This window comes from Malikia granosa, from assembly GCF_002980595.1.
GTDB classification, from domain to species: Bacteria; Pseudomonadota; Gammaproteobacteria; order Burkholderiales; family Burkholderiaceae_C; genus Malikia; species Malikia granosa.
Genome location: NZ_PVLQ01000027.1, coordinates 56,599 through 112,385, shown reverse-complemented (window position 1 = coordinate 112,385; position 55,787 = coordinate 56,599). Strand labels below are relative to the sequence as shown.

General features: G+C 67.2%; 51 protein-coding genes (1 of these 51 running past the window's edge). 19 read left to right on the top strand and 32 right to left on the bottom strand.

The features are described from left to right. Positions 1 to 106 precede the first annotated feature (106 nt). A complete protein-coding gene (locus C6P64_RS08280; protein ID WP_105748088.1) occupies positions 107 to 889 on the top strand; it encodes an SHOCT domain-containing protein in 783 nt (260 codons plus the stop codon). Between the two features lie 107 nt (positions 890 to 996). Beyond that, positions 997 to 2,025, top strand: coding sequence for a ComEA family DNA-binding protein (locus C6P64_RS08275; protein WP_105748087.1), 1,029 nt, complete (start codon positions 997 to 999; stop codon positions 2,023 to 2,025). Between the two features lie 108 nt (positions 2,026 to 2,133). On the opposite strand, the gene C6P64_RS08270 is transcribed toward C6P64_RS08275, so the two are convergent. Next, positions 2,134 to 4,122: a DNA topoisomerase IV subunit B gene (locus tag C6P64_RS08270; RefSeq protein ID WP_105748086.1), complete on the bottom strand. Its 1,989-nt coding sequence runs from the start codon at positions 4,120 to 4,122 to the stop codon at positions 2,134 to 2,136. 245 nt (positions 4,123 to 4,367) lie between these two features. Further along, positions 4,368 to 5,939: a methyl-accepting chemotaxis protein gene (locus C6P64_RS18710; protein ID WP_105748085.1), complete on the bottom strand. Its 1,572-nt coding sequence runs from the start codon at positions 5,937 to 5,939 to the stop codon at positions 4,368 to 4,370. Positions 5,940 to 6,033: 94 nt separating this feature from the next. Between C6P64_RS18710 and C6P64_RS08260 the strand changes: the two genes are divergently transcribed. From C6P64_RS08260 to bamC, 4 genes are all read left to right on the top strand, one after another. Continuing rightward, on the top strand, positions 6,034 to 7,275 hold the full coding sequence (locus tag C6P64_RS08260) for an MFS transporter (RefSeq protein ID WP_105748084.1): 1,242 nt from the start codon (positions 6,034 to 6,036) through the stop codon (positions 7,273 to 7,275). Positions 7,276 to 7,402: 127 nt separating this feature from the next. Continuing rightward, the gene (locus C6P64_RS08255) at positions 7,403 to 7,993 is read left to right on the top strand and encodes a class I SAM-dependent methyltransferase (protein ID WP_105748083.1); all 591 of its coding nucleotides are present in this window, start codon (positions 7,403 to 7,405) and stop codon (positions 7,991 to 7,993) included. Positions 7,994 to 8,031: 38 nt separating this feature from the next. Beyond that, positions 8,032 to 8,919, top strand: a complete 888-nt coding sequence (gene dapA, locus C6P64_RS08250; protein WP_105748082.1) for a 4-hydroxy-tetrahydrodipicolinate synthase — start codon at positions 8,032 to 8,034, stop codon at positions 8,917 to 8,919. Positions 8,920 to 8,960: 41 nt separating this feature from the next. Beyond that, on the top strand, positions 8,961 to 10,097 hold the full coding sequence (gene bamC / locus C6P64_RS08245) for an outer membrane protein assembly factor BamC (protein ID WP_105748081.1): 1,137 nt from the start codon (positions 8,961 to 8,963) through the stop codon (positions 10,095 to 10,097). Between the two features lie 162 nt (positions 10,098 to 10,259). On the opposite strand, the gene C6P64_RS08240 is transcribed toward bamC, so the two are convergent. Next, positions 10,260 to 10,445 carry a hypothetical protein gene (locus C6P64_RS08240; RefSeq protein ID WP_211296814.1) on the bottom strand — a complete coding sequence of 62 codons (186 nt, stop codon included), beginning with the start codon at positions 10,443 to 10,445 and terminating at the stop codon, positions 10,260 to 10,262. 259 nt (positions 10,446 to 10,704) lie between these two features. Further along, entirely contained in the window at positions 10,705 to 11,853 is a 1,149-nt protein-coding gene (locus tag C6P64_RS08235) for a JmjC domain-containing protein (RefSeq protein ID WP_105748079.1), read from the bottom strand. Positions 11,854 to 11,867: 14 nt separating this feature from the next. On the opposite strand from C6P64_RS08235, the gene C6P64_RS08230 reads away from it, so the two are divergent. Beyond that, positions 11,868 to 12,401: an FKBP-type peptidyl-prolyl cis-trans isomerase gene (locus tag C6P64_RS08230; protein ID WP_105748078.1), complete on the top strand. Its 534-nt coding sequence runs from the start codon at positions 11,868 to 11,870 to the stop codon at positions 12,399 to 12,401. A gap of 69 nt (positions 12,402 to 12,470) precedes the next feature. Here C6P64_RS08230 and dut read toward each other — a convergent pair whose 3' ends face one another. The 4 genes from dut to C6P64_RS08210 are packed head-to-tail and all read right to left on the bottom strand — an operon-like array spanning position 12,471 to position 16,857. Beyond that, positions 12,471 to 12,920 (bottom strand): dUTP diphosphatase, encoded by a 450-nt coding sequence (dut, locus tag C6P64_RS08225; RefSeq protein ID WP_105748077.1) that lies wholly within the window; start codon positions 12,918 to 12,920, stop codon positions 12,471 to 12,473. A 30-nt stretch (positions 12,921 to 12,950) separates the two neighbouring features. Further along, positions 12,951 to 14,030: a TRAP transporter substrate-binding protein gene (locus C6P64_RS08220; RefSeq protein ID WP_105748076.1), complete on the bottom strand. Its 1,080-nt coding sequence runs from the start codon at positions 14,028 to 14,030 to the stop codon at positions 12,951 to 12,953. Continuing rightward, on the bottom strand, positions 14,027 to 15,901 hold the full coding sequence (dxs, locus tag C6P64_RS08215; protein ID WP_105748075.1) for a 1-deoxy-D-xylulose-5-phosphate synthase: 1,875 nt from the start codon (positions 15,899 to 15,901) through the stop codon (positions 14,027 to 14,029). The genes C6P64_RS08220 and dxs overlap by 4 nt, the downstream gene beginning before the upstream one ends. Positions 15,902 to 15,948: 47 nt before the next feature. Next, a complete protein-coding gene (locus C6P64_RS08210) occupies positions 15,949 to 16,857 on the bottom strand; it encodes a polyprenyl synthetase family protein (RefSeq protein ID WP_105748074.1) in 909 nt (302 codons plus the stop codon). Positions 16,858 to 17,181: 324 nt separating this feature from the next. Between C6P64_RS08210 and C6P64_RS08205 the strand changes: the two genes are divergently transcribed. Beyond that, positions 17,182 to 18,333 (top strand): aromatic ring-hydroxylating oxygenase subunit alpha, encoded by a 1,152-nt coding sequence (locus tag C6P64_RS08205; RefSeq protein WP_105748073.1) that lies wholly within the window; start codon positions 17,182 to 17,184, stop codon positions 18,331 to 18,333. A 102-nt stretch (positions 18,334 to 18,435) separates the two neighbouring features. On the opposite strand, the gene C6P64_RS08200 is transcribed toward C6P64_RS08205, so the two are convergent. After that, positions 18,436 to 19,119, bottom strand: coding sequence for a LuxR C-terminal-related transcriptional regulator (locus tag C6P64_RS08200; protein ID WP_211296813.1), 684 nt, complete (start codon positions 19,117 to 19,119; stop codon positions 18,436 to 18,438). 138 nt (positions 19,120 to 19,257) lie between these two features. Continuing rightward, positions 19,258 to 22,209, bottom strand: coding sequence for a DNA polymerase I (gene polA, locus C6P64_RS08195; protein ID WP_105748072.1), 2,952 nt, complete (start codon positions 22,207 to 22,209; stop codon positions 19,258 to 19,260). A 69-nt stretch (positions 22,210 to 22,278) separates the two neighbouring features. Here polA and C6P64_RS08190 point away from each other — a divergent pair, with 69 nt between their 5' ends. The 4 genes from C6P64_RS08190 to C6P64_RS08175 all read left to right on the top strand — a co-directional run bounded on the left by C6P64_RS08190 (position 22,279) and on the right by C6P64_RS08175 (position 24,882). After that, complete coding sequence (locus C6P64_RS08190) at positions 22,279 to 22,605, top strand: hypothetical protein (RefSeq protein WP_105748071.1); 327 nt, start codon at positions 22,279 to 22,281, stop codon at positions 22,603 to 22,605. A gap of 79 nt (positions 22,606 to 22,684) precedes the next feature. Then, on the top strand, positions 22,685 to 23,638 hold the full coding sequence (locus C6P64_RS08185) for a homoserine kinase (RefSeq protein ID WP_105748070.1): 954 nt from the start codon (positions 22,685 to 22,687) through the stop codon (positions 23,636 to 23,638). Further along, positions 23,635 to 24,417 carry a BPSS1780 family membrane protein gene (locus C6P64_RS08180; RefSeq protein ID WP_105748069.1) on the top strand — a complete coding sequence of 261 codons (783 nt, stop codon included), beginning with the start codon at positions 23,635 to 23,637 and terminating at the stop codon, positions 24,415 to 24,417. Before C6P64_RS08185 ends, C6P64_RS08180 begins: the two co-directional genes overlap by 4 nt. A gap of 126 nt (positions 24,418 to 24,543) precedes the next feature. Next, on the top strand, positions 24,544 to 24,882 hold the full coding sequence (locus C6P64_RS08175; RefSeq protein WP_105748068.1) for a c-type cytochrome: 339 nt from the start codon (positions 24,544 to 24,546) through the stop codon (positions 24,880 to 24,882). Between the two features lie 24 nt (positions 24,883 to 24,906). Here the strand turns inward: C6P64_RS08175 and C6P64_RS08170 are convergent, their stop codons facing one another. After that, complete coding sequence (locus C6P64_RS08170; protein ID WP_105748067.1) at positions 24,907 to 25,422, bottom strand: GNAT family N-acetyltransferase; 516 nt, start codon at positions 25,420 to 25,422, stop codon at positions 24,907 to 24,909. Between the two features lie 84 nt (positions 25,423 to 25,506). Here C6P64_RS08170 and C6P64_RS08165 point away from each other — a divergent pair, with 84 nt between their 5' ends. Next, positions 25,507 to 25,749 (top strand): DUF3297 family protein, encoded by a 243-nt coding sequence (locus C6P64_RS08165; RefSeq protein ID WP_105748066.1) that lies wholly within the window; start codon positions 25,507 to 25,509, stop codon positions 25,747 to 25,749. A 16-nt stretch (positions 25,750 to 25,765) separates the two neighbouring features. Here C6P64_RS08165 and C6P64_RS08160 read toward each other — a convergent pair whose 3' ends face one another. After that, on the bottom strand, positions 25,766 to 26,533 hold the full coding sequence (locus C6P64_RS08160; protein ID WP_105748065.1) for a sulfite exporter TauE/SafE family protein: 768 nt from the start codon (positions 26,531 to 26,533) through the stop codon (positions 25,766 to 25,768). 97 nt (positions 26,534 to 26,630) lie between these two features. Here C6P64_RS08160 and C6P64_RS08155 point away from each other — a divergent pair, with 97 nt between their 5' ends. After that, a complete protein-coding gene (locus C6P64_RS08155) occupies positions 26,631 to 27,563 on the top strand; it encodes a LysR family transcriptional regulator (protein ID WP_105748064.1) in 933 nt (310 codons plus the stop codon). A gap of 42 nt (positions 27,564 to 27,605) precedes the next feature. Here the strand turns inward: C6P64_RS08155 and C6P64_RS08150 are convergent, their stop codons facing one another. The 3 genes from C6P64_RS08150 to C6P64_RS08140 form a co-directional block, all read right to left on the bottom strand. Next, the gene (locus C6P64_RS08150; protein ID WP_105748063.1) at positions 27,606 to 30,056 is read right to left on the bottom strand and encodes a UvrD-helicase domain-containing protein; all 2,451 of its coding nucleotides are present in this window, start codon (positions 30,054 to 30,056) and stop codon (positions 27,606 to 27,608) included. 72 nt (positions 30,057 to 30,128) lie between these two features. Then, positions 30,129 to 31,304 (bottom strand): SGNH/GDSL hydrolase family protein, encoded by a 1,176-nt coding sequence (locus tag C6P64_RS08145; RefSeq protein ID WP_146115886.1) that lies wholly within the window; start codon positions 31,302 to 31,304, stop codon positions 30,129 to 30,131. A 257-nt stretch (positions 31,305 to 31,561) separates the two neighbouring features. Then, complete coding sequence (locus C6P64_RS08140) at positions 31,562 to 33,478, bottom strand: DEAD/DEAH box helicase (RefSeq protein WP_105748061.1); 1,917 nt, start codon at positions 33,476 to 33,478, stop codon at positions 31,562 to 31,564. 425 nt (positions 33,479 to 33,903) lie between these two features. Here C6P64_RS08140 and C6P64_RS08135 point away from each other — a divergent pair, with 425 nt between their 5' ends. Both C6P64_RS08135 and C6P64_RS08130 read left to right on the top strand, forming a co-directional pair. After that, a complete protein-coding gene (locus C6P64_RS08135) occupies positions 33,904 to 34,551 on the top strand; it encodes a DUF47 domain-containing protein (RefSeq protein WP_105748060.1) in 648 nt (215 codons plus the stop codon). Between the two features lie 16 nt (positions 34,552 to 34,567). Next, positions 34,568 to 35,581: an inorganic phosphate transporter gene (locus tag C6P64_RS08130; protein ID WP_105748059.1), complete on the top strand. Its 1,014-nt coding sequence runs from the start codon at positions 34,568 to 34,570 to the stop codon at positions 35,579 to 35,581. 1 nt (position 35,582) lies between these two features. On the opposite strand, the gene orn is transcribed toward C6P64_RS08130, so the two are convergent. Then, positions 35,583 to 36,194: an oligoribonuclease gene (gene orn, locus C6P64_RS08125; protein ID WP_105748058.1), complete on the bottom strand. Its 612-nt coding sequence runs from the start codon at positions 36,192 to 36,194 to the stop codon at positions 35,583 to 35,585. Positions 36,195 to 36,253: 59 nt separating this feature from the next. On the opposite strand from orn, the gene C6P64_RS08120 reads away from it, so the two are divergent. Together C6P64_RS08120 and rsgA are read left to right on the top strand one after the other, a co-directional pair. After that, a complete protein-coding gene (locus C6P64_RS08120) occupies positions 36,254 to 37,525 on the top strand; it encodes a M48 family metallopeptidase (protein ID WP_105748057.1) in 1,272 nt (423 codons plus the stop codon). A 12-nt stretch (positions 37,526 to 37,537) separates the two neighbouring features. Further along, positions 37,538 to 38,443: a ribosome small subunit-dependent GTPase A gene (gene rsgA, locus C6P64_RS08115; protein WP_105748056.1), complete on the top strand. Its 906-nt coding sequence runs from the start codon at positions 37,538 to 37,540 to the stop codon at positions 38,441 to 38,443. A 15-nt stretch (positions 38,444 to 38,458) separates the two neighbouring features. On the opposite strand, the gene C6P64_RS08110 is transcribed toward rsgA, so the two are convergent. Together C6P64_RS08110 and C6P64_RS08105 are read right to left on the bottom strand one after the other, a co-directional pair. Continuing rightward, positions 38,459 to 39,418 (bottom strand): CobD/CbiB family protein, encoded by a 960-nt coding sequence (locus C6P64_RS08110; RefSeq protein WP_105748055.1) that lies wholly within the window; start codon positions 39,416 to 39,418, stop codon positions 38,459 to 38,461. Between the two features lie 42 nt (positions 39,419 to 39,460). Continuing rightward, complete coding sequence (locus C6P64_RS08105) at positions 39,461 to 40,123, bottom strand: CoA pyrophosphatase (RefSeq protein WP_170073066.1); 663 nt, start codon at positions 40,121 to 40,123, stop codon at positions 39,461 to 39,463. A 209-nt stretch (positions 40,124 to 40,332) separates the two neighbouring features. Here C6P64_RS08105 and C6P64_RS08100 point away from each other — a divergent pair, with 209 nt between their 5' ends. After that, a complete protein-coding gene (locus C6P64_RS08100) occupies positions 40,333 to 41,619 on the top strand; it encodes a Glu/Leu/Phe/Val family dehydrogenase (protein ID WP_105748053.1) in 1,287 nt (428 codons plus the stop codon). A gap of 11 nt (positions 41,620 to 41,630) precedes the next feature. On the opposite strand, the gene C6P64_RS08095 is transcribed toward C6P64_RS08100, so the two are convergent. From C6P64_RS08095 to C6P64_RS08030, 14 genes are all read right to left on the bottom strand, one after another. Next, positions 41,631 to 42,236 carry an NUDIX domain-containing protein gene (locus C6P64_RS08095; RefSeq protein WP_105748052.1) on the bottom strand — a complete coding sequence of 202 codons (606 nt, stop codon included), beginning with the start codon at positions 42,234 to 42,236 and terminating at the stop codon, positions 41,631 to 41,633. A gap of 94 nt (positions 42,237 to 42,330) precedes the next feature. Next, on the bottom strand, positions 42,331 to 42,630 hold the full coding sequence (locus tag C6P64_RS08090) for a DUF2818 family protein (RefSeq protein WP_105748051.1): 300 nt from the start codon (positions 42,628 to 42,630) through the stop codon (positions 42,331 to 42,333). A 5-nt stretch (positions 42,631 to 42,635) separates the two neighbouring features. Further along, a complete protein-coding gene (nuoN, locus tag C6P64_RS08085) occupies positions 42,636 to 44,120 on the bottom strand; it encodes an NADH-quinone oxidoreductase subunit NuoN (RefSeq protein ID WP_105748050.1) in 1,485 nt (494 codons plus the stop codon). A gap of 36 nt (positions 44,121 to 44,156) precedes the next feature. Then, positions 44,157 to 45,635: an NADH-quinone oxidoreductase subunit M gene (locus tag C6P64_RS08080; RefSeq protein ID WP_105748049.1), complete on the bottom strand. Its 1,479-nt coding sequence runs from the start codon at positions 45,633 to 45,635 to the stop codon at positions 44,157 to 44,159. Positions 45,636 to 45,648: 13 nt separating this feature from the next. Then, positions 45,649 to 47,709, bottom strand: coding sequence for an NADH-quinone oxidoreductase subunit L (nuoL, locus tag C6P64_RS08075; protein WP_105748048.1), 2,061 nt, complete (start codon positions 47,707 to 47,709; stop codon positions 45,649 to 45,651). A gap of 30 nt (positions 47,710 to 47,739) precedes the next feature. Continuing rightward, positions 47,740 to 48,048 (bottom strand): NADH-quinone oxidoreductase subunit NuoK, encoded by a 309-nt coding sequence (nuoK, locus tag C6P64_RS08070; RefSeq protein ID WP_105748047.1) that lies wholly within the window; start codon positions 48,046 to 48,048, stop codon positions 47,740 to 47,742. Further along, positions 48,045 to 48,680 (bottom strand): NADH-quinone oxidoreductase subunit J, encoded by a 636-nt coding sequence (locus tag C6P64_RS08065; protein ID WP_105748046.1) that lies wholly within the window; start codon positions 48,678 to 48,680, stop codon positions 48,045 to 48,047. The genes nuoK and C6P64_RS08065 overlap by 4 nt, the downstream gene beginning before the upstream one ends. A gap of 14 nt (positions 48,681 to 48,694) precedes the next feature. Beyond that, positions 48,695 to 49,219, bottom strand: coding sequence for an NADH-quinone oxidoreductase subunit NuoI (gene nuoI / locus C6P64_RS08060; RefSeq protein ID WP_105748045.1), 525 nt, complete (start codon positions 49,217 to 49,219; stop codon positions 48,695 to 48,697). A 15-nt stretch (positions 49,220 to 49,234) separates the two neighbouring features. Continuing rightward, on the bottom strand, positions 49,235 to 50,311 hold the full coding sequence (gene nuoH / locus C6P64_RS08055) for an NADH-quinone oxidoreductase subunit NuoH (protein ID WP_105748044.1): 1,077 nt from the start codon (positions 50,309 to 50,311) through the stop codon (positions 49,235 to 49,237). Further along, the gene (gene nuoG, locus C6P64_RS08050) at positions 50,308 to 52,431 is read right to left on the bottom strand and encodes an NADH-quinone oxidoreductase subunit NuoG (protein WP_105748043.1); all 2,124 of its coding nucleotides are present in this window, start codon (positions 52,429 to 52,431) and stop codon (positions 50,308 to 50,310) included. The genes nuoH and nuoG overlap by 4 nt, the downstream gene beginning before the upstream one ends. Before the next feature lie 12 nt (positions 52,432 to 52,443). Further along, positions 52,444 to 53,796: an NADH-quinone oxidoreductase subunit NuoF gene (gene nuoF, locus C6P64_RS08045; RefSeq protein ID WP_105748042.1), complete on the bottom strand. Its 1,353-nt coding sequence runs from the start codon at positions 53,794 to 53,796 to the stop codon at positions 52,444 to 52,446. Continuing rightward, the gene (nuoE, locus tag C6P64_RS08040; protein WP_105748041.1) at positions 53,793 to 54,317 is read right to left on the bottom strand and encodes an NADH-quinone oxidoreductase subunit NuoE; all 525 of its coding nucleotides are present in this window, start codon (positions 54,315 to 54,317) and stop codon (positions 53,793 to 53,795) included. The genes nuoF and nuoE overlap by 4 nt, the downstream gene beginning before the upstream one ends. Continuing rightward, the gene (locus C6P64_RS08035) at positions 54,314 to 55,567 is read right to left on the bottom strand and encodes an NADH-quinone oxidoreductase subunit D (protein WP_105748040.1); all 1,254 of its coding nucleotides are present in this window, start codon (positions 55,565 to 55,567) and stop codon (positions 54,314 to 54,316) included. Before C6P64_RS08035 ends, nuoE begins: the two co-directional genes overlap by 4 nt. 26 nt (positions 55,568 to 55,593) lie before the next feature. Beyond that, positions 55,594 to 55,787: the final stretch of an NADH-quinone oxidoreductase subunit C gene (locus C6P64_RS08030; protein ID WP_105748039.1), read on the bottom strand. The gene runs 430 nt beyond the window's last position; 194 of the gene's 624 nt are visible here — the last part of the coding sequence; its start codon lies off the right edge, out of view; its stop codon occupies positions 55,594 to 55,596.

Here is a 55,787-nt window from a genome sequence, read left to right as displayed (position 1 = left end):
CCGGGTCACGCGACTGGATTACATTTATCCAATCCAGCCAGCGAAATTCTCCGCTGCCAAACACAATCGAAGATTCGCTCCTTTCCAGGCCAACAGGATTCATACCATGCGACCCCTCACCCCCTCCGGCCAGCAGGCCATCAGCCAGATCGCACAGCGCCATGGCTTCAGCGTCGAGGCCGTGACAACCATGCTCGACGCCGTCATCAACGGCAACGGCAGCATGGCGCAATTCAGCCACCCCGAATTCGGCGGCTCGGGCCAGTGGATGTCGGGCGGCATGACCATGCTGTCCGACATGTTCAACAACTACCTCAAGGGCCGGGTCGACAGCCTGTGCGCCGAACTGGCCGCGCTGGTCGCGAACCAGCCCGACCTGCTCCAGCGCACCAGCGCGCCGCCGCTGGGCCCGAACGACGCCAGCCTGTTCATGCCGGCCGGACCGGACTGGTGGGGGCCGGATCTGCGCTGGCCCGACAGCAGTGGCGCGCAAAACGGCGTGCGCTACGCCTATTTCTCGCAGGCACACCGGCTCGCGATCGAGTGCAACGGCCAGGTCACGATCTACGACACGCAGGACCACCAGATCGGCGGCGTCTCGCAGCAGCAGGGCCAGGATGGCTCGCTGAGCTTCAGCAGCCAGCACGGCCAGATCGACATCAAGCGCCTGCCAGTGCTCAGCATCAATGGCCAGGCAGCACCGGGACCGGCACCAGCACCGCAAAGTGCCAGCAACTGGGGGGCCCTGCTGCCCACGCCTGCGCAGCCGATCGCGACCGCGAGCGATATCTTCACGCTGATCGAGCGACTGGCCGAATTGCACCAGCGCGGCCTGCTGAGCGATCTGGAATACGGCAGCAAGAAAGCCGAATTGCTGGCCAGGCTTTGACATGATCCATTCATCGTGACCTGAAACAATAGCGGTCTGGCGCAGATATTGCTGCGCCATCGATCATCCCCAGCCGCCAAATTCCCGATATGTCAGACCTCACATCCATGCCCCGCACGACTTTCTGCGGCAATCTGAGCTATCGATTCGATGCCGACCAGGTCGAGTTGCAGGCCGATATTGCCGGCCCGCCGGGCTGGTCGGGACAGAGTCAATGGGCGCTGCAGCTCTGGGCCGACGATACCGTCAAGGTCGCCGAATTGCCGCTCGGTCTGTTCGAGGCCGATGAGCAGGGCCTGCTCAGGGTCAGCGGCCTGGCGACCGCACAGCCGCCGGCGGGCGACAACTTCCACCGCATGAGCCTCAAGCTGGTCTCCGGCCAGCCGGGCGACTACGCCGAACTGTACGACCAACAGGCCTTCGGCTTGCTGCAAGGCTTCGCCCAGCCACGCCTGCTCGGGGCGGTGGACTGTCAATCGAACGACGAGGGCCTGACGATCGAAGTCGAGTCGATCAGGAATCCGCGTGCGCCTGGCAACCTCAGCGGCACGCTGGCACTCGAACTCTGGGCGCTCGACGCCCCCTACGCCGGCGGCAGCTGGTCCGGCACCCCGGTGGCCAGCCTGGTGATCGGCTGCCTCGACGGCCAGGCCAGCCTGGAGCACAACCGTTTCCTCGTGCACGCAGCCCCCTGGCCCGCGAACAGCGAGCTCACGCTGATGCTGCGCGAATGGACCGCTGCCGGCTATGTCACGCGCGACTACCGCCTGCTGGAGCAGCCGGCCCAGGCTGCGCCAGTAGCGCCAGCGCCCGAGCCAGTACCGGCAGCAGCGCCGGAAGCAGAATCGGCGCCAGCGGCCACAGCAACGCCGGCCCAGGCAGGCGTCCCCGCCGCGATCGACAGCGAACCGGCACAGGCCAGGCAACTGCCATCAGCCAAAGCCAGGACCAGCGCCCAGCGGGTCTCGATCAACCGCGCCAGCGCCAGCCAGATCCGTTCGCTCCAGGGCATAGGCCACAAGATGGCTGAGTCGATCATCGCCCAGCGGCCTTACCGCTCGATCAACGACCTGCTGCGGGTCAAGGGCATAGGCATGAAACGGCTCGAGCAGCTGCGGGCGCAACTCGAGCTCTGACAGGCCGGGCAGGCGGCCACCGATTTCTACTACTCCAGCATGAGGTAGCCACCTGCCTGGCCACCGATGCCTACCTAAAAGCTGAAAGCCGAAGCCATAAGGCCCAGGTCAGACGTCGATCTCGACCTCGTCGCCGTGCAGCTCCATCAGCTCGCGCCGCGCCGCGGCCTCGCCCTTGCCCATCAGCTGGGTGATGACGTCCTCGGTGTCGGCAAAGCTCAGGCCGCCGAGCTGCACCGGCAGCAGGCGGCGCGTGTCGGGGTTCAGCGTGGTGTCCCAGAGCTGCTCGGCATTCATCTCGCCCAGGCCCTTGAAGCGGCTGATCTGGCATTTGTCGCGCGCCACGCCCTCCTTGGCTGCCTTGTCCAGGATGGCGCTCAGCTCACCCTCGTCGAGCGCGTAGGCCTTGGTGGCCGGCTTCTTGCCGCGCGCCGGCACATCGACCCGGAACAGCGGCGGCCGCGCGACATAGACATTGCCGGCCTCGATCAGCTTGGGGAAATGGCGGAAGAACAGCGTCAGCAGCAGCACCTGGATATGCGAGCCGTCGACGTCCGCATCCGACAGGATGCAGACCTTGCCATAGCGCAGTCCGCTCAGGTCGGGCGCGTCGAGCGGGCCGTGCGGATCGACGCCGATCGCGACCGCGATGTCGTGGATCTCGGTATTGGCGAACAGCCGGTCGCGCTCGACCTCCCAGGTATTGAGCACCTTGCCGCGCAGCGGCAGCACGGCCTGGGTCTCTTTGTCGCGGCCCATCTTGGCGCTGCCGCCGGCCGAATCGCCCTCGACCAGGAACAGCTCGTTGTGCGCCAGATCCCGGCTCTCGCAGTCGGTCAGCTTGCCCGGCAGCACGGCCACGCCGCTGCCCTTCTTCTTCTCGACCTTCTGGCCGGCGCGCTGGCGGCTCTGCGCGGCCTTGATCGCGAGCTCGGCCAGCTTCTTGCCATAGTCGACATGCTGGTTCAGCCACAGCTCGAGCGCCGGGCGCACATAGCCCGAGACCAGGCGCAGCGCGTCGCGCGAGTTGAGCTTCTCCTTGATCTGGCCCTGGAACTGCGGATCGAGCACCTTGGCGCTCAGCACATAGCTGGCGCGCGCGAACACGTCCTCGGGCATCAGCTTGACGCCCTTCGGGAGCAGCGCATGCAGCTCGATGAAGCCTTTCACCGCCTGGAACAGGCCATCTCTGAGGCCGCTGTCATGGGTGCCGCCCGACGGGGTCGGGATCAGGTTGACATAGCTCTCGCGCACCGGCGCGCCTTCCTCGGTGAAGGCCACCGCCCAGGCCGCGCCCTCGCCCTCGGCGAAGCTCTCGTGGCCGGCATCGGCATGACCCTCGCCCTCGAACAGCGGGATCACCGGCTCGCCGACCAGGGTCTGCAGCAGATAGTCGCGCAGGCCGCCCTTGTACTGCCAGGTCTGGCTTTCCTTCGTCTTCTCGTTGACCAGTGTGACCGAGACCCCCGGCATCAGCACCGCCTTCGAGCGCAGCAGCTGCACCAGCTCGCCCATGGGAAGGGCGGCAGACTCGAAGTACTTCGGATCGGGCCAGGCCCGCACCGTCGTGCCCTGCTTGCGCTCGCCAGGCTCGAGCGGGCGCCGGCTCAAGGACTCGACCACGTCGCCGCCGGCAAACACCAGCCGCGCCAGCTGGCCGTCGCGGTGGCTGCTGACCTCGAGCCGGGTCGACAGCGCATTGGTCACGCTGACCCCCACGCCGTGCAGGCCGCCCGAGAAGCTGTAGGCGCCGCCCTTGCCCTTGTCGAACTTGCCACCCGCGTGCAGCCGCGTGAAGACCAGCTCGAGCACCGGGGCACCCTCCTCGGGGTGGATGCCATGCGGGATGCCGCGCCCGTCGTCCTCGATCGCGACCGAACCGTCGTCGTGCAAGGTCACCTTGATCTTCTTGCCGTAGCCGGCCAGCGCCTCGTCGGCCGCGTTGTCGAGCACCTCCTGCACGATATGCAGCGGGTTGTCGGTGCGGGTATACATGCCGGGGCGCTGCTTGACCGGCTCCAGGCCCTTGAGCACGCGGATCGAGCCCTCGGCATAGGCGGTACCAGCGGAATTGGTCGAGTTCGGTTTGTCTGCCATGATGAGGCGCGATTGTAGAGAGCGAACATCACGCTTGATCCGAATGGAGCGGATTGCCCTCGCGTCCGGCGGCTGCCGACCCCGGGCAGCGCGCCTCGGCGCCAGTCGCCCCCGCGCCCGATCTCCAGGCCAGCCCCCCGAGGCCCGAATCAGCACGAGGCTCGGTCGTCATCGGACACCGATGCCAGCGCAGGGGCTGGAGCGGCCGACTGGACCGGCGCACGCACGACCGGTGCGCCTGCAGCCTAGCCGCGATGCGCCAGCTTGAACACCGCGACGGCTTGCACCAGTTCGTGCGCCTGCTGCTTGAGACTCTCGGCCGCCGCCGCGCTTTCCTCGACCAGCGCGGCATTTTGCTGGGTCATGTGGTCCATCTGGATCACCGCGCCGCTGACCTGCGCCACATTGGCGCTCTGCTCATTGCTTGAGACATTGATCTCCTTCATCAGATCGGTCACGCGCTTGATCGCTGTGACGACCTCGCTCATCGTGTTGCCGGCCTGATCGACCAGCACCGTGCCGCGCTCGACGCGCTCGACGCTGGTCGTGATCAGGCCCTTGATTTCCTTGGCCGCCTCGGCGCTGCGCTGCGCGAGACTGCGCACCTCGGTCGCCACCACGGCAAAGCCACGGCCCTGCTCACCCGCGCGGGCGGCCTCGACCGCCGCGTTGAGCGCCAGGATGTTGGTCTGGAATGCGATGCCGTCGATCACGTTGATGATGTTGGCGATCCTGGTTGACGCCTCGTTGATGCCCTTCATGGTTTCAACCACTTGATTGACCACCGAGCCCCCCTGGGCCGCCACGTTCGATGCTCCGAGCGCAAGCTGATTGGCCTGCTGGACATTGTCGGCATTCTGGCTCGCGGTGCTGCCAAGCTCCTCCATCGAGGCCGAGGTCTGCTCCAGCGCACTGGCCTGTTCCTCGGTGCGCTGGCTCATGTCGGCATTGCCATGCGCGATCTGCTCGCTGACGCTGGCGACGCTTTCGGCATTCTGGCGCACATTGGCGACGGTGCGAGCCAGACTCTCCTTCATCTGCGACAGCGCCTGGACCAGTTGCACGATCTCGTCCTTGCCATCGGCGTGCAACGTGACGGTCAGATCACCCTCGGCCAGACGGCTCACGGCGCTCTGCGCCTGGGCCAGCGGTCGCGTCACCGAACGGGCGATCAGCAGCGCCGCCGCACCGCCCAGCGCCACCGCCACGATCGCCAAGCCGCTCAAGGCGATCTTGGCGGTATCGTAGGTGCCATCAGCTTCCTGGACCTTTTTCTGGCCTAGGGTCTCGTTGTAGGTCCACATCGCTTCCAGACTGAGCAAGGCGGCATCAAAGGCCTTGCTGCCATCGTTCGCAAACAGACTGCGAGCCTTTTCGAGCGCGCTCGAATCGGTGGCGGTCTGGTGCGACAGCACGAGGATCTGCTCCCAGAGCGCCAGATACGTCGCCACGTCGGCCTGGACCTTGAGCCAGCGTCGCTTGTCCTCGTCGTCCGAGACCAGCTTCTCATAGGCTGCCAGGGTACTGCGGAGGTGCTCGCGATCGCGGGCAATGCGTTGCTCAAGGGCAGCCATGTCCTGCTCGGAACTGCTCAGGATATGGTTGGCCTCGGCCCGGCGGATGTTTTCCATGTCGCCACGCACCTGCGCCACATTGTCGAGCGAAGGCACGACGTTATCAAAATAGTAACGCCCATTTTCATGCACATGCTTGATCAGGAAACTAGCCGACAATGCCATTGCCAGCAAGAGCGCAAGAACCAACGCAAAACCCACTCCAAGACGGGTAGCCACCTTAAAATTTGCTAATTTGAGCATAAATCTGTTAAAAAACATAACTCAAACCAAGTTAACTTACATAACAAAAATAGCAATTAGTATTTCCACTAACTAAAACAGTGTCACCCAACCCATGAAGCCAGCCGCCCACCGCCTGCCCCTGTTGCAACTGCTGATCTGCAGCAGCCTGATCCTGACCCTCTCGATGGGGGTGCGGCATGGCTTCGGCCTCTGGCTGCAGCCGGTCACGCAGGACCAGGGCTGGACGCGCGAATCGTTCGCCTTCGCGATCGCGCTGCAGAACCTGTCCTGGGGTCTGCTCGGCATCGTGGCCGGCATGCTGGCCGACCGCTGGGGCGGCTTGCGGGTGCTGCTCGGCGGCGCCCTGCTGTGGGCGCTGGGCCTGTGCGGCATGGCGCTGGCGCAGTCCGAGCTGGGCTTTGCGCTGAGCGCCGGCCTGCTGATCGGCGCAGCCCAGGCCGCCAGCACCTACACCGTGATCTACGGCATCCTGGGCCGGCAGATCGCGCCCGAGCGGCGCTCCTGGGCCATGGGGCTGACGGCCGCGGCGGGCAGCTTCGGCCAGTTCCTGATGGTGCCGACCGAGGGCTGGCTGATCAGCAGCTTTGGCTGGCAGCAGGCGCTGCTGGTCCTGGCTGCCGCAACGCTGCTGATCGCGCCGCTGGCGCTGCTGCTGCGCGAGCCCGACTTCAAGCCAAGCACGCCGTCGAGCGCGCCACCCGCTGCCGACCAGAGCCTGTGGCAGGCCCTGCGCGAGGCGGCCAGCTACCCGAGCTTTCGCCTGCTGATGGCGGGCTACTTCGTCTGCGGCTTCCAGGTCGTCTTCATCGGCGTGCACCTGCCGAGCTACCTGAAGGACCAGGGCCTGGCACCCCAGGTCGCCAGCACCGCGCTGGCGCTGATCGGCCTGTTCAACGTCTTCGGCAGCTACGGGGTCGGCATGCTGGGCCAGCGCTGGCCCAAGCGCTACCTGCTCGCAGCCATCTACGGCACGCGCTCGGTCGCGATCACGCTGTTCCTGCTCGCGCCGCTCACCCCCTGGAGCGTCTATGTCTTCGCCTCTGCGATGGGCCTGCTCTGGCTCTCGACCGTGCCGCCGACCAATGCCATCGTGGCGCAGATCTTCGGCGTGCGCCATTTCTCGATGCTCAGCGGCTTCGTCTTCTGCAGCCATCAGGTCGGCAGCTTCTGCGGCGTCTGGCTCGGCGGACTGCTGTACGACCGCAACGGCAACTACGACCTGGTCTGGCTGATCTCGATCGGCCTGGGCCTGCTCGCCACCGCCGTCAGCCTGCCGGTGCGCGAGACCGCGATCGCGCGCGCGCCGCAGCGCGCCGCCGCCAGCACGCCATGAGCGCCTGGCTGCTGCGCTTGGCCAGCCTGCTGGTTCTGCTGGCGGTGTTCTCGCTCTACTTCCGGCCCGGCTTCATGCAGGACCTGGCCGATCTGCTCTGGTCCTGTTTCTGAAAGATGAAGGCAAGATGACGACCGATACACTCCCGCCGTCGGAATGGGTGCGGCGCTGGGGCCACCTGATCCCGGACCGGCCGGGCGGTGCGCGCGTGCTCGACCTGGCCTGCGGACAGGGCCGGCACAGCCGCTGGCTGATGCGCCAGGGCCACCAGGTGACCGCGGTCGACCGCGATGCGCAGGCGCTGGCCGGACTGGCCGAGCTCGGGCCCTGGGTGCGGCCCCTGCAAGCCGACCTCGAGAACGGGCCCTGGCCGCTGGAAGGCCGAGAGTTTGAGGCCGTGGTCGTGACCAACTACCTCTGGCGCCCGCTCTGGCCGCGGATCCTGGTCAGCCTGGCCCCAGGCGGCCTGCTGCTCTACGAGACCTTTGCCGACGGCAACGCCAGCGTCGGCCGGCCAGCCCGGCCCGAGTTCCTGCTGCAGCCCGGCGAGCTGCTGCGCGTCTGCGCCGGACTGCGCATCGTGGCCTACGAGGACGGTTTCCTGAACCATCCCGAACGCTTTGTCCAGCGCATCGCGGCCGTCAACGCCGGGCCAGCTGTCACGGCTGGTGACAAAGCTGCGCCCCCCGCGCGCTATCCCCTGCACGGCGCTGGGTAGAATGTGGATCGACATTAAATTCCTCTAGAGACTCCGCCATGAAACCCATCACCGGCAGCATCGTCGCCCTGGTCACTCCCATGCACGAAGACGGCAGCGTCGATTACGCCGCGCTGCGCAAGCTGATCGACTGGCATGTCGCCGAAGGCACGGACTGCATCGGTGTGGTCGGCACCACCGGCGAATCGCCCACCGTCAATGTCGAGGAGCATTGCGAGATCATCCGCGTCGCGGTCGAGCAGGCCGCCAAGCGGGTGCCGATCCTGGCCGGCTGCGGTGCCAATTCGACCGCCGAGGCGATCGAGCTCGCCAAGTTCGCACAGAAAGTCGGCGCCGACTGCCAGCTCCAGGTCGTGCCCTACTACAACAAGCCGACCCAGGAAGGCCAGTACCTGCACTTCAAGGCCATCGCCGAGGCCACCGGCGGCGACCTGCCGATCATGCTCTACAACGTGCCGGGCCGCTCGGGCGCCGACATGCTGCACGACACCGTGCTGCGCCTGGCCCAGGTACCCGGCATCTTCGGCATCAAGGAAGCCACCGGCAACCTCGAGCGCGCGCAGTGGCTGATCAAGGAAACCCCGGCCGAGTTCTCGGTCTACTCGGGCGATGACCCGACCGCCGTCGGCCTGATGCTGATGGGCGGCCAGGGCAACGTCAGCGTCAGCGCCAACATCGCGCCGCGCCAGATGCACGAGCTGTGCATGGCGGCGATTGCCGGCGACGTCAAGCGCGCAATGGCCATCCAGCTGCAGCTGCTGCCGATCCACAAGCAACTGTTCGTCGAGGCCAACCCGATCCCGGTCAAGTGGGCCATGAAGCGCCTGGGCCTGTGCAACGACGCGATGCGCCTGCCGATGACCCGCCTGACGCGCGGCAACGAACCCGTGGTCGAGGCCGCGCTGCGCGCCTCGGGCCTGCTCTGAATTCCAGGCCCGGCTCCCACCGCGCCCAACGCCTCCGCACCATGATCAAGAAGCCGTCAACGCTCAACGCAGCCCCCCGCACCGCCCTCGCCTGCGCACGCTGGACCCTGATCGGCCTGAGCGCCGTCGCCGCCGTCGGCTGCTCGGTGCTCGAAGAAGGCAAGGTCGACTACCGCAGCGCCAAGAAGGTCAGCAACCTCGAAGTACCGCCCGACCTGACCCAGCTCAGCCGCGACTCGCGCTACCTGGTGCCAGGTGCCTCGGTGACGGCTTCGAGCCTGCAGCAGCAGGCGCAAGTCCAGCCGGCCGCTTCAGTTGCCGTCGTCCCGACCGACGCCAAGCTGCGCATCGAGCGCGCCGGCAGCCAGCGCTGGCTGGTGATCGACCGCGCGCCGGAAAAGCTCTGGGAACCGCTGCGCGAGTTCTGGCAGGAAAGCGGTTTCAACCTGGCGCTCGAGCAGGAAAAGCTCGGCATCATGGAAACCGAGTGGGCAGAGAACCGCGCCAAGCTGCCGCAGGACATCATCCGCTCGACCATCGGTCGGGTGTTCGACAGCCTGTACTCGACCGGCGAGCGCGACAAGTTCCGCACCCGCATCGAGCGCAACGCCCAGGGCGGCAGCGAGATCTACATCAGCCACCGCGGCATGATCGAGGTCTACACCAGCGACAAGAAGGAGCAGACCGTCTGGCAGCCGCGCCCCTCGGATGTCGAGCTCGAGGCCGAATTCCTGCGCCGCCTGATGATCAAGCTCGGCACCGCGCCCGAGCAGGCCAAGGCCGTGCTGGCGGCCGGCACCCAACCGCAGGCCGCCAAGACCACCACGCTCAACGGCGTGCCGACCTTGCAGCTGGCCGAAGGCTTCGACCGCGCCTGGCGCCGCATCGGCCTGGCGCTGGACCGCACCGGCTTCACGGTCGAGGACCGCGACCGCAGCCAGGGCATCTACTTCGTGCGCTACCTGCCCAGCGACAACGGGACGCAGGACGGCAAGCCGGGCTTCCTCTCCAGCCTGTTCGGCGCCAAGGCCAAGGAAATCACGCCGCAGCGCTACCGCATCAAGGTCGGCAGCGACGCCAGCCAGAGCCAGGTCTCGGTGCTCGATGCCCAGGGCCAGCCCGAGACATCGGCCACGGCCGGCAAGATCCTGCAACTGCTGACCAACGACCTCAAGTAAGGCCAGATCGCCAGAACCAGAACGGCCCCTGCATGGGGCCGTTTTTCATGGCGGAAAGCCGCCGGGGTTGCTAGCAGCCGGCAGTGCCGATGTGGCGGCAACGGCATGCAACAGACGTAAAAAAACCGCCTGGCGGCGGTTTCTTGCCTGAGGCAGAAGAAATTACTTCTTCTCTTCAGCGGCCGGGGCAGCAGCAGCGGCGTCAGCAGCCGGAGCGGCCGGGGCAGCAGCTTCAGCGGGAGCAGCAGCCGGGGCAGCGGCCGGAGCTTCAGCAGCGGGTGCCGGTGCCGGTGCCGGAGCAGCAGCTTCTTCCTTCTTGCCGCAAGCGGACAGAGCAGCAGCAGCCATCAGAGCAGCGATAACGAGAGTCTTGTTCATCTTTCGGTCCAAAAAATTTTGTCAGGACGATCATTGGAAGCATCCGGCGTCACCATCCTGAAATGACGGCCAGTGTAACTTTCGCGACGCTGACAAATTCCCTCCAGCGCGCCAGTTCAATCACAATGATAAAGCCAAAACAGAGAAGGGATAACCCTGATAGGCTTTTTTTTGTAGCGAAATGTCAACAACGTCTCGGAACGCCGCCCGGATCAGCGCGTGATCGGCCTCAGTTCGGCTGCGCGTGCAGCCAGCCGGCTTCGTACCATTCGCCCAGCAAGGCCTTGGCGCCCTTGCTCGCGCCGCGCACCGCGCGACCATCCAGACGCCGCTCGTCGGCCAGCCGGCGCATCAGCTCGGCATCCTTGCCGCCGGCACGGTAGGCCTCGCCGTTGATGAAGATGTGATGCTCGTCATACATCATGCGGCTGCGCCGATCGAGGACGATCGCGCCGGGCGTCCAGTCGGCCTCGGGCTCGTCGAACCAGACCTTGGGCTTGGGCTCGGTCATGACCTCGCCGAGCGCACGCGCCATGTCCTCGGGCTGCTCGAGCAGGCGCTTGAGCGCATCGGCCGTGAACGCCTGCAGGCCAGCCGGGATGCGACCCGGCTGCTGGGTCGCTGCCTGGTCCGGGTCGCGGTAGAGGGTCTCGTCCTCGTGGTCGTCGGCCAGGCGCTGGGCGATCTCGCCCGCCAGTCCGCCACGCTGCGGCACGCGGAAACCCACCGAGTAGGTCATGCATTCGCCCTCGACCGCGACGCCGTCATGGGCCCATTTGGGCGGCAGGTAGAGCATGTCGCCGGGCTCGCAGACATATTCCTCCTCGGCCTCGAAATGGCGCAGGATCTTGAGCGGCAGGTCGGGCTCGAGGCTCAGGTCCTTCTGGCGACCAATGCGCCAGCGGCGCTTGCCCTGGGCCTGGATCAGGAACACGTCGTAGCTGTCGTAATGCGGGCCGACGCCGCCGCCCTCGCTGGCCCAGGAGATCATCAGGTCGTCCAGCCGCGCATCGGGCAGGAAGCGGAACTGCTGCATCAGCGCGTGCGCCCCGTCATGGTGCAGGTCGACGCCCTGCACCAGCAGGCTCCAGTGCGGCTGCTTGAAGGGCGGAAACGCCGACTTGGTGAACGGCCCATGCTTGAGCGCCCAGTCCACGCCAGGCTTTTGCACCACCAGGCGCGACTCGACCTGCTCCTGGCCGGACAGCGCGAACAGTTCGGGGCGCGACAGCAGGGGCTGGAAGCCGGGCAAGGCGCCCTTGACCAGCAGGGGCTTCTTTTGCCAGTGACGGCGCATGAACTGGGCCGGAGTCAGGCCGCCGAGCAAGGCAAGCGGCTGGTCCGGGGCGGGAGGCAGGGGAAATTGGACATCGGTCATGGGACAATTGTGCGATGAAAATCACTCCACAATGCGTCGTGTCGCTGACCTGGACGCTCAAAGATACCCTCGGCGAAGTCCTCGACGAGCTCGACGAGCCGGTCGAGTTCCTGCTCGGCGGCCAGGATCTGCTGGCCAAGATCGAGGCCCAGCTGCAAGGCCTGGAGGCGGGCGACGAGCTCGAACTGCAGCTCGAGCCCGAAGAGGCCTTCGGTGATTTCGACGACCACAAGCTGTTCCTGGAGCCGCGCGCGGCCTTCCCGGCCGAGCTCGAGGAAGGCATGGCCTTCGAAGGGCTGCCGGAAGGCTGCAATCCGGACGCGCCGCGCGATCAGGTCTACTTCGTCAGCGAGATCTATCCCGAGCATGTCGTGCTCGATGCCAACCACCCGCTGGCCGGCATCGCGCTGCGGCTGCAGCTCAAGGTGCATGCGGTGCGCGAGGCCTATGTCGAGGAGATCGGCCAGGGCACGCTGGGCACGGGCTTCTTCCGCCTCGGCGGCGGCGAGCAGCCTCCGGCCAACAACGACGGCCACACCCTGCACTGAAGCCGGCCTGGCGGCCAGCCATGGCCGGCCACCGGAATTGACGACCTCGCTTGAACGAGCCGCCTGCGCTCAGCTGCGGCCGGTCGAGCCGTAGCCGCCGATGCCGCGCTCGGTGGCGGCGGCAAATTCATCGACGATGTTGAACTTGGCCTGCAGCACCGGCACGATCACCAGCTGGGCGATGCGCTCCATCGGCTCGATCGTGAACGGCACCGCGCTGCGGTTCCAGGCGCTGACCATCAGCTGGCCCTGGTAGTCGCTGTCGATCAGCCCGACCAGGTTGCCGAGCACGATGCCATGCTTGTGGCCCAGGCCCGAGCGCGGCAGGATCAGCGCGGCATAGCCGGGATCGGCCAGGTGGATCGCCAGGCCGGTCGGCACCAGCTGCCAGGCATTGGGCTCGAGCCGCAGCGGCTGCTCGAGGCAGGCCCTCAGGTCGAGGCCGGCGCTGCCCGGCGTGGCATAGGCGGGCGGCTGCTGCGCGAGCCGCGGGTCGAGGATCTTGACGTCGATTTGCATGGAGATAGCGTGAAATGAGCTGACTCAGCGTCAGAGCCGGGCCGACTGCAGGTAGCGGTCGAAGCTGGCCTCGGCGAGCCGGTGCCAGAGGTTCTGCTCGCGCCGGAAGGCCGAATAGTCGGCATAGATGCGGCGCCAGGCCGGATTGCGGCGCGACAGATCGGCGCACAGGGCATTCGAGGCCTTGAAGGCGGCATCGAGCACCGGCTTGGAAAAGGTCTTGACCCGCACGCCGGAGGCGACCAGCTGCTTGAGCGCGACCGGGTTGAGCACGTCGTAGCGCGCCTGTATCGCGGCATGGACCGACTGGGCGGCCATCTCGACCATGGCCTTCAGATCGGGTGGCAGGGCGCGCCAGGCCTTGGCATTGCAGTACAGGCTGAGCTGGGCACTGCCCTCCCACCAGCCCGGGTAATAGTAGTAGCGCGCGACCCGGCCCAGGCCAAGCTTGCGGTCATCATGCGGACCGACCCACTCGACCGCATCGAGCTGGCCGCGCTCGAGCGCGCCGACCAGCTCGCCCATCGGCAGCTGCTGCGGCACGGCGCCGAGCGACTGCAGCACGCGCGCGCCCAGCCCGCCCATCTGCATGCGCAGGTCGGCCAGGTCGGCGGGCGAATCGAGTTCGCGCCGGAACCAGCCCCCCATCTGGGCACCGGAATTGCCCATCGGAAAATTGACGATCTGGTGCTGGGCGTAGAAGTCGCGCAGCAGCTTGAGCCCGTTGCCCTCGAGCTGCCAGGTGCTCATCTGCCGGCTGTTGAGCCCGAACGGCACGGCGCTGTCGAGCGCAAAGCATTCGTCGATGGCGACGAAATGGCTCGGCACCGCGTGCAGCGCATCGATCTCGCCGGCCTGCAGCGCCTCGAGCAGTGGCAGTGACGCGACCGGCTCCTCGGTCGGCAGCAGCGTGACCTGCAGCCGACCGCCAGAGAGCAGACCCAATTGGCGCGCAAACTGCTCGGTGCCGCCGTAGACGGCGTCGAGCGAAGGATGGCAGGCAGACGCCAGGCGCCAGCGAATCACGGGCTGGGCCAGCACCGCCGGCGCGCTGCAGCTGGCCAGGATGCCGGCCAGGCCGGCCTGACCCAGTACGCCGCGGCGCCTCAAGATGCCTCGCCCTTCGCCACCTCGATCGGCATCAGCCAGGCCCGGACGCTGCGCTCGATGCCTGCGGCATCCAGGCCGAGCTGGGACAGCAGGCCGGCATGGTCGCCATGCTCGATGAAGCGGTCCGGCAGTCCGAGCTGCAGCACCGGCAGCGGCAGGCGGGCGGCCTGCAGGGCCTCGAGCACGGCAGAACCGGCGCCGCCGGCAATCGCGCCCTCCTCAAGCGTGACGATCGCCTCGTGGCTGCGCGCCACCTCGAGCAGCAGCTCGAGGTCGAGCGGCTTGGCCCAGCGCATGTTGACCACCGTCGCGTCGAGCGCCTCGGCGGCAGCCAGCGCGGGCTGCAGCAGGGTGCCGAAGGCCAGGATCGCGACGCGCCGGCCCTGGCGCCGCAGTTCGCCCTTGCCGAACGGCAAGCCCTCGAGATCGTCAGGCAAGGCGGCACCGACGCCAGCGCCGCGCGGATAGCGCACCGCCACCGCATGGTCCTGGGCATAGGCGGTCGAGAGCAGGCGGTAGCACTCGGCCTCGTCGGCCGGACAGGCGATGCTGACGTTCGGAATGCAGCGCAGGAACGGGATGTCGTAGGCGCCGGCATGGGTCGGGCCGTCGGCGCCAACCAGACCGGCGCGGTCCAGCGCCAGCACCATCGGCAGCTTCTGCAGCGCGACGTCGTGCACCAGCTGGTCGTAGGCGCGCTGCAGGAAGGTCGAATAGATCGCGACCACCGGCTTGAGGCCCTCGCAGGCCAGGCCGGAGCCAAAGGTCACCGCGTGCTGCTCGGCGATGCCGACATCGTAGTAGCGGTCCGGGAAGCGCTGGTGGAACTCGACCATGCCCGAGCCCTCGCGCATCGCCGGCGTGATGCCGACCAGGCGCTGGTCATGCGCGGCCATGTCGCACAGCCAGCGGCCGAACACCTGGCTGAAGGTCGGCTTCGGAGCCTGGGCTGGCTGCTGCAGGCCGACCTTGGGGTCGAACTTGCCCGGGCCGTGGTAGGCGATCGGATCGGCCTCGGCCAGATCGTAGCCGCGACCCTTCTTGGTCACCACATGCAGGAACTGCGGGCCCTCGAGCTGCTTGATGTTCTCCAGCGTCGGAATCAGCGACTCGAGGTCATGGCCGTCGATCGGGCCGATGTAGTTGAAGCCGAACTTCTCGAACAGCGTGGCCGGCACCACCAGGCCCTTGGCCTGTTCCTCCAGGCGCTTGGCCAGCTCGAACAGGTGCGGCGCCTTGGCCAGCACCTGCTTGCCGACCTGCTTGGCCGCCGAGTAGAAGCGCCCGCTCATGAGCTGGGCCAGGTAGCGGTTCAGCGCGCCGACCGGCGGGCTGATCGACATGTCGTTGTCGTTCAGGATCACCAGCAGCCGGCCGTCGAGCACGCCGGCGTTGTTGAGTGCCTCGAAGGCCATGCCGGCGGTCATCGCGCCGTCGCCGATAACGGCGATCGCCTGCCGGCTCTCGCCTTTCTGGTGCGCCGCCATCGCCATGCCGAGCGCCGCCGAGATGCTGGTCGAGGAATGCGCGGTGCCGAAGGCATCGAACCCGCTCTCGCTGCGCAGCGGAAAGCCGCTGATGCCGCCGTGCTGGCGCAGGCTGCCCATGCGCTCGCGCCGGCCGGTCAGGATCTTGTGCGGATAGGTCTGGTGGCCGACGTCCCAGACGATGCGGTCCTCGGGCGTGTTGAAGACATAGTGCAGCGCGATGGTCAGCTCGACCGTGCCGAGGTTGGAGCTCAGGTGGCCGCCGGTGCGCGCCACGCTGTGCAGCAGGAAATCGCGCAGCTCGGTCGCCAGCGCGGGCAGCTGGGCGCGCGTCAGTCGGCGCAGATCGGCCGGGGAATCGATGGTGGACAGCAAACCGGTCATTGTTCGGGGTTCTCGTGTAGCGAGTGACGGCAGGCGACGGCCGGGATTCAGTGGCTGCGGCGCACGACCCAGTCGGCGATGGCATGCAGATGGGCCGCCTGGACCAGGCCGGCCTGGTCCAGCGCCTGATGGGCCTGTGCCAGCAGGTCGTCGGCATAGGCCTGGGCCGCCGTCAGCCCGAGCAGCGAAACGAAGGTGGGCTTGTCGGCCGCGGCATCCTTGCCGGCGGTCTTGCCCAGGGTGCTCGAATCGGCCGTGACATCCAGGATGTCGTCGACCACCTGGAAGGCCAGGCCGAGTGCACGGCCGTAGCGCCCCAGGGCGACCAGCTGGGCCGCGCTGGCGCCCGCGGCGAGCGCCCCCATCTCGACGCTGGCCAGCAGCAGGGCGCCGGTCTTGCGACGGTGCATGTCTTCCAGGCTGGCCTGGTCGAGCTGCTGGCCGACGCCGGCGAGATCGATCGCCTGGCCGCCGGCCATGCCGTCCCAGCCCGAGGCGCGCGCCAGCTGGCGACAGAGCGCCACCGCCAGCGCCGGCTCGAGCGCCGGGTCGTCGGGCAACAGGACCTCGAAGGCCAGCGCCTGCAGCGCATCGCCCGCCAGCAGCGCCGGTGCCTCGCCGAACTGCACATGCAGCGTCGGCTTGCCGCGGCGCAGCACATCGTTGTCCATGCAGGGCAGGTCGTCATGCACCAGCGAATAGGCATGGATCAGCTCGAGCGCGCAGGCCGCGCGCCAGGCCGCGCTGCCCAGCGGCGGCAACTGGCCGCCGACCGCCTCGGCGGAGGCCAGCACCAGCAGCGGACGCAGGCGCTTGCCGCCATCGAGCACCGCATAGCGCATCGCGGCTCCCAGGCCGGCCGGTGCTGCCTCGGGCACCCATTGCTCGAGCAGGGACTCGACCTCGGCCAGACGCGCCTGGCTCCAGGAGCTGAAATCGGCGGACGGCGTGCTCATGCCGCCCTCGCGTGCGAAAGCGGCGTGCCGGAGCGGCAGGCGGCGAGGAAACGAGAGATCTGCCGGTGCGCAAGGATAGGGGCCATGGCTGGGGTCGCTGCGGCTGGTTGCCGCCGGCGAGAAAAAATCAAAACTAGGATTTTAGGGCCTGCAGCCCGGAGACCGGAGGCCGTCCGGAAACGCCGGCACAGATGGGCCCGAGGGGGTACAATACCTGCCCCTTTCCAGCTCATCAGGAGTTGTAAAACCTCCCGCGCTCATTCGTTCAACGATCAAAGCGCTTCCCTGCCCCTTAATAGGGGGAGTCTCTAGGTCAGGACCTTCATGTCTGATTTAAGTCTTCAGTTCCAGCAGGCCGCAAGCCAATTTCCGGTTTCCAGCTATTTCGACCCAGCGCTGTTCCAGCGCGAGATGGAGACCATCTTCCAGCGCGGGCCCCGCTATGTGGGGCATGTCAACGCCGTGCCCAACCTGGGCGACTACTACGCCCTGCCCCAGGAAGGCGAAGGGCGCGCCCTGGTCAGGACCGCCCAGGGCGTCGAGCTCGTCAGCAACGTCTGCCGGCATCGCCAGGCCGTCATGCTCAAGGGCCGCGGCAACCTGGGCGAGCACCGCAACGGCAGCGCCGCCGGTAACATCGTCTGCCCGCTGCACCGCTGGACCTACAGCGGCGGCTCGGGCATGGCCAAGCTCGGCGAGCTGATCGGCGCGCCGCACTTTTCCCAGGACCCCTGCCTGAACCTGCAGCGCTACCCGCTGCGCGAATGGAACGGCATGCTGTTCGAGGACAACGGCCGCGACATCGCCGCCGACCTCGCCGGTCTGGGCCCGGCCAGCACGCTGAGCTTCGACGGCATGGTGCTCGACCATGTCGAGCTGCACGAGTGCAACTACAACTGGAAGACCTTCATCGAGGTTTACCTCGAGGACTACCATGTCGTGCCCTTCCACCCCGGACTGGGCAACTTCGTGACCTGCGACGACCTCAAGTGGGAATTCAAGCCCGAGTACTCGGTACAGACCGTCGGCGTGCAGAACCTGCTCAAGGGCGCGGGCAGCCCGGTGTACCAGAAATGGCACCAGCAGCTGATGGCCTACCGCAACGGCGAGCTGCCCGAGCAGGGCGCGGTCTGGCTGACCTACTACCCGCACATCATGGTCGAGTGGTACCCGCATGTGCTGACGGTCTCGACCCTGCATCCGATCAGCGTCGACAAGACGCTGAACCGGGTCGAGTTCTACTACCCGGAGGAGATCGCCGCCTTCGAGCGCGACTTCGTCGATGCCCAGCGCGCCGCCTACATGGAGACCTGCATCGAGGACGACGAGATCGGCGAGCGCATGGACGCCGGGCGCAAGGCCCTGCTCGCGCGCGGCGACAACGAAGTCGGCCCCTACCAGAGCCCGATGGAAGACGGCATGCAGCATTTCCACGAGTGGTACCGCGCCAAGATGGGCTCGGCGCTGCAGGACTGAGCCCGCCACCCTGGCAATCAGCCAGTAGGCACCCCAGGCCGGGCTGACCCGAGCGCCGGCACGCCCCTTCCAGCAGAGGCCTTGGCCCCTGAGCCAGCCCGCTCAGCCCAGGCGGTCTAGCCCGTGCCGGTTGACGTAGGCGTGCAGCTCGGCCCGGTTCGAGACCGACAGCTTGCGGTAGATCGAGGTCAGGTGGTTGCGCAGCGTGTGCTCGCTGATGTTGAGGCGCTGCGCGATCACCTTGCCCGGCGCCGCGGCATCCGAGGCCAGGGCCTCGACCGTCAGTTTCTCCTTCGGCGTCAGCACGCTGACCGAGGCCCGGCGCGAGCTGCGCCAGCGGCCATCCTGGTGCCGCGAGAGCTCGAGGAAGATGCGGCTGGTCGCGCTGCGCTCGATCCACATCTCGCCGTTGTGGATCTTCTCGAGCGCGCGCAGCAGCACGACCGGCGCCTCGTACTTGCCGACCACGCCACGCGCGCCGACCAGCACCGCGCTGTCCTGCAGTGCCGGGTCGCGCGAACTGGTCAGGGCCAGGATCTTGGCTGCCGTCTGCGCCTGCAGATGGGCCAGCGATTCGGTGCCCTCCTCGCCATCGAGGTCGAACACGATCACGTCGGGCGCAATCTGCTCCATGCGCAGCACGCCCTCGGCAGCGCTCTCGACCACGCCGACCACCGACCAACGGCCGTGGTCGCCCTCGAGCAAACGCTCAAGACCCCAGGACATCAGGGGCAGCGCGACCAGCATCACGCGCGTAGGACCGGCAACGGTGTCTTCGACTGTCATTTTTACCACCTAATAATTGGATGTCATTTCTGCCAGCCATGATAGTCGCATCCCGGGAGTCCTGCATGAGTCCGGAAAAAAAACGCATAAGCGGATGCCCGGACCCAGTGCGACCGGGACCCGATGCCCGTCATCGCCTCAGTGCGCCTGCTCCCAGTTGACGCCGACGCCGACCTCGGCCAGCAGCGGCACCTTGAGTTCGGCCACGCCCGCCATCAGGCGCGGCACCTCGGTCCGGACCCAGTCGAGCTCGGCCTCGGGCAGCTCGAACACCAGTTCGTCATGCACCTGCATGATGATGCGCGTGCCCAGGCCCTGGGCATCGATCGCGGCCTGGACCGCGACCATGCTCATCTTGATCAGGTCGGCCGCCGTGCCCTGCATCGGCGCGTTGATCGCGGCGCGCTCGGCGGCGGCGCGGCGCGGGCCGTTCGGGCTGTTGATCTCAGGCAGGTAGAGCCGGCGGCCAAACACGGTCTCGACATAGCCCTGCGCCTTGGCCTGCGCCTTGGTCTGGTCCATGTAGTCGCGCACGCCGGCAAAGCGCTGGAAATAGCGCTCGATGTAGTTCTTCGCCGCCGCGTTGTCGATGCCCAGCGCCTTGGCCAGGCCGAAGCCGCTCATGCCGTAGATCAGGCCGAAATTGATGACCTTGGCATAGCGCCGCTGCTCGCTGCTGACCTCGGCGGGGAGGATGCCGAAGATCTCGGCCGCGGTCGCCCGGTGCACGTCCAGTCCCTCGGCGAAGGCCTTGAGCAGCGCCGCGTCGCCGCTCAGGTGGGCCATGATGCGCAGCTCGATCTGCGAGTAGTCGGCGCTCGCGATCAGGCGGCCCGGCGGCGCGACGAAGGCCTCGCGCACGCGCCGGCCCTCGGGCGTGCGGATCGGGATGTTCTGCAGATTGGGCTCGTTGCTGCTCAGGCGCCCGGTCACGGCCACGGCCTGGGCGTAATGGGTATGCACGCGGCCGGTGCGCGGATGGGCCAGGCTCGCGAGCTTGTCGGTATAGGTACCCTTGAGCTTGGACAGCGAGCGGTGCTCGAGCAGCTTGGCCGGCAGGGGATAGTCCTCGGCCAGCTTCTCCAGCACCTCCTCGTCGGTGCTGCGCGCGCCGGTCGCGGTCTTCTTGATCACCGGCAGGCCCAGCTTGTCGAAGAAGATTTCGCCGAGCTGCTTGGGGCTCGCGAGGTTGAAGGGCTGGCCGGCGATCTCGTAGGCCTCGGCCTCGAGCTGCAGGATGCGCTGGCCCAGTTCATGGCTCTGGCGCGCCAGCGTCTGCGCGTCGATCAGCACGCCATTGCGCTCGACCCGATACAGCGCCTCGCTGGTGGCGATCTCGAGCTGGTAGATCCGGCCCAGCTTCTGGTCGGCCTCGATCAGCGGCCAGAGCAGCTGGTGGACCTCGAGCGTCATGTCGCTGTCCTCGCAGGAATACTCGGCGGCCTTGGCGACCTCGACCTGCGCGAACGGGATCTGCTTGGCGCCCTTGCCGCACAGGTCCTCGTAGTTGATGCCACTGCGCCCGAGGTGGCGCTCGGCCAGGCTGGCCAGGCTGTGCGGCCTGTGCACCTCGAGCACATAGCTCTGCAGCATGGTGTCATGGACATAGCCGTGCACCTCGATGCCATGGTTGGCGAACACATGGCGGTCGTACTTGACATGCTGGCCGAGCTTCCTGGCGGCGGGGTCCTCGAGCCAGGGCTTGAGGCGGGCCAGCACCTCGTCGCGCGGCAGCTGGGCCGGCGCATCGGGGCCGGCATGCAGCAGCGGCACATAGGCCGCCTCGCCCGGCCGGACGCTGAAGCTGATGCCGACGATCTCGGCCTGCATCGCGTCGAGCGAGGTGGTCTCGGTATCGAGCGCGACCAGCTCGGCCGCCTGCAGCCTGGCCAGCCAGGCGTCGAAGGCCGGCCAGTCGAGCAGGGTCTCGTAGCGCAACGCGCTTGTCGCGGCCGCCTCTGCCGCATCTGCCGCATCTGCCGCATCTGTAGCCTGTGCCGCATCTGTAGCCTGTGCCGCAGCAGCGGCATCATCGGCATCGGTGGATTCGACGGCCTGCGGCGCCGGCTCGGCGAACAGGTCGCCACTGGCACCGAAGGCCGGCTGTGCCGGGACGGCGCGAGGCCGCAGCTGGCGCGCGACCGGCTTGGTGCCTTCAGCCGGCAGGCCAGCTGCTGCGCCGACGGGCTCGGCACCCTTGGCAGGAAGTTCGAGCGCGCGCGCCAGGCCCTTGAAGCCGTAGCGCTCATAGAAGTCGCGCAGGCAGGCGTTGTCGCGCTGGCGCTGCGCCAGCTCATCGAGCGCAGGCAGGCCGGGCAGCTGCTCGCGCAGGTCGCAGTCGGTCTTGATCGTCACCAGCTGGCGCCCGGTCGGCAGCCAGTCCCGGGCCTGGCGCAGGTTCTCGCCCGCCACGCCCTTGATCTGGTCGGCGTTGGCCAGCAGCGCGTCGAGGCTGCCGTATTCGAGCAGCCATTTGGCGGCGGTCTTGGGTCCGACCTTGTGCACGCCCGGCACGTTGTCGACCTGGTCGCCGACCAGGGTCTGGAAATCGATCATCAGTGCCGGCGGCACGCCGAACTCGGCCGTCACGCCGGCGACATCGCGCCGCTTGCCGTTCATCGTGTCGATGATGGTCACATGCTCGTCGACCAGCTGGCTCAGGTCCTTGTCGCCGCTCGAGACGATCACGCGCACCCCCTGCGCCGCCGCCGTCCTGGCCAGGGTGCCGATCACGTCGTCGGCCTCGACGCCGGGAATGTCGAGCACGGTCCAGCCGAGCAGGCGCACCACCTCGTGGATGGGCGCGATCTGCGCGCGCAGGTCGTCGGGCATCGGGCTGCGATGCGCCTTGTAGTCGGGATAGAGCGCGTCGCGGAAGGTGGGACCCGAGGCATCGAACACGCAAGCGATGTAGTCGCTCGGCTGCTCCTTTTGCAGCGCCTGCATCATGTTGATCATGCCGCGGATGGCGCCAGTCGGCGGACTGGTCGGATCGCCAGGCACGGCGCGCAGGTCGGGCATGGCATGGAAAGCGCGGTAGAGGTAGCTGGAGCCATCCACCAGCACCAGGGTCTTCTGGGTCTCGGTCATGCCCGGATTGTCGGCGAAAGCCACCCTGGCAGCACGCAGGAACCCGCTCAAGACCTACAATTGTGGGTTATGCACCGCTCGACCGCCCGATCCCCCTTCATCGCCCTGCTGCTGTCCGCCCTGGCTGGCGCCGCCAGCGCCCAGCCAGTCACGATGCCGTCCCGGCTGACCCAGGACGAGGGCAAGGCCGTGATCGAGCAAAAGGCCGAATCGATCACGCACGAGGATGCGGGCAGCCGCATCGACGAACTGCGCGTCGGCGGCCAGACCCGGCGCATCGAGGTCCAGACCAAGTCCACCCTGCCGCCCTACCAGGTCCAGCCGCTGGACGCCAGCCCGCTTGACCAGTCCGAGCGCAGCGCCGGCAAGAGCAGCTGGCGACTGATGAAGTTCTGAGCCCCGGCTACCCCTTTCGCGCCCTCCCATCCGCCAGCGGCCCTACTCGGCCGCAGCACCAAGCACGCTTACCCCGCCCATGGCCGTTTTCACCCAAGTCAGCAAGACCGAAGCCGCCGCCCTGCTGAGCCGGCTCAACCTGGGCCAGCTCACCGACATCGAAGGCTGCGCCGGCGGCATCGAGAACACCAACTATTTCGTCAGCACCCTGCGCGACGGCGAGCCGCATCACTATGTGCTGACGCTGTTCGAGCGCCTGAGCTTCGAGCAGCTGCCCTTCTACCTGCACCTGATGAAGCATCTGGCCGGCAAGGGCATCCCGGTGCCGGACCCGGCCGCCGATGCCAGGGGCGAGATCCTGCACAAGCTCAAGAACAAGCCGGCGGCGGTGGTCAACCGCTTGAAGGGCCGCAGCGAACTCGCGCCCGGCGCCAGCCACTGCGCCCAGGTCGGCGCCATGCTCGCGCGCATGCACCTGGCCGGCCAGGACTACGAGCGCAGCCAACCCAATCTGCGCGGCCTGGCCTGGTGGAACGAGACCGTGCCGGTGGTGCTGCCGCACCTGACGCCCGAGCAGGCAACGCTGCTGCAAGCCGAGCTGGCCTACCAGAACCATGTGGCGGCCAGCGCCAGCTACGAGGCGCTGCCGCGCGGACCGGTCCATGCCGACCTGTTCCGCGACAACGTGATGTTCGACCAGGGCCAGCTCAGCGGCCTGTTCGACTTCTACTTCGCGGGCATCGACAGCTTCGCCTTCGATCTCGCGGTCTGCCTGAACGACTGGTGCATCGACCATGGAACAGGCCGCCCGGACCCCGAGCGCAGCCGCGCCATGCGCGAAGCCTACGAAAGCGTGCGCCCGCTGACGGCGGCCGAGCGCGAGCTGATGCCGGCCATGCTGCGCGCCGGCGCGCTGCGCTTCTGGATCTCGCGCCTGTGGGACTGGCATCTGCCGCGCGAAGCCAGCATGCTGAAAGCCCACGACCCGGCCCATTTCGAGCGCGTGCTGCGCGAGCGGCTGGAGCCGCTGTGAAACTCAGGCCGGTGCCGGCCAAGACCGGCTTGCTCTGGGTCAGGCAGGGCATCGCGACCTTCGCGCGCCAGCCGCTGGCGCTCTCTGGCCTGTTCCTGCTCTACATGCTCGCGCTGTCGCTGCTCAGCGCGCTGCCCGTGATCGGCAACCTGCTGGCGCTGGCATTGCTGCCGGCCACCACGCTGGGCCTGATGGTCGCCACGCGCGAAGCCGACAGCGGCAAGTTCCCGATGCCGGTGCTGCTGGCGAGCGCGTTTCGCGCCGGGCGCGATCGCCTGCGCGCGATGCTGCTGCTCGGCCTGATCTACGCGCTGGGCTTCATGGCCGTGCTGGGCATCTCGGCCCTGTTCGATGGCGGCCAGTTCGCCCAGCTCTACCTGGGAACGTCGGAGATCACGCAGGAAGTCGTGCAGGGCGAAGCCTTCCAGAACGCGATGTGGGTCGGCATGCTGCTGTACCTGCCGCTGGCGCTGCTGTTCTGGCATGCGCCGGCGCTGGTGCACTGGCAGGGCATCAGCCCGGCCAAGAGCCTGTTCTTCAGCCTGCTGGCCTGCTGGCAGAACAAGGGCGCGCTCGCGCTCTTCATGCTGGGCTGGATGGCCGTCTTCATGGTGACCGGCCTGCTGCTGTCGCTGCTCGGCAGCCTGCTGGGCAGCCCCGACCTGCTGGCCTCGCTGCTGTTTGCCGCCGCGCTGACGCTGGCCGCAATGTTCTTCAGCAGCTTCTACTTCACCTTCCGCGACAGCTTCAGCGACGACGACGGCCAGCCGCTGGCGTGAGACACCGGATCGCAGCCGGCGGCTCGGCTGGCCCCCGTGGCTCAGCCGGGGAAACCCCTGCATTGACAGCGCCGAGCACCAGGCCTAAGCTGGTTCCGATGGTCATCATCCATCGGGAGCTGTCACATGAAGAAACTCTTGACCCTGGCCGCACTGGCGGCCTTCTCGACCTTCGGCTTGCAGGCCCATGCCAGCAGCGGCGGCGAAAAGCTGGTGCAGCATTACCTCTGCCTGGGTTGCCATGCGGTGGACAAGGCCAGCATCGGCCCCTCGTTCCAGCAGATCGCCAGCGCTTGGCGCGGCAAGCCCGAGGCGGAAAAGACTCTGGTCACCACGGTACGCCAGGGCAGCTCGGCCGCCGGCGGTCCGCACTGGGGACAGGTCAAGATGCCGGACGATTCCGAGCGGGCCCAGATCAGCGAACGCGACGCCAAGCGCATGGTGCACTGGATCCTGAAGCAGTAGCCGGCAGCCCTGCCAGCGCCGGCCTCAGCGCGGCGGCAAGTCGTCGAGCAGGCGCTGCATGAAGGCCAGGTCCAGCCAGCGGCCAAACTTGGTGCCGACCTGCCTGAGCGTGCCGGCCGGCTCGAAGCCGCAGCGGGCATGCAGGCGCAGCGAGGCCTGGTTGCCCGCCTCGATCGCCGCCACCATCGCATGCTTGCCGGCGGCCTTGGCGCGCTCGACCAGGGCCAGCAGCAAGGCGGCACCGAGGCCGGCGCCCCGGCAGTCGGTGCTCACATAGACCGAATGCTCGACCGTATGCCGGTAGCCGTCGAAGGCGCGGAAGTCGGCGAAGCTGCCATAGCCCAGCACCCGGCCCTGCGCATCGACCGCCACCAGCACCGGCCAGCCGCCAGCCTGGCGCGCGCTGATCCAGGCGCGCCGATCGGCCGCGTCGACCAGGCGTTCGTTCCAGATCGCGGTGCCATTGGCGACCGCATCGTTGTAGATGAGCGCGATGCCGGCGGCATCGGCGGCAATGGCGTCCCGCAGTTCGAAGTTCATGGCTCGATGATAGCCCGCGTCGGCCGGCGGCCAAATCCGGGACAATCGGCGTCTTTGCGATTTCAACCACGGAAAGACCCCATCATGAGCGACAACCGCCCCGCCCTGCCCGACCACCTCTCGATCGACCCGCGCAGTCCGCACCATGTAGCCGCCGTGTTCGAGCATGACATCGGCATCCTGTTCAACGGCAAGGACCGCTCCGATGTCTGCGAATACTGCATCAGCGAAGGCTGGGTGAAGGTGCCGGCCGGCAAGACCGTCGACCGCAAGGGCTTTCCGCTGCTGATCAAGCTCAAGGGCCAGGTCGAGGTGTTCTACCGCTGAGCCCTCCCGGCGCGGCTCAATGGCTGCGGGAGCCGCCCACAGCCAGCCACAGCGCGGCCAGGACCAGCATGAGGGCAAAGGCCGTGCGCATGCGCCGCTCGGGCAGCCGGTGCGCCAGCGCGACCCCGGGCGAAACGGTCATCAGGCCGCCGAGCGCCATCGGCAGTCCCATATGCCAGTCGACGCGGCCGGCACCGGCGTAGCTGGCCAGCGCAGCCAGCGAACTGGGTGCCACCAGCGCCAGTGCCAGGCTCTGGGCCACGACCTGGCGCACCCCCAATCCGGCCAGCAGCGGCGTGGCGAGCAGGCCACCGCCGATTCCCAGGAAACCCATGCTACATCCGCCCACGGCGCCGACTCCGGCCAGCGTGGCCAGGCCCGGCTGGCTGCCGTCCGCAGCGGCCGGCCGCTCGCGCCGCCACAGCATGTGCAGACCGAGCAGCGCCAGGAAAACCGAGAACCCCAATCGCAGCAGCGCCGGATCGAGACGGTTGGCGAAGCCCGCCACCAGCCAGGTCACCAGGGTCGATGACAGGCCGATGCTGAGCGTCGAGCCGAGCGACAGGGGCTGACGCTGGCAATAGCGCCAGAAGCCGATCAGCAGATTGGGCGCCATCATGACCAGCGCGGTGCCCTGGGCCAGCGGCTGCTCCATGCCAAACGCCAGCACCAGCAGGGGAATCGCGATGATGCCGCCCCCGATGCCGAACAAGCCGCCAAAGAATCCGAGTGCAGCGCCCAGCGACAGGGCAATGGCAAGCGTGGGCAGGAAATCCGTGAACATGGTGGGCGATCGGCTGGCGGGAAAGCACCGATGCTATTGCGCCCACGGAAATATGCAATGATCAGCGAATCAATTCATTGATGATCTGGATGCACGAATGAGCGGCGCCGACGACCTGAGCTTCTTCAACTTGCTGGCCCGCCAGCCCAGCCTGGCAGCGGCGGCGCAACAGCTCGATGTCACCCCGCCGGCGGTGAGCCGGCGGCTGGCCGCGCTGGAGCACCGGCTCGGGGTACGACTGCTCAATCGGACCACGCGCCGCCTGAGCCTGACCCCCGAGGGTGAACGCTACCTGGAAGATGGGGAGCAGATCCTGCGCGAGATCGACCAGCTGGAGCGGACCCTGGGCGCCAGCCGAGAAACGCCACGCGGCCTGCTGCGCATCAACGCGACCTTCGGTTTCGGCCGCCGCCACCTGGCCCCCGCCATCTCGGAGTTCGCGCGGCGCTATCCCGACATCGAGGTCATCCTGCAACTGACCGACAGACCGCTGGACTTGACCGAGCATGCGATGGATATCGGCATCCGCTTCGGGCCGCCACCGGATGCCCGCGTGCTGGCACGCCGCATCGCCGACAACCGCCGCCTGCCCTGCGCGGCGCCGAGCTACCTGGCAGCACGCGGCCTGCCAGGCTCGCCGCGCGAGCTGCTCGAGCACGACTGCATCGTGATCCGCGAGAACCGCACGGCCTTCAACCACTGGCAGCTGACCGACGGACAACAGCAGCTCACCGTGAAGGTGCGCGGCCGCCTGGCCACCAACCATGGCGAAGTCGCCGTGGACTGGGCGCTGGCGGGCCACGGCATCATCCTGCGCTCGGAATGGGACATTGCCGGAGAACTGGAAAGCGGCCGCTTGCAGGGCATTCTTGCCCCCTGGACCGGCGTCAGCGCGGACATCCATGCGATCTATCCACAGCGCCACCACCTGTCGGCCAAGGTGCGGGTCTTCATCGATTTCCTGGCCGATCGCTTTGCCTCGATGCGCCAGGATCGCAGCGGGGTCACGACACCCGCTCATCTGCCGTGACCCCGGCCGACGCCGAGCCTGGAGCGGCAGCGGCGGGATCGCTCAGACCGGCGTCAGCTTGGCGATCGCCAGCGCCAGCCACTTGCTTCCATGGCGGGCAAAGTTGACCTGGGCCCGCGCATCGTCACCCTGGCCTTCGACGGTGAGCACCTTGCCCTCGCCGAACTTGTTGTGGAACACCTGCATGCCGGCCCGGATGCCATGGGCTGGCGCGGCCTTCTGCGCCGGCACGCTGCCAGCACCGCTGTAGGCCGCGTCCTTGCCGCCACGACCCGAACCCGGGTCACCGAGCCCGCTGCGGCCCCAGGCCGGCTGGACTGTGCCCGGGCCGGAGCCGCCGCGACCCAGCCCCGACCCCCAGCCGCCCTGCTTCGGGCTGATCCATTTCAGGCAGGGCTCGGGCAACTCGTCGAGGAAGCGGCTGCGCAGGTTGTAGCGGGTCTGGCCGTGCAGCATGCGGGTCTGGGCATGGCTCAGGTAGAGGCGCTTCCTCGCGCGGGTGATCGCGACATACATCAGGCGGCGCTCCTCCTCCAGGCCGTCGCGGTCGCTCTGGCTGTTCTCGTGCGGGAACAGGCCTTCCTCGAGTCCGGTGATGAAGACGGCGTCGAACTCCAGCCCCTTGGCCGCATGCACCGTCATGAGCTGGATCGCGTCCTGGCCGGCCTGGGCCTGGTTGTCGCCCGACTCGAGCGCGGCATGGGTCAGGAAGGCGGCCAGCGGGCTCAGGGTCTCGCCGCTGTCGGACTGGATTCCTGCAGCAACTTGTACACTGGCAGCCGCGAAGGCCTCGAAGCCATCGGCATCGGGGTCCAGGCCCTGGCTGGCCGGCGACTGGGTCAGTCCCGGGCCGGCCGGCGCGGTCTCGTCGAGCGGCAGCGCCACCGCATCGCGGCCAAAGCCCTCCTGCAGCACGAAGCTCTCGGCCGCGTTGACCAGTTCCTCCAGGTTCTCGACCCGGTCGGCGCCGTCGCGGTCGGCACGGTAATGCTCGAGCAGGCCGCTGTGCTGCAGCACCAGCTCGATGATCTCGCGCAAGCTGCGGCCCTCGGTCTGCTCGCGCAGCACGTCGATCTTGGCGACGAAGGCCGACAGCTTGGTGCCGGCGGCGCCACCCAGGCTGCTGGCCGCGTCATGCAGCGAGCAGCCGAGCGCGCGCGCGGCGTCCTGCAGCTGCTCGACCGAGCGCGCGCCAATGCCGCGCGGCGGGAAATTCACCACCCGCAGCAGGCTGGTGTCGTCGTTCGGGTTGTCGAGCAGGCGCAAATAGGCCAGCGCATGCTTGACCTCGGCGCGCTCGAAGAAGCGCAGGCCGCCGTAGACGCGATACGGCAGGCCGGCGCGGAACAGCGCGGTCTCGATGACCCGGCTCTGCGCGTTGCTGCGGTACAGCAGCGCGATCTCCTGGCGCGACCAGCCCTCGGCCAGCAGGCTTCGGATCTCGTCGATCAGCCAGTCGGCCTCGGCGAAGTCGCTCGCCGCCTCGTAGACCCGGATCGGCTCGCCCGCGCCCTGCTCGGTGCGCAGGTTCTTGCCCAGGCGGCCGCTGTTGTGCTCGATCAGCTGGTTGGCCGCTTCCAGGATATTGCCGTGGCTGCGGTAGTTCTGCTCCAGCTTGATCTGGCGCCTGACCTCGAACTCGCGCACGAAATCGGCCATGTTGCCGACGCGCGCGCCACGGAAGGCGTAGATGCTCTGGTCGTCGTCGCCGACCGCGAGCACCGCGTTGCCGGCCGGCACGAAGCGGCCGTTCTCGTCATGGCCCGCGAGCAGCTTGAGCCAGGCGTACTGCAGCTTGTTGGTGTCCTGGAACTCGTCGACCAGGATATGGCGGAAGCGCCGCTGGTAATGCTCGCGCACCGCGTCCTGGTCGCGCAGCAGCTCGTAGCAGCGCAGCATCAGCTCGCCGAAGTCGACCACGCCCTCGCGCTGGCATTGTTCCTCGTAGAGCTGGTAGAAGTCGATCTTGCGCCGCTGGTCCTCGTCGCGCGGGCTCATCTGGTGCGCGCGCAGCCCGTCCTCCTTGCAGCCGGCGATGAACCATTGCAGCTGCTTCGGAGGATAGCGCTCCTCGTCGATCTGGTGCTGCTTGCACAGGCGCTTGATCGCGCTGAGCTGGTCCTGCATGTCGAGGATCTGGAAGGTCTGCGGCAGGCTGGCGAGCTTCCAGTGCGCGCGCAGCAGCCGGTGGCACAGGCCGTGGAAGGTGCCGATCCACATGCCGCGCACATTGAGCGGCAGCAGAGCCGACAGGCGGGTCAGCATTTCCTTGGCCGCCTTGTTGGTGAAGGTCACGGCCAGCAGGCCGCCCGGCGTGACCTGGCCGGTCTGCAGCAGCCAGGCGATGCGCGTGGTCAGCACGCGGGTCTTGCCGGAGCCGGCGCCGGCCAGGATCAACGCAGGCTCGGGCGGCAGCGTGACGGCCGCCAGCTGCTCGGCATTGAGGCCGTGCAGCAGCGGCGACTCGGCAAATAGGGATTGGGTTTCAAGCATGGACCGATTGTAGAAAGGCGGGCGACGCAGTGCCCTGCCCGCCCGCTGGAGCCGACCGACCCGGTCACGCGCTCAGTACCAGCCGCGGCTGCGCAGCGCGTCGAGCACCAGCTCGGCCATCAGCTGGTTGGTCCTCGGGCCGCCGTGGAAGTCATCGGCGAAGACATGGCCGGTCCACCAGCCGGGGTTGAGCGCGGCCTGCGGCAGCTGGTGCGACAGATCGGCGGCCAGGCAGCTGCCGAGGAAATAGCTCGGCAGGCCCATCGCGTCGGTCCCCGTGGGAGCGCAGGCTGGTGTGGTGGTGTTGCTGAAGCCGTAGCGGTTGGGCTGGCCGGCGACAGCCGGCGGCGTGACCCACTGCTGCAAGGCGGCATGGAAATCGACCACCGCCACCCGCGCCTCGGCGGCGAAACCGGCCTGGAGCCGGGTATTGAAGGCCTGGATCCAGCCGTCGGCCATGGCCTGTACCTGCAGCGCGGCCGCCTGGCCGGCATTGCCACCGCCATTGGCCTGGGCCACCGCCGCCAGCATGGCCTGGAAGTAAGGCGTGCGAACCAGGTCGGGCAGGTTCAGCAGCACCACGCGCTGCGCGCCGCGCTCCAGGGCCTGGACCCGGATCTGGGCGCTGAAGCGGTCGGCCAAGGCGGCCATGTACTGAGCACCGGCCTGGGCCAGATCGGTCGCTGCGGCGCTGGCCGGGACGATGCCGAGCTCGCCCAGCAGCTTGACGAAGCGGGTGTCGGCAAACGGCACCAGTCCCTGCAGCTCGCTACCCAGGGTCAGGAAGCCGCGCATCAGGTCGGCCAGGTCGTTGCCGCCGCCATCGAGCAGCAGCAGCTCGTCGGGGTCGTAGCGTGTCGCTGAAAGGTCCTCGAGCTGCTGCAGGATGGAAAACGGGCTGTCGTCGCCCGCCGCCATGTCGGGCGGCACGTTGATGCGGGCCCGCACCACCGCATTCGAGCGACAGTCGGCAAAGGCGGGATCGGTGTTGGGCGCCACCTGGTTGGCATTGGCCGCCAGGTAACGCGGGCAAGGGGGCGCGACACCGACCGCGTGGGCCACATGGTCGGTCCAGATCCAGGTATCGGCCAGGCTGCTGCCCTGCACGGTCGCCTTGAAGCCGAAGGTACCGCTGTCGCTCAGGCTGTCGCCTGCGACCCGCACCGCACGGGTCTCGGGCCCGCCATCGCCGCAGGCAGCCAGCAGGGCCGCGAGGGCGAGCGAAAGCAGTCGCATCTGGTATGGCATTCTGGTTCTCCCTTGTTGCTGTCACAACTGTCACGCCCTATCACGCCTGTCACGCCGATATGGGCCGACAAGCCCGGCGCGTCCCCGGCAGCGCTCACGCCGCGGACATGGCCTGCGCTGACCAATCGTCGGATCAGATGCTGGAGCAGCGCTGGCGGGCTGTCAAGGCCGCGGGGGAGCCAGGCGGCCGGCCTCGGCGCCGACCAGGCATGAAAAAACCCGGACCAGCCGGGTTTCTTCAGGAGAGGGCCTGGGGCTTAGCGCTTGACGAAGCGCGGCTTGCCGGCACCGCCTTCGGGACGCGGGCGGCGGTCGCCGAAGGACGGCGCGCCATGGCCGCGCGGCTCGTGGCGCTCACCCGAGCGACGCTCGAAGGCCGGACGGTCGCCGAAGCTGCGCTCGCCCTGCGGACGGCCGAAGGACTCGCGGCGCTGCTCGCCACCGAAGCCACCCTGCGGGCCACGCTGTTCGCGGCCGGCAAAACCGCGCGACTCGCCGCGGAACTCGCCACGCGGCTCGGAGCGGTCGCCACCACGGAACTCGCCGCGACCGGCCGGACGGGCATCACCGCGCGGCTCGAAGCGCACGTCGCCGCGCGGCTCGGAGCGGAACTCGCCACGGGGCTGGAACTCGCCGCGGCTGGCCGGACGGCCGGCATTGCCGCCAAAACCAGCGAAGCCGCCGTCGTTGCGGCCCCAGCCGCCGCGATCGCCACCGCGGTCGTTGCCACGGAAGTTGCCGCCACGCGGAGCGCCGCGGCCATTGCCGCCACGGCCGCCCGGACGGCGGTCGTTGAACTCGTAGACCGGCTTCTTCGGCTCGAGACCGGCAATCGTGTGGGTCTTGAACACCTGCTGGCTGTAGGCCTCGATCTCGCCGATCTTGCGGCGGTCACGGAACTCGGCCATGGTCACGGCCAGGCCCTTGCGGCCGGCGCGACCGGTACGGCCGATGCGGTGGGTGTAGTCCTCGGCCTTGAGCGGCAGGCCGTAGTTGAACACGTGGGTGATGGTGGGCACGTCGATGCCGCGCGCGGCCACGTCGGTCGCGACCAGGATCTGCACCTGGCCGTTGCGCAGCGCCATCAGGCGGCGGGTACGCAGGCCCTGGCTCAGGGCACCGTGCAAGGCGACGGCCGAGAAGCCGACCTGCTGCAGCTCTTCAGCCAGCGAGTCGCACTCGATCTGGGTGCTGGCGAAGACGATCGCCTGGTCGATGGTCGCGTCGCGCAGCCAATGGTCGAGCAGCTGGCGCTTGTGCTCCTGGCTGTCGCACCAGAACAGCTGCTGCTCGATGTTGCTGTGCTTGTCCTGCGGCGAATCGATCTGCACCTTCTGCGGCGCACGCATCACGCGCTGGGCCAGGGTCTGGATGCGCGGCGCGAAGGTGGCGCTGAACATCATGGTCTGGTGGCGCTGGATGGTCAGCTGGTTGATCTCGGCCAGGTCGTCCGAGAAACCCAGGTCGAGCATGCGGTCGGCTTCGTCGACGACCAGGAACTGGACCTTGTCGAGCTTGATCTGGCCGTTGCGCTGCAGGTCGAGCAGGCGACCCGGGGTGGCGACGACCAGGTCGGCGTTCTGCAGCTTGGCGATCTGGACCGGATAGGGAATGCCGCCGACCACGTTGGCAATGCGCAGGCCACGGCAATGGCGGACCAGCTCGATCGCGTCCTGGGCCACCTGCTGCGCGAGTTCGCGCGTCGGGCACAGGATCAGCGCGCCGGGCACGGCCGGGGTGAAGTGACGCGCCAGCAGCGGGTTCTTGCGCTTGGGCTTCTTCGGTGCCGGCTGGCCGGCAGCTTCGGCTTCGGCGATCTGGCGCTCCCAGTCGGCGCGCTCGGCGGCCTCGGCGGCGGCCTGCTGCTCGAGCAGGGTGTGCAGCACCGGCAGCAGGAAGGCGGCGGTCTTGCCGCTGCCGGTCTGGCTCGACACCATCAGGTCGGTGAAGCCTTCGGCATGGCCGCCGCTCATGGCCTTGGGGATGGTGGCGTTCTGCACCAGGGTCGGCTGGGTGAAGCCGAGGTCGGCCACCGCCTGCACCAGCTCGGGCGCCAGGCCCAGGGCCTCGAAGGGATTGGGGCCGGCCGGGACGGCAGCAGCGGTCTCGACGGTGTCGGTGGCGATGGAGGAGTCGAATTCGGCTTCAGCCGAGAATTGCAAAGAGTCAGTCATGTCTATCGTCCAGGCGCTGAAAAGCGCGCAATGAGCAAAGCAGGACGAGCCGGACTGAGGAAGTCCGGGCAGCGTGCCCGATCCGATCATGGTCAACAAGAAACATCAACCATCAAACAGATCGGCATGCCGCGTGCCCATGAAGGGCCGACTGGTATGCGTGGGGCCCTGAATTCAAACCCGGAATGGGTCGCCGGTTTACACCGTGAGGGGCCAGAGTGAGGCAGATGCGCTAAGAGTCGCCGCTTGTGCGGCTGACAGCTTGCAATTGTCGCACAGCTGCGGGTTTTCCCCAAGCTTTTTTTATTTCAGCGCCATCGATCGACACGAGCCGTGTCACAGGACAGGGAACGCAGTCGGCGCCTACAATTCGCAGCTACATCTTTTTTGTGTCATTTTTTTGACAATCCATCCCTGGAGCCGACATGATCTTTGGCAAACTGCTGCCCCGAGAGGGCAACTTCTTCGAACTCTTCAACCAGCACGCCAAGCATATGGTCGAGGCCTCGCATGCCTTTGCCGAGCTGGTCAAGAACTACGCCGACCCGGTGCTGCGCGACAAGTACAACCAGGATGTCGACCGCGCCGAGCACGCCGCCGATCGCGTCACGATTGAAGTCAACCGCCTGCTGCACAAGACCTTCATCACGCCGATCGACCGCGAGCAGATCCACTCGCTGATCAACACCATGGACGATGTCGCCGACCTGATCCAGGACTCGGCCGAGACCATGGCGCTGTACGACGTGCACCACATGACCGAGGAGATCAGCCGCCTGACCGACCTCGGCGTCAAGTGCTGCGAGCGCCTGCAGGCAGCGGTCGCCCTGCTCGACAAGATCGCCGACGCCAAGACCGCCGAGGCCGCGCTCAAGACCTGCGAGGAGATCGACCGCCTCGAGTCCGACGCCGACCGGGTGCTGCGCAATGCGATGAGCAAGCTGTTCCGCGAGGAAAACGACGTGCGCGAGCTGATCAAGCTCAAGGCCATCTACGAGCTGCTCGAGACCATCACCGACCGCTGCGAGGACGTGGCCAACCTGATCGAGGGCGTGATCCTCGAGAACTCCTGATCCGGGAGACAAGACCATGACTTCAATGCAGGCGGCCTTCTGGGTCATCGCCATGCTGGTCGCGATGGCGCTGCTGTTCGACTTCATGAACGGCTTCCATGACGCGGCCAACTCGATCGCGACCGTGGTCTCGACCGGCGTGCTCAAGCCGACGCAGGCGGTGGTCTTCGCGGCCTTCTTCAACTTCGTCGCCATCTTCATCTTCCACCTGAGCGTGGCGGCCACCGTCGGCAAGGGCATCGCCCAGCCCGGCGTGGTCGATACCCATGTGGTGTTCGGCGCCCTGGCCGGCGCCATCACCTGGAACGTGATCACCTGGTACTACGGCATCCCGAGCAGTTCCTCGCACGCGCTGATCGGCGGCATCGTCGGTGCCGTGATCGCCAAGGCCGGCGCCGGCGCGCTGGTCTCCTCCGGGCTGATCCGCACCGTGGTCTTCATCTTCGTCTCGCCGCTGCTGGGCTTCCTGTTCGGCTCGCTGATGATGGTGCTGGTGGCCTGGGTCTTCCGCCGCACCACGCCGTCCAAGGTGGACCGCTGGTTCCGCCGCCTGCAGCTGGTCTCGGCCGGCGCCTACAGCCTGGGCCATGGCGGCAACGACGCGCAAAAGACCATCGGCATCATCTGGATGCTGCTGATCGCGACCGGCTATGCGGCCGCCGACGACAAGGCGCCGGCGAGCTGGGTGATCGTGTGCTGCTACGCGGCGATCGGCGCCGGCACCATGTTTGGCGGCTGGCGCATCGTCAAGACCATGGGGCAGAAGATCACCAAGCTCAAGCCGGTCGGCGGCTTCTGTGCCGAGACCGGCGGCGCGATCACGCTGTTCCTGGCCACGGCGCTCGGCGTGCCGGTCTCGACCACCCACACCATCACCGGCGCCATCGTCGGCGTCGGTTCGGTGCAGCGCCTGAGCGCGGTGCGCTGGGGCGTGGCCGGCAACATCGTCTGGGCCTGGGTGCTGACCATTCCGGCCTCGGCCTTCGTCGCGGCCGTGGCCTACTGGATCAGCCTGCAGCTGTTCGCCTGATTCAGCGCAGGAAATGCTCGCGGTAGTGCACGAGCTCGTCGATCGACTCGTGCACGTCGGCCAGCGCGGTGTGGCGCTGGTGCTTCTTGAAGGCCTTGTAGACCTCGGGCCGCCAGCGCTTGGCGAGCTCCTTGAGGGTGCTGACGTCGAGGTTGCGGTAGTGGAAATAGGCGTGCAGCCTGGGCATGTACTTGACCAGGAAGCGGCGGTCCTGGCCGATCGAGTTGCCGCACATCGGCGACGCGCCCTTGGGCAGGTACTTGCGGATGAACTCGATGACCTGGGCCTCGGCATCGGCCTCGGTCGTCGCGCTGGCCTTGACCCGGTTGATCAGGCCGCTGCGGCCATGGGTGCCCTTGTTCCAGGCGTCCATCGCGTCGAGCGCGGCATCGCTCTGGTGGATCGCGAGCACCGGACCCTCGACGCGCGGCAACAGGTCGGGGCCGGTGATGACGACCGCGATCTCGAGCAGGCGGTCGGTCTCTGGGTCGAGACCGGTCATCTCGCAGTCGAGCCAGATCAGGTTCTGGTCGCTCTTGACCAGATGCGGGACGACGGGCTGGCTGTTGCCGGGATCGGCGCTCGGGCCGGGGGGGCTGGATTTCTCGCTCATGCCCCCGATTTTCACCGATCGCGCAGCGGCATGGGCCGGCATTCGCTAGACTCGCAGCCATGGATTTTCCCTCCCCTACTCTTGCCAGCCTCTGGACCCTGGGCTTTTGCGCCCTGCTGATCGCGGGCCTGCTGACCCGGCTCTGGCTCTCGAGCCGGCAGATCCGCCATGTCGCACGCCATCGGGACGCGGTGCCGGCGCCGTTCGCGGCGCGCGTGAGCCTGGCCGCGCACCAGAAGGCGGCCGACTACAGCCTGGCCAAGCTCAGGCTCGAACTGTTAGAGATGGCTTGGAATGCGGCGCTGCTGCTGGGCTGGACCCTGCTCGGCGGACTCGACTGGCTCAACCAGTTGCTGCGCAGCCAGCTCGGCGACGGCCTGCTGCAGCAGGTCGCCCTGCTCGCGGGCTTCTTCGCGATCACAGCCCTGCTCGAGCTGCCCTGGACCTGGGTGCGCACCTTCCGCGTCGAGCAGGCCCATGGCTTCAACCGCATGACCCTGGGGCTGTGGCTGGCCGACGGCATCAAGTCGGCGCTCGTCGGCGCCGCGATCGGCCTGCCCTTTGCCGCCCTGCTGCTGTGGCTGATGGAGGCGGCCGGCTCGCTCTGGTGGGTCTGGTCCTGGGCCGCCTGGCTGAGCCTGAGCCTGCTGACCCTGCTGCTCTATCCGACCCTGATCGCACCGCTGTTCAACCGCTTCGAGCCGCTGGCCGACGCGACGCTGCGCCAGCGCATCGAGGCGCTGATGGCGCGCTGCGGCTTTCGCTCGCGCGGCCTGTTCGTGATGGACGGCAGCAAGCGCAGCTCGCATGCCAACGCCTACTTCACCGGCTTCGGTCCAGCCAAGCGGGTGGTGTTCTTCGACACCCTGCTGCAGCGGCTCGCGCCCGGCGAGATCGATGCCGTGCTGGCGCACGAGCTCGGCCATTTCAGCCGGCGCCACCTGCCCAAGCGGCTGGTGCTGATGGGCAGCATCAGCCTGCTCGGCTTCGCGCTGCTGGGCTTGCTGTCCGGACAGTTCTGGTTCTACAGCGGCCTGGGCGTGCGGCCCAACCTGGTCGCGCCCAGCGACGCGCTGGCGCTGCTGCTGTTCATCAACGTCGCGCCGCTGGCGAGCTTCTTCCTGACGCCGCTGCTGAGCCAGCTGTCGCGCCGGCAGGAATTCGAGGCCGATGCCTATGCCTGTGCCCATGCCGACGGCCAGGACCTGGCGTCCGCGCTGGTCAAGCTGTACCAGGACAATGCCAGCACGCTGACCCCCGACCCGCTCTATGCGGGCTTCTATTACTCCCACCCCCCAGCAGCCGAGCGCCTCGAGCGACTGCCCGCCTGAGACCCGCAAGACATGAATGATTCCCTACGCACCGGGCTGGTGATCGCCGCCTACGGCCGCCACTGCCTGGTCGAGACCGAAACCGGCGAGCGCCTGATCTGCCACCCGCGCGGCAAGAAGAGCCAGGCCGTGGTCGGCGACCGCGTCTGGTGGCAGGCCAGCGCCGACGAAGGCACGATCGAGAAGCTGCAGCCCCGGCGCAACCTGCTGTATCGCCAGGACGAGATCCGGACCAAGTCCTTCGCGGCCAACCTGGACCAGGTGCTGGTGCTGCTGGCGGCCGAGCCCGAGTTCTCGGAAAGCCAGCTCACGCGCGCGCTGATCGCGGCCCAGGCCGAATCGATCGAGGTGCTGATCGTGCTCAACAAAAGCGACCTCGGCGCCCTGTTCGAGCGTGCCTGGCAGCGGCTGGAGCCCTACCGCGCGATGGGCCAGACCGTGCTCGCGCTGTCGCTGCAGGACGGCGCGCAGGCCGGGGTGGCAGACCTCGAGCAGCGGCTGCAGGGCAAGACCACGCTGGTGCTGGGCCCCTCGGGCGCGGGCAAGAGCACGCTGATCAACCGGCTGGTGCCGGCGGCCCGGGCCCAGACCAACGAGATCTCGCGCGCGCTCAACAGCGGCAAGCACACCACCACCAGCACCACCTGGTACTGGGTCGACGAGGGCAAGAGCACCGCGCTGATCGATTCGCCCGGCTTCCAGGAATTCGGCCTGCACCACATCGAGCCGACCCGGCTCGCGCAACTGATGCCCGACTTCGCGGTCCGGCTCGGAAACTGCCGCTTCTACAACTGCAGCCACCTGCACGAGCCGGGCTGCGCGGTGCGCGATGCGGTCGGCGCCCCGGACGGCATCAACGAGAACCGCTACCGCCTCTACGGCGAGCTGTTCGCCGAGCTGTCGCAGCCGCGCTACTGAAGCGCTCGACCAGGCTCAGCCGACGCTGCGCGCCAGCGTCATCAGCGCGAGCAGCAACAGCCACAGCACCACCGAACGCCAGACCAGTCCGACCAGGCTGGTCAGGTGGCCGTTCTGCGGCTCGCGGCCTTCGCTCCAGACGCCAGACAGCTCGGGGCCGCCGGCCTCGCCGGCCGCCGGATTGGCGCCCAGGCCCAGGCCGCCGAGGCGGACGTTGATCGCGCCGGCGGTGGCAGCCAGCACGATACCGTCATTGGTCTGGGTGGCGCGGGTGGCATCCGAGCGCCAGGCGGCAATCGCCTCCTCGAAGTTGCCGACCACGGCAAAGGCAAGCGCGGTCGCGCGCGCCGGCACATGGTCTATCCATTGCCAGCCCTGCGCGGCCGCCTGCTGTGCGGCGCTGCTGGGTGCATCCTGCAAGCGCGGCTGCCAGCGGCGCGCCAGCGACTCGGCCATGCGGTAGAGCACCGCACCAGCCGGCCCGAAGCCGAGCGCGGCAAAGACCGAATAGGCGAACAGGACGCCGAAGACATGGTGGTGCGCGGCCAGCGCCGAATGCTCGATCACATGGCGCAGCAGCTCCTGGCGCGGCAGCTCGCCGACCTCGACCTGCTGCCACTCGGCCAGTTCGGCGCGCGCGCTGGCCTCGTCGTTAGCTTCGAGCGCCTGGCGGATCGCGGTGAAGTAATGGCTGAACTGGCGGAATCCCAGCGTCAGATACAGCACGCCGACCGTCCAGGCAAACATCAGCAGGTCGCTGAAGGGCAGCAGCAACCAGTGCACCATGGCCGCGAGCAGGGCCGGCACCAGCGCCGCCGCGCTCCAGGCCATCCAGCCATGCGGCGCCTGGCCTGCATCGAGGCTGCGCCTGACCCAGCGGCGCCAGGCCGTTGCCATGCGGTGCGCGCTATTGTCCCGGCCCAGCGGCCGGGCCTGCTCGAGCAGGAGAGCAAGGAAGATGGCGAAGAAACTCATGCCCTGATGATAGCGGCACGCGGCCCGACCCGCTGCGGGGCTTCAGGCCGCCAGGAAGCGGTACAGGTTGCGCAACAGCGCTGCCGTCGCGCCCCAGATGAAGCGCTCGTCCTTGCCATCCGCATAAGGCATGGCCAGCCAGTTGAGCGGCCGGCCCTCCCAATCCAGGGCATGCCGTCGGTGGTTGGCCGGGTCCATCAGGAAGGCCAGCGGCACCTCGAACAGCTCGGCCACCTCCTGCGGGTTGGGCCTGAACACGGCATCCGGTCGCACCAGCCCGACCACGGGCGTGATGCGGTAGGCGCTGCCGGTCAGGTAGTCGGGCAGCAGGCCCAGCACCTCGACCCGCTCCGGCGCCAGTCCGACCTCCTCCTCGGCCTCGCGCAGCGCGGCAGCGACCGCATCCTCGTCGCCGTCGTCGACCTTGCCGCCAGGAAAGGCCACCTGGCCGGCGTGGCTCGAGAGCTGGTCGGCACGCCGCGTCAGCAGCACGGTGGGCTGGTCGCGCAGCAGAATGGGTACCAGCACGGCGGCATGGCGCGTGGGCCGGTCAGTGAAGTGGCGCGGATCGCGCACCAGCTCGGGCTGCCAGGCCGGGCGCGCGGCGAAGCGCTGGCGCAGCGCCGGGCCGCTGAGGCGCTGCGGCGGCACCGGAGGCAGATGTCGGTCGGTGCCGATCAGCGGGGCAGTCCGGGGGTCGATCATGGATGAGGCCCGGCGCTTGCGCGCCCGGGCCAGGTGATGGCTAAGAACCCGATTGTGCCGCGCTGCGGCCAGTTCAGCAGCCGCTGGTGGATTCAGCCCTGGGCCGGCCGACTTCATGCATTTCTTGCATGGGGTGCAAAGCCATCGGCCTTGGACAGACCGGAGCGGGCTGCTTATGCTTGGCGCCTGGTCCAACTCGAGTCCTGTCCATGAGCCAAGTTCTCCATTCCCTGCCCTCCTACCTGCAAGCCGACCAGCTCGGTCCCTGGGGCATCTTCCTACAACAGGTAGACCGCGTCACCCCCTACCTCGGCGACCTGTCGCGCTGGGTCGAGACCCTGACCCGACCCAAGCGCATCCTGGTCGTCGACGTGCCGATCCAGCTGGATGACGGCAGCATCGCCCATTTCGAGGGCTACCGGGTGCAGCACAACACCTCGCGCGGTCCGGGCAAGGGCGGCGTGCGCTTCCACCAGGACGTGACGCTGTCCGAGGTGATGGCGCTGTCGGCCTGGATGTCGATCAAGAACGCGGCGGTCAACGTGCCGTTCGGCGGCGCCAAGGGCGGCATCCGGGTCGATCCGCGCCGGCTCTCGCGCGGCGAGCTGGAGCGGGTGACGCGCCGCTACACCAGCGAGATCGGCCTGATCATCGGCCCGACCAAGGACATCCCGGCACCCGACGTCAACACCAACGAGCAGGTGATGGCCTGGATGATGGACACCTACTCGATGAACGTCGGCGAGAACGCAACCGGCGTCGTCACCGGCAAGCCGATCGACCTCGGCGGCTCGCTGGGCCGGCGCGAGGCAACCGGCCGCGGCGTGTTCACGGTCGGCCAAGAGGCGGCGGCACGCATCGGCCTCGAGCTCAAGGGCGCGCGCATCGCGGTGCAGGGCTTCGGCAACGTCGGCAGCGTCGCCGCGCGGCTGTTCGCCGAGGCCGGCGCGCGCGTGGTGGCAGTGCAGGACCATGCCGGCACGGTCTACCGCGAGGCCGGCCTGGACATTCCCGCGCTGCTCGACCATGTCAGGCGCCACGGATCGGTGCTCGACTTCCCCGGTGCCGAGGCCCTCGCCCAGGACAGCTTCTGGGATGTCGACTGCGAGATCCTGATCCCGGCGGCGCTCGAGCAGCAGATCACCGAAGCCAACGCGGGCCGGATCAAGGCCAGGCTGGTGATCGAGGGCGCCAACGGCCCGACCACGCCGGCGGCCGACGACATCCTGCACGAGCGCGGCGTGCTGGTGCTGCCGGACGTGATCGCCAACGCCGGCGGCGTGACGGTCAGCTACTTCGAGTGGGTGCAGGACTTCTCGAGCTTCTTCTGGAGCGAGGACGAGATCAACGCGCGCCTGATCAAGATCATGCGCGACGCCTTCGCCGCCGTCTGGCAGGTGGCCGAGCAGCACCGGGTCAGCCTGCGCACCGCGACCTTCATCATCGCCTGCCAGCGCATCCTGCGCGCGCGCGACCTGCGCGGCCTCTATCCTTGAGCGGCCCCTGATCAGCCCTGTTCCGGCGCCGGCTGCCAGTCGAGCGCCCAGGCCCCCGACAGGACATTCTGCAGCCAGAGCAGTCCGGTCAGGGTCTTGGCGTCGGTCAGCACGCCATCGCGGCAGGCCGCCAGCAGCTCGTCGGGCGTGGCGGCCAGCACATCGAGGAATTCGCCCTGGTCGAGCTCGCGCTCGCCCAGGCTTAAGGCCCGCGCGAACCAGATCTCGATGAACTCGTCGGCATAGGCCAGCACCGGATGCAGCACGCCGGCATAAGCCCATTCGCGCGCGCTGTAGCCGGTTTCCTCGCGCAGTTCGCGCCGGGCGCAGGCGAAATGGTCCTCGCCCGGGTCGATCTTGCCGGCCGGGAATTCGAGCAAGGCCCGCTGCAGCGGATAGCGGTACTGGCGCTCGAGCACGACTCGGCCGTCGTCGAGCAGCGGAATGACCATGACGGCGCCGGGATGCCTGATGTACTCGCGCGCGGCGCTCGACCCGTCGGGCAGGCGCACGGTGTCGCGCAGCGCGTGCAGGAAATGGCCCTGGAAGACGGTGGCGCTGTCGATGCAGACTTCGCGCAGATGGGCCGGTTGCAGATCGGGCAGCAAGGGGTTCATGGCGGTGGACGAGTTCGGTGCGCGCACATCGGGCGCAGAAACGACGAAGCCCCATGACGGGGCTGCGGACGGAAGAAGCGGGGGCCGGCCAGGCTCAATGCCGCACCAGATAGCGCCAGACGAAGCCCGGGAAGGCCAGCGTCAGGAACAGGGTCGCGGTGATGGCATAGAACTCCCAGCCCTGCGGATAGATCTGGCCCAGCGACTGCTCGAGCGCCAGCCCGAGGCCGCCGACCAGCAGATACAGCAGGGACAGTTCGAGCAAGCGCAGCGCCAGGCCCTTCTCGCCCGAGCGCGTGGGCCAGAGGCCGAGCAGGCGCTGGCTCAGGAATGGCAGATTGGCGGCCGCCAGGGCCGCCAGCAGCACCAGCCAGACCGATGAAGTCTGGTTCATGCGGCTCAGTGCCAGAGCGCCAGGATGGCCTGGTCGCACAGCATCATCAGGCCGCCGGGCATCAGGCCCAGGCCCAGCACCAGGGCGCCGTTGAGCCCCAGCATGATGCGCTGGTCGGCATCTGCCTCGATCGCTGCGGTCTGCACCGGCGCATCGAAGTACATGACCTTGACCACGCGCAGGTAGTAGAAGGCGCCGATCAGCGACATCATGACCGCGAACACCGTCAGGCCGATGTAGACGCCACCGCCGGCGTTGAGCAGCGACTGCAGCACCGAGAACTTGGCATAGAAGCCGACCAGGGGCGGCACGCCTGCGAGCGAGAACATGCAGCAGGTCATGACGGCGGCGAACATCGGATTGCGCTGGTTCAGGCCGGCCAGGTCGGAGATTTCCTCCGACTCGAAGCCGTCGCGCGCCAGCAGCAGGATGACGCCGAAGGCCGCCAGCGTGGTCAGCACATAGGTGATCATGTAGAACATGGCCGAGCTGTAGGCCGCGTTCATGTTGGTGCCGTCCTGGCCGACCACGCCCGAGACGAAGGACAGCAGCACGAAGCCCATCTGCGCGATGGTCGAGAAGGCCAGCATGCGCTTGAGGTTGGTCTGCGCGACGGCGGCCAGGTTGCCGATCAGCAGCGAGGCCACGGCCAGCACCATCAGCATCTGCTGCCAGTGCCAGACCAGCGGCAGCATGCCCTCGACCAGCAGGCGCATCACGATCGCGAAGGCGGCCAGCTTGGGCGCACCGCCGATCATCAGCGTGACGGCGGTCGGTGCACCGTGGTAGACGTCAGGCACCCACATGTGGAAGGGCACGGCACCGAGCTTGAAGGCCAGGCCGGCGACGACGAAGACCAGGCCCAGCATCAGCACGGTCTTGTCGAGCATGCCGCTGGAGACCGCCTGCTGCACCTCGGCGAGGTCGAGCGAGCCGGTGGCGCCATAGACCAGAGACAGGCCGTAGAGCAGGAAGCCGCTGGCCAGCGAGCCGAGCACGAAGTACTTCATGGCGGCTTCGGTCGAGCGCAGCTCGTCGCGGCGCAACGCGACCAGGGCATAGCCCGGCAGGGTCAGCAGCTCCAAGCCCAGGTAGAGGGTCAGGAAGTGATGGCCCGAGATCATCACGCACATGCCCAGCAGCGAGTAGAGCGACAGCGTGAACAGGTCGCCCGCGCGCAGCATGTCGCGCGCACCGGCGTAGGGACGGCTGTAGACCAGGGTCACCAGCACTGCCAGGGTGGCGAAGCCCTTGAGCAGCGAGGCCATCGGATCGACCACGATCATGTGGCTGAAGACATAGACGGTCTCGTCGCTGCCGGCCTGCACGAAATGCAGGGCCGCCACCACCGCGAGCGTCAGCAGCGTCAGGCGGTAGGTCGCGCCGCGCAGCGGGGTCTTGACCGCCAGATCGAACAGGGCGATCAGGCTGGTCATGGCCAGGAGCAGCAGCTCCGGCGCAACCGCCGCCCAGTTGTTACTCTCTATCATTGTTGTGCTCTTTCGAAACGTTGAGAGGGGTGGGCCTCAGGGCAGCTTGGAGACGGCCACATGCTTGAGCAGCTCGGCGACCGAAGCGTCCATCACGTCAGTGAAGGGCTTGGGATGGATGCCCATGTAGAGCACCATCACGGCCAGCAATGCCATGACCAGGAATTCGCGGCCGTTGATGTCCTGCAGCGCCTTGACATCGTCGTTGCCGACCGGGCCCAGGTAGACGCGCTTGAACATCCAGAGCGAATAGGCGGCGCCGAAGATCAGCGCGCTGGCGGCGATCAGGCCGACCCAGAAGTTGGCCTTGACGGCGCCCAGGATCACCATCCACTCGCCGACGAAGCCAGCGGTGCCCGGCAGGCCGCAGTTGGCCATCGTGAACAGCAGCGCGAAGGCGGCGAACTTGGGCATGGTGTTGACCACGCCGCCGTAGGAAGCGATCTCGCGCGAGTGGACACGGTCGTACAGCACGCCGATGCCGAGGAACATCGCGGCCGAGACGAAGCCGTGGGCAATCATCTGCACGATGGCGCCCGAGACCGACAGGTCGTTGAACAGGAAGAAGCCCAGCGAGACGAAGCCCATGTGCGCGACCGACGAGTACGCGACCAGCTTCTTCATGTCCTGCTGCACCATCGCGACCAGGCCGACATAGACCACGGCGACCAGCGACAGGCCGACCATCAGGCCCGACCATTCATGCGCGGCATCGGGCGTGATCGGCAGCGAGAAGCGCAGGAAGCCGTAGGCACCCAGCTTCAGCATGATCGCGGCCAGCACGGCGGAGCCGCCGGTCGGCGCCTCGACGTGCACGTCGGGCAACCAGGTGTGGACCGGCCACATCGGGATCTTGACCGCGAAGGCGGCAAAGAAGGCGAAGAACAGCAGGGTCTGTGCCTGGGCGCCCAGCGGCAGCTTGTACCAGGCCTGCAGGTCGAAGCTGCCACCCGAGACGTTGTACAGGTAAATCAGCGCCACCAGCATCAGCAGCGAGCCGAGCAGGGTGTAGAGGAAGAACTTGAACGCGGCGTAGATCTTGTTCGGACCGCCCCAGATGCCGATGATCAGGTACATCGGGATCAGCGTGGCTTCGAAGAAGATGTAGAACAGCATCGCATCCTGCGCGCTGAAGACACCGATCATCAGGCCCGACAGGATCAGGAAGGCGCCCATGTACTGGTTCACGCGCTCCTGGATCACTTCCCAGCCGGCCAGCACCACGATCAGGTTGATGAAGGCGGTCAGCAGCACCAGCCAGAGCGAGATGCCGTCCACCGCCAGGTGGTAATGGACGTTGAAGGCCGGCACCCACAGCACGCGCTCGACGAACTGCATCGCGGCGGAACCCGCCTGGAAGCCGGTGTAGAGCGGCACCGTCACGGCCAGGCCGGCGACGGCTCCGAGCAGCGCGAGCCAGCGCACGGCGCCCGAATCACGCTTGTCGCCACCCATGGCGAGTAGAAGGACACCAAACAGGACTGGCGTCCAGATCGCAAGGCTCAGCAAACCCATCTTGTTCTTCTCCTTATTTGGCGAGCTGCACGAAATAGATCATGAAGGCCAGCACGCCTGCGATCATCCAGAACGCGTAGGTATACAAGTAGCCGGTCTGGAAGCGGCGCACCAGGCCCGCGACCGCACCGACGATCTTCCAGCTCAGGTTGACGACGGCAGCCTCGATGATGCCGCGGTCGCCGCCCTTCCAGAGACCCAGGCCCAGGCCGCGTGCTGCCTTGGCCAGGATGTTCTCGTTGATCCAGTCCATGAAGTACTTGTTCTCCAGGATCACGATCAGCGGGCGCAGGGCACGGGCGAAGAAGGCCGGCACGGCCGGGTTGACCAGGTACATGTACCAGGCCGAGACGGCACCGGCCAGGGCCAGCCAGAACGGCGCGGTGGTCAGCGCGTGCTGGGCCATCGCCAGCGGACCGTGGAATTCCTCGGCCAGCATTTCCAGCGCCGGGTGGGCATGCAGGTTGATCGTGATGGCGTCCTTCAGGAAGTCGCCATAGAGCATCGGCTCGATCGTGAAGTAGCCGATCAGCACCGAGGGAATCGCCAGCAGCAGCAGCGGCACGGTCACGACCCAGGGCGACTCGTGCGGCTTGCCGTCGCCATGGTGGCCATGGTCGTCATGCGCGGCGTGGTCGTCATGGTGGTCATCGTGATGACCGTGGTGCGCGTCCGGGTTCTGGTCGTAGCGCTCCTGGCCGTGGAAGACCAGGAAGTACAGGCGGAACGAGTAGAACGAGGTCACGAACACGCCCGCCAGCACCGCGAAGTGGGCGAAACCGGCGGCCGGCAGGTTGCTGAAATGCACCGCCTCGATGATGCTGTCCTTCGAGTAGAAGCCCGAGAACAGCGGGGTGCCGATCAGCGCCAGGGTGCCGAGCACGAAGGTGATCCAGGTGATCTTCATGTACTTGCGCACATTGCCCATCCAGCGGATGTCCTGGTTGTGGTGCAGGCCCATGATGACCGAGCCGGCGCCGAGGAACAGCAGTGCCTTGAAGAAGGCGTGGGTCATCAGGTGGAACACCGCGACCGAGTAGGCCGAGGCGCCGAGAGCGACGGTCATGTAGCCCAGCTGCGACAGGGTCGAGTAGGCGATGACGCGCTTGATGTCGTTCTGGATGATGCCCAGGAAGCCCATGAACAGCGCGGTGATGGCACCGATCACCAGGATGAAGTTCAGCGCGGTGTCGGACAGCTCATAGATCGGCGACATGCGCGAGACCATGAAGATGCCGGCCGTCACCATGGTGGCGGCGTGGATCAGCGCGGAGATCGGGGTCGGGCCTTCCATCGAGTCCGGCAGCCAGACATGCAGCGGGAACTGGGCCGACTTGCCCATCGCGCCGATGAACAGGCAGATGCCGATCACGGTCACCAGCATCGCGTCCTGCCCCATGATGTACCACGGGAACTCGATCGCGGCCAGCTCGGGCGCCTTGGCGAAAATCTCGGTGTAGTTCAGCGAGCCGGTGTAGGCCGCCAGCAGGCCGATGCCCAGGATGAAGCCGAAGTCGCCGACGCGGTTGACCAGGAAGGCCTTCATGTTGGCGAAGATCGCGGTCGGCTTGTTGAACCAGAAACCGATCAGCAGGTAGGACACCAGGCCGACGGCTTCCCAGCCGAAGAACAGCTGCAGCAGGTTGTTGCTCATGACGAGCATCAGCATGCTGAAGGTGAACAGCGAGATGTAGGCGAAGAAGCGGTTGTAGCCCTCGTCTTCTTCCATGTAGCCGATGGTGTAGAGGTGGACCATCAGCGAGACGAAGGTGACGACGCACATCATCATCGCGGTCAGGCCGTCGACCATGAAGCCGATTTCCATCTTCATGCCGCCGATGACCATCCACTCGTAGATGGTGGCGTTGAAGCGGGCACCGTCGAGGACATCGTTGAAGGTGATGACCGAGATCACGAGCGCGACGAACACGCCCAGGATGGTCAGGCAGTGGGCGGCACGACGGCCCAGCAGGTTGCCGCCGAACCGGGTGCCGAGGACGCCGGCCAGCGCGGAGCCGACCAGCGGGGCCAGGGGCACCGCCAGCAAGGTGCTTGCAGAGAGGCTTGTACTCATTTTTAGACTTGGCGTTGAACCCTCGAGCCCTTAGCCCTTGAGCGAGTTGAGCTCATCCACGTTGATGGACGACTTGTTGCGGAACAGCAGCACCAGGATGGCGAGGCCGATCGCGGACTCCGCGGCTGCAACGGTCAGGACGAAGAACACGAAGATCTGGCCGTTGAGGTCACCCAGGTAATGGGCAAAGGCCACGAAGTTCATGTTCACTGCCAGCAGCATCAACTCGATCGCCATCAGCAGCACGATCAGGTTCTTGCGGTTCAGGTAGATGCCGACCACCGACAGCGCGAACAGGATCGCGCCCAGCGAGAGGAAATGTCCCAGGGTCAGACTCATGCTTGGCTCTCCGGCTGTTGTGCGGGGCGGGTGGCCGGCAGCGACACGACTTCGAGGCGGTCGGCGGCGCGCACCTTGACTTGGATCGAGGGGTCGATCGCCTTGCTGTCCTTGCGCTGGCGCAGGGTCAGTGCAATCGCGGCGAACATGCCGACCAGCAGGATCACGGCGGCGATCTCGACCGCCACGAAGTACTGCGAGTACATCAGCTTGCCGATTTCACGCGTGTTGTTGTGGTCGGCCAGGTGCATCGCGGTCTGCGCGACCTCGGGCGCCACGACCATCTCGGGGAAGCCGATCCACAGCACGCTGATCAGCTCGAAGCCGATGCCGGCGCCCATGATCGCGGCGAGCGGGAAGTTCTTCCAGAAGCCCTGGCGCAACTCCTCGACGTTGATGTCGAGCATCATCACGACGAACAGGAACAGCACCATGACGGCGCCCAGGTAGACCAGCACCAAGGTGATGCCGAGGAACTCGGCCTTGAGCAGCAGCCAGATGGCGGCGGCCTGCGAGAAGGCCAGCATCAGGTAGAGCACCGCATGCACGGGGCTGCGCGCGGTGACGGTCCGGAAGGCTGCGAACAGCAGCACCGCCGAGAACAGGTAGAAAAATCCGGTCTGGAATTCCATGGTGATCCTTAGCCTCAGCGGTACTTGGCGTCCGCGGCCTTGGCTGCGGCGATCTCGGGTTCGAACTTGTCACCGACCGCCAGCAGCATGTCCTTGGTGAAGTACAGGTCACCGCGCTTCTCGCCGTGGTACTCCAGGATCTGGGTCTCGACGATGGCGTCGACCGGGCAGGCCTCTTCGCAGAAACCGCAAAAGATGCACTTGGTCAGGTCGATGTCGTAGCGGGTGGTGCGGCGCGAGCCGTCATCCTGGCGCGGGCCGGCCTCGATGGTGATGGCCATGGCCGGGCAGATCGCCTCGCACAGCTTGCAGGCGATGCAGCGCTCCTCGCCGTTCTCGTAGCGGCGCTGCGCATGCAGGCCGCGGAAGCGCGGCGACAGCGGGGTCTTCTCTTCGGGGAACTGCACCGTGACCTTGCGGCGGAAGGTGTAGCGGCCGGTCAGGGCCATGCCCTTGAAGAGCTCCACCAGCATGAAGCTCTTGAAAAAGTCCTTCAGCGAGAAGGGCGCAACGGCGGTGGTCGTCGTGTTAGCAGACATCTTGTTTGGCCCCAATTACTTCCAGATATTCCAGGAAGACTGCATCAGGAAGCCGACCAGCAGCAACCAGACCAGGGTCACGGGAATGAAGATCTTCCAGCCCAGACGCATGATCTGGTCATAGCGGTAGCGCGGGAAGGTGGCGCGGATCCAGATGAAGGCCGACATGATCAGGAAGGACTTGAGGCCCAGCCAGATCCAGCCCGGGATGAAGTCGAGGAAGGCGAAAGGCGACAGCCAGCCACCCAGGAACATCAGCACGGCCAGCATCGAGATCAGCCACATGCTGGCGTATTCGGCCAGGAAGAAGATCGCGAAGCCCATGCCCGAGTACTCGACCATGTGACCGGCGACGATCTCGGCTTCGCCCTCGACCACGTCGAAGGGATGGCGGTTGGTTTCGGCCACGCCCGAGATCAGGTAGACGAAGAACACCGGCAGCAGCGGCAGCCAGTTCCAGGACAGGAAGCTCAGGCCGTTGTCGGCCGCGAAGCCGCGTGCCTGCGAGGCGACGATCTCGGCCAGGTTCAGGCTGCCGGCGGTCATGACGACGATCAGGAAGCAGAAGCCGATCGCGATCTCGTAGCTCACCATCTGCGCCGAGGCGCGCAGCGCGCCGAGGAAGGCGTACTTGGAGTTCGAGGCCCAGCCGGCGATGATCACGCCGTAGACTTCGATCGAGGTGATCGCGAGGATGACCAGCAGGCCGGCGTTGACATTGGCCAGCACGGCTTCGGGGCCGAACGGCACCACCACCCAAGCGGCCAGCGCCGGCATGATGGCCATGACCGGACCGAGGCGGAACAGGCCCTTGGCAGCCGCCGTCGGGTTGATCAGTTCCTTGGACAGCAGCTTGACCGCGTCGGCGATCGGCTGCAGCAGGCCCTTGGGGCCGACGCGGTTGGGACCGAGGCGGACCTGCATGAAGCCCAGCAGCTTGCGCTCCCACAGCGTCATGTAGGCGACGGCGCCCATCAGCGGTGCCAGCACCGCGACGATCTTGAGCAGGATCCACAGGACCGGCCAGGCCATGGTGGCCCACCATTGGGCGGGAACCAGGTTCAGGCCGCCGTTGTACAGAGCATCGATCATGCGCTCACCTCCGAGACAGCACGGGCGTCAGCCGTCAGTTGCAGGGAACCGGCGCGACGCACCAGCGCGTCCAGTTGGTAAATCGACGCCACGCAGGGCTTGCCGACGGCAGCAGCGGTGTCGATCGCGGCATCGGTCCGGTTAGACAGGCGCACGGCCGATACGAGCTCGCCGCTCACGACGCCAGGCAGGGCCTGGGCCAGCACATCCTGGGTGGACTCCTGGGCGAAACCGCCCAGATCGAGCAGGTTGCCGAGCACGCGCAGCACCTTCCAGGCCGGGCGGGTCTCGCCCAGCGGCTTGACCACGGCATGGAAGCTCTGCAGCCGGCCTTCGGCGTTGACGAAGGAACCCGAGGTCTCGCTGAACGGTGCGATCGGCAGCAGCACGTCGCTGATGTCCAGATTGGTCTTGAACGGGCTCAAGGTCACGACCATCTCGGCATTGGCCAGGGCCTTGCCGTCGATCGCCGTGTCGGCGCCGGGCTCGACGTTGAGCAGCAGCGCCGCCTTGAGGCTGCCGGACAGCATCTGGCCGGCGTCGAGACCGCCCTGACCGGGCAGCGCGCGCACCAGCTGCGCGCCGACGGTGTTGGCCGCCTCGCTCAGGTAGCCGAAGCTGGCACCGGTCTGCGTTGCAATCCACTGCGCCAGGGCCAGCAGGCTGGAAGCCTGGGCATGGTGGGCGGCGGCATTGCCGAGCAGCACCGCCTTGCGGTCACCGCCCAGCAGCGAGGCGGCGATGGCGCGGGCGGCGTCATCGATAGTGGCAGCGACCGGAGCGGCAACGCCCTTGGACTCGGCCACGGCAGCGGCGATGGCCGCCAGCGCCTGGGTCCAGTGGGTGGCCTCGGCCACCAGGGTGTTGGCCACCGGCATGGCCCAGTCCTGCACCGACTCGTTCAGCGCATGGACCTGGGCGCCCTTGCGGACAGCCTGGCGGATGCGCTGGGCGAACAGCGGATGGTCCTTGCGCAGGTTCGAGCCGACCACCAGCACGCGCTGCAGGTCGCTCAGTGCGGCGATCGGCAGGCCGAGCCAGCGCGCCTCGCCCTCGGGGGCGACGTTGCCGAAGTCGGCCGCACGCAGGCGGCTGTCGATGTTCGAACTGCCCAGGCCGCGCACCAGGGCGCCGGCCAGGGCCAGTTCCTCGACCGTGCTGTGCGGGCTGGCCAGCAGGCCGATGGCCTGGGCGCCCTGCTCGGCCTTGATGGTCTTCAGGCCATTGGCGACATATTCGAGCGCGATCTGCCAGTCCACTTCCTTCCAGACGCCGCCCTGCTTGAGCATGGGCTTGGTCAGGCGCTCGGCCGAGTTCAGTGCCTCGTAGGAGAAGCGGTCGCGGTCGGCGATCCAGCATTCGTTGACTTCCTCGTTCTCGAACGGGACGACACGCATGACCTGGTTGTTCTTGACCTGGACGATCAGGTTGGCGCCGGCCGAGTCGTGCGGGCTGACGCTCTTGCGCCGGCCCAGCTCCCAGCTGCGCGCGTTGTAGCGGAACGGCTTGCTGGTCAGCGCGCCGACCGGGCAGATGTCGATCATGTTGCCCGACAGCTCGGAGTCGACGGACTGGCCGACGAAGGTCTCGATCTCGGCGTGCTCGCCGCGATGCGACATGCCGAGCTCCATGACGCCGGCGATTTCCTGGCCGAAGCGCACGCAGCGGGTGCACTGGATGCAGCGGCTCATTTCCTGCATCGAAACCAGCGGGCCGACGTCCTTCGGCATCACGACGCGCTTTTCTTCCTCGTAGCGCGATTCGCCGCCGCCGTAGCCGACCGCGATGTCCTGCAGCTGGCACTCGCCGCCCTGGTCGCAGATCGGGCAGTCCAGCGGGTGGTTGATCAGCAGGAACTCCATGACCGACTTCTGGGCCTTGACGGCCTTGTCGGACTTGGTGCGCACGACCATGCCCATGGTGACGGGCGTGGCGCAGGCCGGCATGGCCTTGGGCGCCTTCTCGACGTCGACCAGGCACATGCGGCAGGATGCCGCGATGGAGAGTTTCTTGTGATAGCAGAAGTGCGGGATATAGGTACCCACCTTTTCGGCTGCATGCATGACCATGCTGCCGGGGGGTACTTGCACTTTCTTGCCGTCGAGTTCGATTTCAACCATGGTTCAAAGACCTCAGACGTATGCCGGGACCATGCAGGTCTTGTGTTCGATGTGGTGCTCGAACTCGTGCCGGAAATGTTTGATCATGCCGCGCACCGGCATTGCCGCTGCGTCGCCCAGGGCGCAGATGGTGCGGCCCATGATGTTCTCGGCCACGTTGTCGAGCAGCGCCAGATCGCTGGGCTTGCCCTCGCCGCGCTCGATGCGGTCGACCATGCGCCAGAGCCAGCCCGTGCCTTCGCGGCAAGGCGTGCACTGGCCGCAGGACTCGTGCATGTAGAAGTAGGACAGGCGCTGCAGCGACTTGACCATGCAGCGCGTGTCGTCCATCACGATCACCGCGCCCGAGCCCAGCATCGAGCCGGCCTTGGCGATGGAGTCGTAGTCCATCGTGCAGTTCATGATGATGTCGGCCGGCAGCACCGGCGAGGACGAACCGCCCGGAATCACCGCCTTGAGCTTGCGCCCCTGGCGCACGCCACCGGCGAGCTCGAGCAGCTTGGCAAACGGGGTGCCGAGCGGGATCTCGTAGTTGCCCGGACGCTCGACGTCACCGCTGACCGAGAAGATCTTGGTGCCGCCGTTGTTGGGCTTGCCGCACTCGAGGTAGGCCTGGCCGCCGTTGCGGATGATCCAGGGCACCGCCGCGAAGGTCTCGGTGTTGTTGATGGTGGTCGGCTTGCCGTACAGGCCGAAGCTGGCCGGGAACGGCGGCTTGAAGCGCGGCTGGCCCTTCTTGCCCTCGAGCGACTCGAGCAGCGCGGTTTCCTCGCCGCAGATGTAGGCGCCGAAGCCGTGGGCAGCATGCAGCTGGAAGCTGAAGCTGCTGCCCATGATGTTGTCACCCAGGTAGCCGGCCGCGCGCGCTTCCTCGAGGGCTGCCTCGAAGCGCTCGTAGACCTCGAAGATCTCGCCGTGGATGTAGTTGTAGCCGAGCGGAATGCCCATCGCGTAGGCAGCGATGATCATGCCCTCGATCACGATGTGCGGGTTGTGCATCAGGATCTCGCGATCCTTGCAGGTGCCCGGCTCGCCTTCGTCCGAGTTGCATACCAGATGCTTGACGCCCGGGAACTGGCGCGGCATGAAGCTCCACTTCAGGCCGGTCGGGAAACCCGCGCCGCCGCGGCCGCGCAGGCCGGATTCCTTGACCGTCGCGATGACCTGGTCCTGGTTCAGGCCTTCGCCGCCGTCCTGGCCCAGGATCTTGCGCAGCGCGGCATAGCCGCCACGCGCTTCGTAGTCCTTGATCGACCAGTTCTTGCCATTCAGGCCCGCGTAGATCTGCGGGTTGATGTGGCGATCGTGGAAGCAGGTCTCGACGCCGGAGGCGGAGAATTGTTGCAGCACTTGGTTGGCGTTCATGCCTTGCCCTCCGCGGCGCGCAGGTCGTCGATCAGCTGATCGAGCCGGCTGTTGCTCATGAAGCTGCACATGTGGCGGTCGTTGACCAGCATCACCGGCGAGTCGGCGCAGGCGCCCAGGCATTCGGACTGCTGCAGCGTGAACAGGCCGTCGGCCGAGGTCTCGCCCATGTGGATGCCGAGCTTCTGCTCGAGATGGGCCAGCGCCTTCTGCCCGTCGCGCAGCACGCAAGGCAGGTTGGTGCAGACGTTGAGCTTGTACTTGCCCACCGGACGCTGGTTGTACATGTTGTAGAAGGTCGTGACCTCATGCACGGCCATCGCCGGCATGCCGAGGTAGTCGGCGATGCCCTGCTCGGACTCGGGGCTGACCCAGCCCTGCTCCTGCTGCACGATGGACAGGATGGCCATCACGGCCGACTGCTTCTGTTCGGCCGGGTACTTGGCCACTTCGCGTGCGAAACGGGCCAGCGTCGCTTCCGAGAAGGACTGGGCCTGCACGCCTTGCTTGATGGAGCTCATCGGTCAATTTCTCCAAACACGATATCCATGGTGCCGATGATGGCGACCGCGTCGGCCAGCATGTGGCCCTTGGCCATCTCGTCGAGGCTGGCCAGGTGGGCAAAGCCCGGAGCGCGGATCTTGAGCCGGTACGGCTTGTTGGCGCCGTCGCTGACCAGGTAGATGCCGAACTCGCCCTTCGGGTGCTCGACCGCGGCATAGGCCTCGCCCTCGGGGACGTGGAAACCTTCGGTGAAGAGCTTGAAATGGTGGATCAGCTCCTCCATGTTCGACTTCATCGCTTCGCGCGAAGGCGGTGCCACCTTGTGGTTGTCGGTGATGACCGGACCCGGGTTGGCACGCAGCCAGTCGACGCACTGCTTGATGATGCGGTTGGACTGCTTGAGCTCTTCCATCCGGACCAGGTAGCGGTCGTAGGTGTCGCCGGTCTTGCCGACCGGAATGTCGAACTCGACCTTGTCGTAGGCATCGTAGGGCTGCTTCTTGCGCAAGTCCCAGGCAAAGCCGGAGCCGCGCAGCATCGGGCCGGTCAGGCCCATGTTGAGCGCGCGCTCGGGGGAGACGACGCCGATGCCGACGGTACGCTGCTTCCAGATCCGGTTGTCGGTCAGCAGGGTGTGGTATTCGGCCAGGTACTTGGGGAAGCGCTGGGTGAAGTCGTCGATGAAGTCGAGCAGGGAACCCTGGCGGTTCTCGTTCATCTCGGCCATGGCACGCGCATTGCGGATCTTGCTGTGCTTGTACTGCGGCATGGTGTCCGGCAGGTCGCGGTAGACGCCGCCCGGACGGAAATAGGCCGCGTGCATGCGCGCGCCCGACACCGCCTCGTACATGTCGAACAGGTCCTCGCGCTCGCGGAAGGCGTAGATCAGGATGGTCGAGCTGCCGATGTCGTTGCCGTGCGAGCCCAGCCACATCAGGTGGTTGAGCATGCGGGTGATCTCGCTGAACATCACGCGGATGTACTGGGCGCGGATCGGCACCTCGATGCCGAGCAGCTTCTCGATCGCCAGGCAGTAGGCGTGCTCGTTGCACATCATCGACACGTAATCCAGCCGGTCCATGTAGGGCAGCGACTGGATGAAGGTCTTGGTCTCGGCCAGCTTCTCGGTGGCGCGGTGCAACAGGCCGATATGCGGGTCGGCGCGTTGCACTACTTCGCCGTCGAGCTCGAGCACGAGACGCAGCACGCCGTGCGCGGCCGGGTGCTGCGGACCGAAGTTGAGGGTGTAGTTCTTGATTTCAGCCATGATTTCGCCTAAGGGGCATCAGCCCTTCAGTGCAGGCCCCCGTAGTTGTCTTCGCGGATGATGCGCGGCGTGATCTCGCGCGCCTCGATGGAAACCGGCTCGTAGACCACGCGGCGGCGCTCGGCGTCGTAGCGCATCTCGACATGGCCGGTCACGGGGAAGTCCTTGCGGAAGGGGTGACCGATGAAGCCGTAGTCGGTCAGAATGCGGCGCAGGTCCT

Bases quoted from the DNA above. Each gene is read 5' to 3' on its own strand.
- nuoL (WP_105748048.1), bottom strand. From the start codon at position 47,709: ATGAGTACAAGCCTCTCTGCAAGCACCTTGCTGGCGGTGCCCCTGGCC.
- C6P64_RS08135 (WP_105748060.1), top strand. From the start codon at position 33,904: ATGATCTTTGGCAAACTGCTGCCCCGAGAGGGCAACTTCTTCGAACTC.
- C6P64_RS08230 (WP_105748078.1), top strand. From the start codon at position 11,868: ATGAAAATCACTCCACAATGCGTCGTGTCGCTGACCTGGACGCTCAAA.
- C6P64_RS08210 (WP_105748074.1), bottom strand. From the start codon at position 16,857: ATGAGCACGCCGTCCGCCGATTTCAGCTCCTGGAGCCAGGCGCGTCTG.
- C6P64_RS08190 (WP_105748071.1), top strand. From the start codon at position 22,279: ATGCACCGCTCGACCGCCCGATCCCCCTTCATCGCCCTGCTGCTGTCC.
- bamC (WP_105748081.1), top strand. From the start codon at position 8,961: ATGATCAAGAAGCCGTCAACGCTCAACGCAGCCCCCCGCACCGCCCTC.
- C6P64_RS18710 (WP_105748085.1), bottom strand. From the start codon at position 5,939: ATGCTCAAATTAGCAAATTTTAAGGTGGCTACCCGTCTTGGAGTGGGT.
- C6P64_RS08155 (WP_105748064.1), top strand. From the start codon at position 26,631: ATGAGCGGCGCCGACGACCTGAGCTTCTTCAACTTGCTGGCCCGCCAG.
- C6P64_RS08170 (WP_105748067.1), bottom strand. From the start codon at position 25,422: ATGAACTTCGAACTGCGGGACGCCATTGCCGCCGATGCCGCCGGCATC.
- C6P64_RS08270 (WP_105748086.1), bottom strand. From the start codon at position 4,122: ATGGCAGACAAACCGAACTCGACCAATTCCGCTGGTACCGCCTATGCC.
- C6P64_RS08090 (WP_105748051.1), bottom strand. From the start codon at position 42,630: ATGAACCAGACTTCATCGGTCTGGCTGGTGCTGCTGGCGGCCCTGGCG.
- C6P64_RS08200 (WP_211296813.1), bottom strand. From the start codon at position 19,119: ATGACAGTCGAAGACACCGTTGCCGGTCCTACGCGCGTGATGCTGGTC.
- C6P64_RS08185 (WP_105748070.1), top strand. From the start codon at position 22,685: ATGGCCGTTTTCACCCAAGTCAGCAAGACCGAAGCCGCCGCCCTGCTG.
- C6P64_RS08035 (WP_105748040.1), bottom strand. From the start codon at position 55,567: ATGGCTGAAATCAAGAACTACACCCTCAACTTCGGTCCGCAGCACCCG.
- C6P64_RS08255 (WP_105748083.1), top strand. From the start codon at position 7,403: ATGACGACCGATACACTCCCGCCGTCGGAATGGGTGCGGCGCTGGGGC.
- C6P64_RS08095 (WP_105748052.1), bottom strand. From the start codon at position 42,236: ATGAACCCCTTGCTGCCCGATCTGCAACCGGCCCATCTGCGCGAAGTC.
- C6P64_RS08205 (WP_105748073.1), top strand. From the start codon at position 17,182: ATGTCTGATTTAAGTCTTCAGTTCCAGCAGGCCGCAAGCCAATTTCCG.
- nuoN (WP_105748050.1), bottom strand. From the start codon at position 44,120: ATGATAGAGAGTAACAACTGGGCGGCGGTTGCGCCGGAGCTGCTGCTC.
- C6P64_RS08110 (WP_105748055.1), bottom strand. From the start codon at position 39,418: ATGAGTTTCTTCGCCATCTTCCTTGCTCTCCTGCTCGAGCAGGCCCGG.
- C6P64_RS08240 (WP_211296814.1), bottom strand. From the start codon at position 10,445: ATGGCTGCTGCTGCTCTGTCCGCTTGCGGCAAGAAGGAAGAAGCTGCT.
- C6P64_RS08275 (WP_105748087.1), top strand. From the start codon at position 997: ATGCCCCGCACGACTTTCTGCGGCAATCTGAGCTATCGATTCGATGCC.
- C6P64_RS08140 (WP_105748061.1), bottom strand. From the start codon at position 33,478: ATGACTGACTCTTTGCAATTCTCGGCTGAAGCCGAATTCGACTCCTCC.
- C6P64_RS08160 (WP_105748065.1), bottom strand. From the start codon at position 26,533: ATGTTCACGGATTTCCTGCCCACGCTTGCCATTGCCCTGTCGCTGGGC.
- dapA (WP_105748082.1), top strand. From the start codon at position 8,032: ATGAAACCCATCACCGGCAGCATCGTCGCCCTGGTCACTCCCATGCAC.
- C6P64_RS08280 (WP_105748088.1), top strand. From the start codon at position 107: ATGCGACCCCTCACCCCCTCCGGCCAGCAGGCCATCAGCCAGATCGCA.
- C6P64_RS08150 (WP_105748063.1), bottom strand. From the start codon at position 30,056: ATGCTTGAAACCCAATCCCTATTTGCCGAGTCGCCGCTGCTGCACGGC.
- C6P64_RS08130 (WP_105748059.1), top strand. From the start codon at position 34,568: ATGACTTCAATGCAGGCGGCCTTCTGGGTCATCGCCATGCTGGTCGCG.
- C6P64_RS08165 (WP_105748066.1), top strand. From the start codon at position 25,507: ATGAGCGACAACCGCCCCGCCCTGCCCGACCACCTCTCGATCGACCCG.
- rsgA (WP_105748056.1), top strand. From the start codon at position 37,538: ATGAATGATTCCCTACGCACCGGGCTGGTGATCGCCGCCTACGGCCGC.
- C6P64_RS08080 (WP_105748049.1), bottom strand. From the start codon at position 45,635: ATGGGTTTGCTGAGCCTTGCGATCTGGACGCCAGTCCTGTTTGGTGTC.
- orn (WP_105748058.1), bottom strand. From the start codon at position 36,194: ATGAGCGAGAAATCCAGCCCCCCCGGCCCGAGCGCCGATCCCGGCAAC.
- C6P64_RS08260 (WP_105748084.1), top strand. From the start codon at position 6,034: ATGAAGCCAGCCGCCCACCGCCTGCCCCTGTTGCAACTGCTGATCTGC.
- nuoF (WP_105748042.1), bottom strand. From the start codon at position 53,796: ATGAACGCCAACCAAGTGCTGCAACAATTCTCCGCCTCCGGCGTCGAG.
- dxs (WP_105748075.1), bottom strand. From the start codon at position 15,901: ATGACCGGTTTGCTGTCCACCATCGATTCCCCGGCCGATCTGCGCCGA.
- nuoI (WP_105748045.1), bottom strand. From the start codon at position 49,219: ATGTCTGCTAACACGACGACCACCGCCGTTGCGCCCTTCTCGCTGAAG.
- nuoE (WP_105748041.1), bottom strand. From the start codon at position 54,317: ATGAGCTCCATCAAGCAAGGCGTGCAGGCCCAGTCCTTCTCGGAAGCG.
- nuoK (WP_105748047.1), bottom strand. From the start codon at position 48,048: ATGAGTCTGACCCTGGGACATTTCCTCTCGCTGGGCGCGATCCTGTTC.
- polA (WP_105748072.1), bottom strand. From the start codon at position 22,209: ATGACCGAGACCCAGAAGACCCTGGTGCTGGTGGATGGCTCCAGCTAC.
- C6P64_RS08235 (WP_105748079.1), bottom strand. From the start codon at position 11,853: ATGACCGATGTCCAATTTCCCCTGCCTCCCGCCCCGGACCAGCCGCTT.
- C6P64_RS08175 (WP_105748068.1), top strand. From the start codon at position 24,544: ATGAAGAAACTCTTGACCCTGGCCGCACTGGCGGCCTTCTCGACCTTC.
- nuoH (WP_105748044.1), bottom strand. From the start codon at position 50,311: ATGATCGATGCTCTGTACAACGGCGGCCTGAACCTGGTTCCCGCCCAA.
- C6P64_RS08145 (WP_146115886.1), bottom strand. From the start codon at position 31,304: ATGCCATACCAGATGCGACTGCTTTCGCTCGCCCTCGCGGCCCTGCTG.
- nuoG (WP_105748043.1), bottom strand. From the start codon at position 52,431: ATGGTTGAAATCGAACTCGACGGCAAGAAAGTGCAAGTACCCCCCGGC.
- C6P64_RS08100 (WP_105748053.1), top strand. From the start codon at position 40,333: ATGAGCCAAGTTCTCCATTCCCTGCCCTCCTACCTGCAAGCCGACCAG.
- C6P64_RS08120 (WP_105748057.1), top strand. From the start codon at position 36,254: ATGGATTTTCCCTCCCCTACTCTTGCCAGCCTCTGGACCCTGGGCTTT.
- C6P64_RS08065 (WP_105748046.1), bottom strand. From the start codon at position 48,680: ATGGAATTCCAGACCGGATTTTTCTACCTGTTCTCGGCGGTGCTGCTG.
- dut (WP_105748077.1), bottom strand. From the start codon at position 12,920: ATGCAAATCGACGTCAAGATCCTCGACCCGCGGCTCGCGCAGCAGCCG.
- C6P64_RS08105 (WP_170073066.1), bottom strand. From the start codon at position 40,123: ATGATCGACCCCCGGACTGCCCCGCTGATCGGCACCGACCGACATCTG.